Origin of the sequence: Mucilaginibacter sp. OK268 (genome assembly GCF_900103125.1) — a bacterium.
In the GTDB taxonomy this organism is placed as follows: domain Bacteria; phylum Bacteroidota; class Bacteroidia; order Sphingobacteriales; family Sphingobacteriaceae; genus Mucilaginibacter.
Window position 1 is genome coordinate 287,520 of record NZ_FNJV01000001.1, and the last position, 57,671, is coordinate 345,190.

The window sequence follows — 57,671 nt, forward strand, 5'->3', positions numbered from 1 at the left end:
GAATGAAGAAGATATAATTATCGGAAACATTCGTGCCGGAAAAAAGGTAGATCATTTCCAGACTATCCGCAGGACCAAAGGGGGACAACAGTTGCACATATCACTGTCGGTGTCTCCCATCCTCAACAAAGCCGGCGAAATCATCGGGGCTTCCAAAATAGCCCGGAACATTACAGCGCAGAAAGAAGCAGAGCGGTCCGTCGCTAAAAGCATGGAGCGTATGGAAATCCTTAATTCGATCAGTAAAAGCATTAACGAGGACCTTGATCTGCAACACATTTTGCAAAGAGTAACCGATGCTACGACCAGGCTTACCGGCGCGGATTTCGGCGCTTTCTTCTATAACCGGGTAGACCAAGGCGGTGAATCCTATTGGCTTTATACCATTTCCGGGGCACCACGGGCTGCTTTTGAAAACTTTCCCATGCCCCGCAACACGGCTGTTTTCCATCCGACCTTTAGCGGCGAAGACGTTGTCCGGGTTGATGACATTACAAAAGATCCGCGTTATGGAAAAAATTCGCCATATTTTGGCATGCCCAAAGGCCATTTGCCGGTTGTGAGCTACCTGGCGGTTCCCGTTATTACTCATTCGGGCGTAGTTATCGGCGGGCTTTTTTTTGGCCACAAACAAGCTGGCGTTTTTAAAGAAGAGCATGAAGACCTGGTTGTTACCGTAGCCTCACAGGCTGCCGTTGCCATAGATAATTCCAGGCTCTTTGAGGAAGTAAAGGATTTGAGTAATAAAAAAGATGAATTTATCGCCTTGGCCTCCCATGAGCTTAAGACGCCACTGACTTCGATGAGCGGTTTTTTGCAGATATTAGAAAGAATGGTTCCGGATGGTAGTGCCAAAAGTTTTGCAGAAAAGGCACTGAAGCAATTGGCCAAACTCAACGAGTTAGTCAATGACCTGTTTGATATATCTAAAATCCAGGCCGGTAAACTACAGTTGAATTTTGAACCTTTTGATCTTTCGGATCTTTTGGACGAAATAACCGATACGTTTGAGCAGACCCATCCCCACTATAATTTGAAAATGGCGGCAGATGGAGAGCTTTTGGTCTCGGGCGATAAGATGCGGCTGGAACAGGTGCTCACCAATTTACTGGGTAATGCCGTGAAGTATGCGCCGGACGCCAGGGAGGTAAGCATGATTGCTATCAGGACCGGGAATGAGATTCGAATCTCTGTGAAGGACCAGGGCCCCGGTATTTTGCCTGAAAACCAGCAGCACATTTTTAGCCAGTTTTACCGTGTTAAAGAACAGGAGCGAAAGACCTCGGGGCTCGGCCTGGGGCTTTATATATCCAAGGACATTATTGACCGGCACGGCGGGAGAATCTGGGTAGAAAGCACCCCGGGCCATGGAGCGACATTTACATTTTCTCTACCAGCTTTTACAAACTAAAACAGCCTTATACACGTATATTAAGTATAACTGAAATTTTATGTCCACGAAAAAAGTGTTTGTTGTTGAAGACGATGAGGACATTAGGTTACTCATTGATTATATCCTAAAAGATGACCTATACCAGGTACAACTGTTTCCAGATGTTAACACGCTTAAAAAAGGCCTTTCCCTGGAATTACCGGCTTTAATTGTACTCGATATTATGCTGCCGGACGGCGACGGCGTCGAAATCTGCCGGCAACTGAAGGAGGATGCAGCAACCACCCATATTCCGGTTCTGCTGATGTCAGCACACCGGAGCAAGCGGGAAATGCAGGAAAATGCCCATAGCGACGGATTTATCAGCAAGCCTTTTGACATCAATCTTTTCAAGGCGAAAGTTGATGAATATATGATGGCTTCGTGATCCGGGAACATGGATGCAAATGCTGAAATATAATATAAATTGTTGTGTCGAGGATTCTTGCTTACTGCATCGGTTTTTGATCAATTCGCCCCATAGCTTATAGTGGGGATAGTCGCCTTTGGCAGCGCCAGCAAAAACGTTGATCCTTTACCCTCAATGCTTTCTACCTGTATCCGGCCGTTATGGTCATCCATCACCTGCCGGCACAAGTACAGGCCAATACCAAAACCTGATGTGTTGGTGGTGAATTTATTACGGACGCGGTAAAATTTTTCAAAAAGACGCTCCTGGTCCGCAGGCGAAATTCCATAACCTTCATCCCGTACAGATATCTTTACCTCGTCGCCTTCCTTATAGCATCTGATTTCAATGCTGCTGCCTTGGGTAGAAAATTTGGTTGCATTACTGAGTATGTTGAGCAGGACAGAGCCAATCTTTTCTCTGTCGGCATATACCAGGATATCTTCGCAAAGGGTAATGTCTATCGAATGTGTGCCGTTGGCGGTGAAGACTACCTGGTCTACCATCTCTTTTACCAGTTCACTGATGTAAAAATGATTGCGATTCATATCCATCTTACCGGATTGGAAACGTGCAACATCAAGGAAACTATTGATCAATACGTTCATTTTTTTGATCTGCCTGTATGCTTTATCTATTCCTCCGGGTATGAGCGCTTCAGTATCACTTTCAAGTTTGAGCTTGAGCAGTTGAATCATTGCACTAAGGGTCGTCAGCGGTGTTTTCAGCTCATGGCTGACGATACTGATAAAGTCATCCTTGCGTAGTTCTTCCAGTTTTCTATCTGTAATGTCGAGCACAGAGCCGATAAACCGTACAGCAACATCTTCGGTGTTGAAAAATACTTTTCCAATGGCCCTTATCCAGCGCAATTTGCCATCCGCTGCACCGATAGTGCGATACTCGATATCGTAATCCCCTTTGCTAACCGATTTGTTATAAAGATTTTCAATCACCTTGCTGACCCTGTCCCTGTCTTCTGGATGCAGTCCGGTTAGAAAGTCGTGACTATAGGATACGCTATCCTGGTGGGTAATCCCAAACAGCATGCGGCAGCGCTCATCCCATTCCATCGTACCATTAACAAGATCCAGGTCGAAGGTCCCCAGTTGCGCTGCCGTCTTGGACAGCCTGGATTGCTCAAGTGCCATTTCAAGTTTTCTGTTAGTGTCTTTGAGCTCTTGCATAGCATTACGCTCACCAGTGACGTCCTGAAGTGTACCACTGAACCGTTTTACCTCCTGCTGTTCGTTAAACAGCGCCTGACCTTTTGCTTTAACCAGACGTGATTCCTGCAGTTCGGGATTAAGAATAGTGTATTCGATGTCATATCGTCCACCTGACTCAAAGGCCATCGCGCTACTAATAGCATCGGTTACCCTTTGCCTGTCCGTTTCTGCTATCACCTCTGTTGCGCGCGATAGGGGTAACTCCGAATTTGCAGGTAGCCCAAACCAGGATTTCAGTCGTTCATTACAGGTAAAATGGTTGGTGGCAGGATTAAGGTCCCAGGTACCCAATTCGGCAGCCGCTATTGCAAACTCCAGCTCCGATTTAGCCTGTAACAGTTCATTAAAGGCATTTACTTTCTTGGTTGTTTCTGTGCAGATCACCAGGACCCCGCCGGTTTTGCCGCATGCGTCCAGCACCCGGCTGTAGCTAAATGTCCAGTAAGCATCTTCCAACCGGCCATTTCGATAAATAGGTATAAGCTGATCTTCATTCCAGGTACTTCCGTCTCCTATGAGTATCTGGTCGATCAATGGCTTGATCGTAGGCCATGTTTCTTTCCAGCAATCGGCACCGCATTGGCCTAATGCTCTCGGATGTTTACCACTATTTCCCAGGCTGGGCCTGTAGGCGTCGTTATAGAACTGAATCAATTGCGGTCCCCACCATAAGAACATTGGGAACCTGGAGTTCAGCATAATGCTGATGGTGTTCAGCAGGTTTAGTGACCAGGTATTTGGATGTCCCAGGTCACCGGATGCCCAATCGTAAGAACGGATCAAAGCGCCCATTTCGCCGCCGCCTTCAAAGTATAATTCGTACTTGTTTTCCATATTGGACCGAGTGAAAGCATTTACCGTACTCTAAAAAAGCGAAATTCGTACCCCGGACTGCCAGGGGCAATGAGTTAACGAACTATTGCAACATTTGTTTAAACAATTAAAAACTGATCTTTAAGGTGAACCATCGGGAACTGAGACGTTCCTGTACCAGGTACGAAGGAATCGGCGGCTGATCTGAACGTCAATACGTCTGGCCGCTACAGAAGCCGCTTACCTTGCTGTGATAGCTTTCTATAACCAGAGATCCAAATTACGGGTAACCAAGAAAGTAATTGGCAATTACTGATAATAGTTCTTAACTTTAATTATTTCCATTCGAAACTACATCTAATTTGCCTTCTTGATGCATGAAACCATAGTTATTCAGGAAACGGACGCAGACGTGATGCGTGCCTTAACAGTTGCACTGGAACTGGAAAATTTTATTATTTGTCCCATTGAAAATTGCAAAAGTGACTATATTGATTTAATCGATCAGGCACGGCCGCATCTCGTAATGCTGGACTACAGACTTTCCGGAGATAACTGCATTGATATGTGCCGGGCGATAAAATCCAGATTCCCTTACCTTCCGGTGATTGCGATGAGTTGCAACAGCAATATTCATGAGCACTTCGATAAAGCCGGGTTCGACGCCTATATCAGGAAGCCTTTTGACCTGGACCTTTTATATCTTATAGTTCACAAATATATAAACAAGTCAGAAAAAGAATAAAGCGACGTAAGGCACACCTAAAGTGGGATGGTAAACCAGAAGGTACTTCCGGAACCTACTTTGCTATCCACCCCGATTGCTCCCCCATGTTTCTTAATGATCTCAGAACTGATAAATAGTCCAAGCCCAAGCCCGGTATATTGAGTATCCAATTTACCCGCCTGATAATGGCGATTAAACAGAAGAGAAAGCTTAGCTTCCGGTATCCCCGGCCCATAGTCTGTAACCGATACTTTTGCTTCCGCCCCGATCTTTTCGATGTTGATATTAACTTTCCTGGCGTTTGGAGCATATTTAATGGCATTGCTCAGGAAATTAATAATGACCCTTTCAATGCGTTCGGCATCAGCAGTAACCATCAGGTCTGAAGGGCCGCTAATGTCTACATCATGGGAACCTTCGAGGCGCAAATGTCCACTGGATTCTTCGATAACCTTGTACAGATTAAATGTCGTCTTTTTCAAGTTAAGTTGATCCTGGTATGTCTTACTGGCATTTAACAGATCATTAACCAGGACAACAATTTTATCCACACTTCGATTGGACTGGACTACTAATGCTTTTAGCCTATCTGGTAAGCCCTCCTGCATCCTGGCGAGAAGCTGAAGGGAGGTTTTCAAGCTGGTAATCGGCGTCTTGAGCTCATGACTGGCGATACTTATAAAATCGTCTTTGTGCCGCTCGGCCAGTTTATCCCTTGTGATATCTGCTATTGTTCCCAATACTTTGTCGGCATTACCGGAAGGATCATCTTCTATTTTGCCCTGAAAATTCACCCATTTAAGCGATCCATCCTTTGTTATAAGCCGTAATTGAAGATCCATCGATTTATGGTCGGGAAGTGATCGGATTGCCGACAAAAACTTAGGGCGGTCTTCTTCCAATATCAGTGGCAGATAACTTTCAATTGTCCATTGTGGCTGCAAACTGTCATAGCCAAATAGTTCATCGTGCCCTTCGGAACGGTGAACCGCATTGTTTTTTAATGACATTTGCCAAACTGCCATTTTTGAATACTTCAAAGCCATGTTCAACCGTTTTTGACTTTCTTCGAAATCTTTCAGCGCGGTAATGTCATCGAGAACGGTGAATCCATAGGTTTCGCCCTGATCCTCAAAAAGGATAGTTGTAACGTTTACCCATACAAGGGATTTGTCTTTTTTATAAAGACAGGCCTGGAGTTTAAAAAAAGGAACCTCATTTGACCATAATTCCATTTGTAACTCATGCCAATGCTTGCGATAGTCTTCACAGGCATGTTCCAGGATCTTGGTTCCTTCAATTTCACTTGCGCTGTATCCCATTAATTCTGCCAGTGCGTCATTGACCTTTAAAATGGTCAGATCTCGCCCAATTATCTTGCTGGCTGCACTGGTACGTTTAAATATGGTATTAAATTTATCGTCGCATTCCCGAAATCTTTTCTCGAAATCCTGGGGATCAGTTTTCTGTTGCATAGACAAACGATTTATCAACTTGTAATAAACACGTTTAGGACCTAAAGTGTTTGATACCATCCGAAGCAACCTTTCTTATTTTTTTACCTCCTGGTAAGAAGCTCATAACTTGATAAGAAGATTAATTTGTGGATTAAACCATGAACGGTTAGGATTTCATCTTCGATGCAGCTGACCCAGACATTTCGCTCTACATAAATCTTTTCAATTTTATGAAGGGTTTCGGTAAGCCCTGATTTACTTGCACCTAGCATTACCCCTTTCCGGCAGACCAGTGCGCGTTTGAGATCATCACCCCCAAATTTGCCCGCTCAAACTACAACGCCTTATTAACCTTTCTTATAGAGATACTGGGCATTGGCGATCCATGATTCAGTGAACTTCGGTCCATACAAGTGTCAAGGCCACCGCTGGAGAACAAGCACAAGGCCCGCTTTGCATAGCTTTTACATTTTACCCGGTGGCGGGCTATATTCGCGGCCGTGGTGAATATGGGAATTAAAGCGGAGGCCGGACACTTTGCTTTGCATCCTCGCCATTCGGATTCTCCTTTAATGCCAGCCAAAATCAAGATTTCAACACAGATCGCTGTAACAAACCCTATAACCCGTAGTTGTAAATTACTCCTTATGCTTTAGTATATTCAGGTTAAGTCCCCGAAATTTGGAATGTGAATAATGAGATTTGAGGGATAAAATATTTTGAAAAATAACAGGGCACAAGGGCATTCGGTTTTTCGGGCAATTTTTCTCTGAAATCATGGTAAAAAGTATAACCATTTTGGGGGATTGACCGTAAATCTTAATTAAAGTACACGGTTATTCTGAAACATTTTTCCAGCTTAGCACATTATATTTTGTTCTTTTTTCATTTTCAGAACCGCCATAGATCAGTGTTTTATTTACTTCGGCTGGAGCTGCAATTTCTTCAAAACGATCCATTTCTTTGAATAAACCGGTGGTAATGGTTTGAGTTGCCTTGATCTCAAAAATGGAAAAGCCTTGCCCTTTTGTCATCAGCAGATCAACCTCATGCGCATTACTATCCTGCCAGAAATAATAATCCTGATGCAGATATAAGTGATGGTTCTTTTTTTGATATTCAGCCAGTATCATATTCTCAAATATGTGCCCTTTCAATCTGTTCTCTTCCAATTCTTCAGCAGTTCTTATTCCTAACAAATGATTTAACAAGCCGGTATCGTAAAAATACAACTTGGGGCTTTTGACCAGGCGCTTATTGAAGTTTTGATGATAAGGCTGCAAAAGGAATATAATATAACTGCTTTCGAGTATAGATAACCAAGCTTTAGCGGTTGTATGTGAAATATCGCACTCATTAGCTAAGGCGCTGAAATTTAATAATTGCCCCGCACGCCCTGCGCACAAACCTAAGAATGTCCGAAAAAGTTTCAAGTCCCTGATATTCATTAATTCTGTTACATCTTTTTCTATATAGGTTTGAATGTAATTTGCATAAAAAATAACAGGGTCAATATCCCTGTCGAAAATAGCCGGATAGAAACCCTTAACGCAGGTTCGGGTATAGGAATCTGCTAATAAGCCACCAGGCTTTAATTCAGTAAAATCCAAAGGGAGTAATTTGAATAAGGCTACTCTGCCTGCAAGGGTTTGGGTAATGCTGTTTAATAAATGGAAGTTTTGTGAGCCAGATAGGATATATTGTCCCATTATTTTTGATTCATCAACCCTGCTCTGTATATAAGAGAACAAAGCTGGCGCTCGTTGGACCTCATCCAGAATAACTTTCTGATCATATTGATTCAAAAAAGCAACAGGATCTTCTAAAGCAAATGAACGTGTATTTGGATTTTCCAATGTTACATAACGGTAATCACTAAAAAGCTCTTTTAACAAAGTTGTCTTACCTGATTGGCGGGGACCAGTAACAGCTAAAACAGGAAATTTTGTTTGTTGGGCCTTAATAATAGGTGCTATCTGTCTTGGTATAAATTTGCTCATCTCTTATAAAATAACAGACAAATTTACAATTTACATGGCGAAAACTTTCAATTTACATAGCTTTAATTTGCAATATACATGAAAAAGGCTTCTGTAGATAATCTACGTTATAAAAGAGCAATATACTGCACTTTTTGCTGGGCTTCTTTGCAAAGTATAAGGTTTACATTAAAAAGTGTAGTTTAATGCACTTTTTAATGTAATTACAAGAAATAGGAAAGCTTGTGAACAACCGAGCTTTATTCAACGCTTAAGCAACAAAAGCGCTTAGCCGGATCAAATGTCAAGGGCGGGCCAACCGCTGGAAGCGGACACAACGGCCCGCTTGTGTACCCTTGACCTTTGATTCCGGCGTGGGCTATCTTCGCGACCGCGGTGAATAAGGATTTTATTTTTTCTCACCAGGAGGAAAATCCACAATGTATAACTGTGACTTGTCAATTAAACAACCGTTGCTTTTTATTCCAAATTTCCAGGTATAGTGCCTTTTTTTCGGGGCTCAGGAATGATGCTTCAATCATCTTACCAACCTCCTTATTACCGGAGGAAAATTTGTTATAGGTATTCCGAACGGCGGTTTCAGGTATATTCATACTTCTTGCCAACACGTCAAAATCAGATAATCCAATTCTTTTCTTTTTGCCGTTTATTGTCAGGGCCAATTCTTCATCGTCCTGTGGATTAACAAGATTTACATTTAAAAGGTCATAGGCAGGGCTTAGGCTTACTCCTTCGTCCCCGTACAGCACAGAGAAGTTCTTCAGGTGCATATCATTGTTGCCTGTCAAAAAAGAAAATAACACCATTTCAAAATAAGTCAGCGCATCAAAACCAGTTTGAGTACAGTATTTCAGGATAAGCTTACCGATCTTTTCATAAGATCCCTTGTATTTATTTTCTGTTAAAAATTCAGAAAGCTGGCAGAAATCTTCCATGTGAACCTTATGGCCTTTCACCCGGTCAAATCTACGGGCAAGATAAACCAAACTGCCGTCTGATGCCTCCATTAAAGTATGATCGCAAGTTGGCATTTTAAACAGGCTTGCCAAATGCATAGTCAGATCTTCTGATTGCGGCATTTCCGGAAAACCAGGATGTTGTGGTTTAAGTATGTATTCTCCCCAAAGTCCTACTATAGTCAGACGGTTGTGCTCCTTCGTCTTTTTCAGGGTAACAGAAAGCTTGGGCTGAACTCCGGTCACAGCGATCCTTTCGTTGATGGTCTGTTCGCCCAACGTTTTCAAAAGTTTATTATTCAATTCCAGCTCAGGTACCTTAGCCGTACCAAAAAAACGCTTTGAACATTTTTCATGAAAAGACGATGTACCTGCATCCTGATAACAAAACCAACAATTTGCCATAGCTTAATCTATTTCGGGAATAACCGTTACAGCTCCGATTGCATCCCTGCATGTTAATAGTAATAATTCAAACCGGTCATTGCTTTTGACCTTCCAGTGTTTTGTTGCCAAATCCAGCAGCCAACCTTCCGGTATCAAGCCATCGAAAAAAGCAAACAATACTTTACTTTCATATCTCCGGGTTGACAATGGCAGCGTTAAGCTCACCGGTTTTGCGTTTTTATTCGCTAAATAATCAGCCTGGTAAGCAAATTCGTAACCATCATCAGTTTCCGCTAGTACACCAGCCAGCGTGTCCTGAAAATACACCAAACCTTTCCTACTCATCATTTTTTACTTTTAATACCACTCCGAGTTCTGCGCCAAATAACATCAACACCTGATTCACTTTATCCATCCGCAATGTTGGTTTTCCCTGTTCCATCTCACGAACGACCCTAAGTCCGACTCCCGCTTTAGATGCCAGGTCTTCCTGTGTGAGATTTAGTGATTTCCTTTTTTTCTTTAAATATTCAGACAACATATTTATACCCCTTCGGGTACAAATATAACTTTAATTTATTAACTATACCCTATCGGGACTATATCCTCTATTAATATCACAATTATACCCTATCGGGATTAGCGGTCAGTTTAAAAAAATCCAATTCTGGTTCTCTAAGTACCAGTATTTGAATAAAAATAAACCAGCGAACATTTTCCAGTAAATTACTATTACGAATTAGTTCATTGTTTAACTAGTTGCAGGTTAGCCCATGCATTCAGTCACAACAATTAAAAATTTTTACCCTCACTTTGTTATCCGATCAAAAAAACTCACATAATCAGGGTTAGTCCGTTTTATTTGATTAAGTATCTACTTGGTTAAACACCAACGAACAAGCGCACCTTATTCACCACGTAAGCACCAAAAGCGCGAGCCAGATAACATGTAAAGGGCGGGCCAGCCACTGAAAAGCGGACAAAACGGCCCGCTTGTATTACCCTTGAGGTGTTATTCCGGCATTCGGATTCTCCGATAATGCCAACCCTAAATAAACATTGCTATACCCTTCTCGATACGTAGTGGAGGACATCAATCTCAAATCATAATAATTTGATTTTCAATACTGTACATTGGTTTAAATTCTTTACACTCCGAATTATCAATCAATTTTTTTTGATGCAGATTATTTACAAATCTTACTATACGAAGTATAAAATATTGAAAAGCGTTTTAGCAATAAAAAAAGTAAGCCTAATCACTCGTAGCTACATAATAAGCCGGATCTTCTAAAATATTCACTTCTATAACATCGGCCGCATTTTTAAGCAGCAAACGACAATCCTCACTTAAATATCTTATGTGTAATTTTTTACCGGCTTTTCGATAGCGTTCGGTTAATTTATTCAATGCTTCTATTCCTGACATGTCCGCAACCCGGCTATCCTTAAAATCGACTATCACTACTTCCGGGTCATTCAATATGTCAAACTTTTCATTAAACGCGGTCACCGATCCAAAAAATAAAGGCCCGTAAATTTCATAGTGTTTGGTGCCATTCGCATCTAAATATTTTCTGGCCCTTATACGTTTAGCACTTTCCCATGCAAAAACTAATGCGGAAATAATTATGCCAATTAATACAGCAAGCGCCAGATTATGTAGCCAAATAGTGACCAAAGCAACTAAAACACCTACAAATACATCCTGTGTAGGCATTTTGTTGACGATCCTGAAACTTATCCATTCAAATGTTCCTACTGCTACCATAATCATTACGCCAGTAAGTGCCGCCATGGGAACCCGCTCAATAATGGGTGCGCCAAAAAGAATAATGACCAGGATAGTTAAGGCTGCTATGATCCCCGAAAGCCTTGCCCTTGCTCCTGCAGAAAGATTTACCAGGGTTTGAGCTATCATCGGGCATCCCCCCATGCCAAAGAAAAAGCCATTTAATATATTGGCACTACCTTGAGCAAGACATTCCCGGTTTCCACTACCGCGTGTAGCCGTCATTTCATCCACTAAATTTAATGTTAGTAGCCCCTCTGTTAATCCTACGCCGGCCATTATAAGAGAATAAGGGAAAATGATTTTTAAAGTTTCGATATTAACAGGAACTGCAGGGATATGAAAAGGTGGAAAGCCTCCGCTTACTGCAGCTATATCTTTTACTGTTTTAGTAGGGATACCAAACACAAGTACAATCAGGAATACGACAATAATGGCTATCAATGATGGCGGAACTGCCTTTGTTATTCGTGGTAATATAAGGACAATAGCAATAGTCAGCAAAACCAGACCTGCCATGATAAGCAATGGCTGACCAGTCAGCCAGGTTTCATGGCCACCGATATTTGTTTTGAACTGCTCTATTTGCGCCATGAAAATAATAACTGCCAGACCATTAACAAAACCATACATCACCGGTTGCGGAACCAGGCGGATAAACTTTCCTAACTTGAATAGGCCCACCAAAATCTGTATAACGCCAGCCAGAGCAACCGCCGCAAAGACATAGTCCAAGCCATTTGATTTCATGAGAGCGATCAAAACAACTACGGTTGCACCCGCGCCGCCGGAAATTAAACCGGGCCTGCCGCCAAATACCGAAGTAACCAATCCCATAATAAAAGCGGCGTACAAGCCAACCAATGGAGGGAAACCAGCCAGAATAGCGAAAGACAATGATTCGGGCATCATAGTCATGGCGACCGTCAAACCGGCTAATATTTCATTTTTATAATTAATTTCTTGCGAAAAGTCAAAAAGCCGTAAATAAGGTTTCATCCTTGTTAGTTAAGAAGTTTAAAGATTGTAGCAATAGAAAACAACAGCGGAAATGTGCTGATTCAAGACTTTGTAAAAATAAAAGACTCAGGGCGGTGTAACCGGTGTACAGGAAATGAAACGATTCGCCATGCCACAAATTTACCAAAGTTTTAGAACCCTACAACAGCCCCTGGGTAAGCAAAATTGGTACATGTTGTTTCTCGGCTTAAGTTTCCGTAAATCTTAATTTAAAAAGGCCTAAAAGAACCTTATTTCAAATCATTATCAGGCACTTGGCTATGTCTATCTTAAAATGTGAAGTTATTGAGCTATAAATCATAATCTTATCTAAAGCTCTTTCTCCTTTTCTTTACTCACCTCAATATAACCATCCTCGTTAACGGCATACTTTGATCGTTCTTCCGTTGCCTGCTTTTTGGAAAGCTTAACCCGCCTTCTTTTCTGGGTCGGCAATAGGGGCAAGGCAATTATGCACAAAAACAGCGCAATTTTAGCGATTGTAGCTATCATTTTTGTTTGAATTATGGAATTTTATTGAAATGGTCGTCGATTTTATATGTTTTTCATTAAAACAACAGTGAATTTTGAATTTTAACGACATTTTACATCATTTAGACTATATCAAAAACACATTAAAGCCGAAAATCTTTTATAAAACTATCCATAGCTGATTTTAAAATGAATGTTAATTGAAATTCTAAGGTTTTTCTAAGCTTTTCATCTGATTTCATTGCGTACTTTTAGCATAAATCACAAATAATAAGTAAAAAAGATTAATTACCAACCATTAAAATACTTTATATATTAAAAAAAGCTTAAAAAACCACTCAAATTCAAACTAACTAAACCACTTAACAATGAAAATTAAAATTCTACAAAAAAAAATCCCCTCATACTTGGTTTTAGGTATGGTTTTACTTATTGCTTTTGTTTTAATTGAGCCTGTCCGCTCTTTTGCACAGGATGCTACGGGTGCCAAAACCGGCACCATTAACGATGTTACCGCCGCAAAACCCGGCGCTCCAACCTCCGCTGAATTAGGAGATGCCGTTGGTCACAACAAAATTGCCATCAACATGGTGTGGACCCTAATAGCAGGTTTCCTCGTAATGTTTATGCAGGCTGGTTTTGCGATGGTTGAAACAGGTTTTACACAGAAGAAAAACGTCGCCCACACAATGGGCATGAATTTTTTGGTTTACGCGCTTGGAATGTTCGGCTTTTGGGTATGTGGCTTTGCTTTTATGTTTGGCGGCGGATTGAATGCAGCCACTTTAGGGGGAGCGCCTGGTGTTATTCCAAGTGAATATACCGTCACATTATTTGGTCATACATTCGGCTTAATAGGCTCTGTAGGCTTCTTCCTGAATAGCAAAGTATATGATGTAGGTGTATTTACCTTATTCCTGTTCCAAATGGTGTTTATGGATACAACCGCTACTATACCAACAGGATCAATGGCCGAAAGATGGTCGTTTAAATCATTCCTTATCTTCGGTTTATTCATCTCCATGTTTGTATATCCAATATATGGCAACTGGGTTTGGGGAGGCGGATGGTTATCGCAATTAGGTGCCAATTTCCATTTAGGCCATGGCATGGTTGATTTTGCAGGCTCATCAGTTGTTCACCTTGTAGGTGGTATGGCTGCATTGGCTGGGGCCATTATTATTGGCCCGCGTATCGGCAAGTTCAATGCCGACGGCACTGCTAATACAATCCCTGGTCATAATATACCAATGGCATTAGCCGGTACATTTATCCTGGCATTGGGCTGGTTCGGTTTTAACCCCGGTTCAACCTTGGCCGGTACAGATTTCCGCATCGCTATTGTCGCTGTAAATACCATGATGGCCGGTACGGCCGGTACCTTAGCTGTTCTTGTTATCCTTTACATTCAAAAAAAGAAACCAGACCCGGGCATGCTTGCCAATGGTATGCTAGCCGGACTTGTAGCTATAACTGCCCCTTGCGCGTTCGTTAATTCCATTTCATCGGTAATTATCGGGGCAATTGCCGGCGCCTTAGTGGTATTGGTTATTCATTTAATGGATAATGTATTTAAAATAGATGATCCTGTTGGCGCGTTCGCTGTACATGGTGCCAACGGAGCGTGGGGTGTATTGTCGTTGGGTTTATTTGCCGACGGATCGTACGGCGATGGCTGGAATGGTGTTGCCGGCCCGGTAAAAGGCCTGTTTTATGGCGATGCAAGCCAACTTGGCGCTCAGGTTATCGGCACCATTACTTGTATGGTTTACACTTTTGTGGTGATGTATATCTTCTTTAAGATATCAAATAAAATAACCCCGATCAGGGTTAAAGCGGAAGACGAAGTTGCCGGATTGGACATACCAGAAATGGGTGTTTTGGGCTACGTCGATTAATTAAGTTTGAAAGTTGAAAATTACCTGCCTGCGAGAGGCAGGTAATTTCATTAAAAGGAAAGGGAACGTTATATGAAAAGGATATTATTAAAAGCCATCAATCCATTAAGGATCCTGATTAACGACAGCCGTTTTACCGGCCTAATGTTAATCGCCTGCACCGTATTTTCTATGTGCCTGGCTAATTCGGGATTCGCCACTGCCTACAAACAGTTTTGGCATGGTGACCTGTTAACCCTTTCGTCTATACCCTTACCGGAAAACTTTTTAAGCTGGATCAACAATTTTCTGATGGCTTTTTTCTTTTTAATGGCCGGAATGGAGATCAAACGCGAACTGGTGAGCGGTGAACTTTCATCCTTCAAGAAGGCGGTACTCCCTTTTGGGGCCGCACTCGGTGGCATGGCCGTACCCGCATTGATATTCGTCGCCTTTAACCTGCATACCAGCTACTTGCACGGCTGGGGGATACCAACCGCTACCGACATAGCTTTTTCTGTTGGTATAGCCTCCTTGCTGGGTAAGCGAATACCTGTTGGTTTAAAAATACTGCTGATGGCGCTGGCCATTATCGATGATCTCGGGGCTATCGTTGTTATCGCGCTATTTTATGGCGGACATATCAATTGGATGTTTTTAGGAATCGGTGCGTTACTCTATGCAGCACTGTTCGCTGTCAATTATGCCAAAATAAAATTCGGACCGGTGCAAATTGTACTTTCCCTTGCGCTTTGGTATGCATTTTTTAATTCGGGAATAGAGTCAAGCATAGTCGGTGTCTTGGTCGCTTTCGCCACACCCGTTGCCGAGTTGCCTAAAATTGAAAAGGCTATACACCGCTGGGTGAATTTCCTCATCATCCCGATGTTTGCATTAGCAAACACGGCGATATTATTGCCGGACCATATCATAAATTCGTTAGGTACTACCGTTGGTCTGGGTATCATATTCGGCCTGGTGATTGGCAAACCCATCGGCATTTTTCTGTTCAGCAGAGTACTGGTGGCCTGCAAAGTTGCCAGTTTACCGCGTAATGTGGAATGGAAGCAGGTTTTCGGGATGGGAACACTTGCAGGCATCGGTTTCACGATGTCTATATTTACCACCATGCTGGCTTTTAAAGCGGAAGCTTTTCAGGATATCGCTAAGGTTGCCATATTAGTCAGCGTTCTATTGTCATTAATATTCAGCATGGCTTATTTTATGATCATCAGCGTCAACATGAAATTTGAACATGCAGGTGAAACAGAGCAAGCCCCTTCAACAGTCGAAGGCAAGCTGGAACTAGAATTAGGATAAGTTATATTTTACTATATATCTTGTTTTGGGTCTTTATTAGGGAAATAAGGGAAACCACTTAAAGCTTCGGACTAATCAACCGGGGCTTTATCTGTATATTGGGGCATCGTACATTATGTTTATTTTACACTTATCTCTTCATTATACATGATTTACAAAATTCTGCTATTAGAAGACGATTATAAAATGTCCAACGAGATTAAGATTTTTCTGAACAGCCGGGGGCTGCTTTGCGATGTTGTTTACGACGGTAAGTTATTCTTCAAACATCTCCTGATTGAAAACTATGAACTGTATATTTTGGATGTCAATGTTCCTTCTCTTAACGGCATCGAAGTGTGTAAGAAAATCCGGGCAACAGATAAGACCAAGCCAATCCTGATGTTAACGGCTTATAGTGATGTGGAAAACAAAATCATAGCATTTGAGTCTGGTGCAGACGACTATCTTGTCAAGCCCTTTCACCTGGAAGAATTATTTGCGCGCGTTAACGCACTCCTGAGAAGGAGTTATCATATAGATGAAGCCAACAAACAGATCCTTGTTATTGACGATCTTATTATTTATACGGGTGAAATGAAGGTAACCAGGGCAGGGAAGGAAATCGCCCTGACTCCTAAGGAATACAAGCTGATCGAATTACTCGCGATAGCAGAAGGCAAACCGGTTTCCAAACAAACGATAGCAACCAAGGTATGGGATATCAACTTTGAAACGGGAACAAATACTATAGAAGTATATATTAATTATTTAAGAAATAAGATCGACAAAGGCTTCAACAGGCCACTGGTTCATACCCGTGCAGGATTTGGTTATTATCTCAAATGAATTTAAAACAGCGCTTTTCATTTATTTTCAGCTCTCTCTTTTCAGTGCTTTTAGCAACTGTTACCTTAACGGTCTATCTGCTTTTTGCCCATTTCAGACAAGATGAGTTTTCCACGTTAATGGCCGAAAAAGCCCAAACAACGGCAAAACTCCTTATTGAAGTAAAAGAAATTGACTATAAGATGCAGAAGATCATTGACAGCAATAGTATCAATAAACTCTACAAAGAAAACACGCAGATCTATAACGAAGACTACAAACTTATCTATAACAGTAATGATACGCTAACCGTAAATTTAACCCATACCGATCTTGACCAAATAAAAAAAAAGCGTCGGATATTTAAAAAGGACGAACAGTATGATATTCTCGGACTTTATTATAACTATGCCGGCAAACATTATTACATAGTGGTTTCGGCCGAAGACACTTACGACAACAATAAGCTTAATTATTTAAAATACCTCCTGTTGGGCGCTTTTATCATAAGTACTGCCGTTGTCTGGCTCTTATCTTTCAGTTTGAGTAAAAAGGCTTTGCAGCCATTGGATAACTTCCGTAAAAGGATACAGGAAATAACGGACAGCAATTTGAAGGTCAGGTTGTCGGAAGCAAAGCGGGAAGATGAAATCAATGCATTGGCCCATTCCTTTAATCAGATGATGGACCGGATCGACAACGCTTATAACAGGCAAAAGGAGTTTACGGGCAATGCTTCCCACGAATTACGGACACCCGTTGCCCGTGTTGCAGCACAGGTAGAGAATTTAATTCAGCGACCTGACCTGGACAACGTTATAAGGACAAATCTGACCAGCATTTTCGAAGATACATTTCAGCTTTCCGAAATTATCAGTTCATTGGTAGCATTAGCTGATATCAACAGCAGTGAACATCAATTCTCTTTTACCGGAATCAGGCTGGATGAACTGGTGTTCAGCGTTGTGACCGATCTGTCAAAAGTTTTTCCGGACTTTAAATTAAAGTTTGAAATTGAGAACAATACCGGGATTACGACAGAACCTGAAATTGCCGGCGACGAAACGCTGTTAAAAATCGCCCTATTGAATCTGCTTAAAAATGCCTACATCTATTCCGACAATCATGCACTGGAGTGCCTGATCAGGCAGGGTGCCCAGGGAGTTGAGCTACTGATTACCAATACAGGGGAGGTTCCGAAAATAGACGATACGAAAACTCTTTTTACTGCTTTTTACCGGGGCAGCAATATTGGAAATATTGCGGGAAGCGGTATTGGATTAAGTATAGTCAAGCGGGTGCTTGAATACCATAAAGCCCGCATCATCTACAACATCGTTGATCAGAATACCAACCAGGTCCATATATCTTTCTCCCCTTTACAGGAAAATTAGAAGCGGTTTAAGTTGTTATCAACGCCATTACTCCATAACAATTTACTCAGTAATTAATTTAATGCCTCCTTGTTTATACCTTACCTCAAGCCATTCCTGCAACTTCTTTATTTCAGGTTCGGACGGCCTTTTCTGAAACCGGATCAGCGCGATCCGCTGCGTATCTGCTTTTAAGGTATCTGTACGCTGTAAAACGATTTTACTTAGTCCATAAGACCGGATCTGCGGATACAGTACCTTCATTTCTTTCAATACCGTGGAGTCCTCCAGGGAAGTTTTTAATGTGACGGTTTGAACAGTATCTTCTTTTGGTGCCTGGTTAAATACGTCTTCCAGGATGCTTGCTTTTATTTGGGAAAGATCAATATGCTGCTGGGCATTTAATCCCTGCCGGACGTGTAGAACGACACCTTTAAGACTATAGCGTTCCAGCTTTTTATTCAGTGTATCGAGTACGTGCTTATCAAGTTCAGCGCCTATTAATAATACCTCGATAGATTTTTGTTTAGTACTGTATGCGAATGATTTTGATACCACCTGTGTATTATTGAAATTAAACTGTTCTGCAACAAACTTGCGGGCGTTTGTTTCAAAAATACTTTTATCAACGATACGATAAGCCATGAAGATACTTGGGAGAACTGTTATAATTACAATAGCGATAATGTACCGGTTCACCTTTTTTTCCGTTGCTATGTCTTCAAAATGGTGCCTTTTCAACTTTACATAACGCGCTATAACAAATGCGGCTATTGCTATAAACACGCTGTTAATAAAATAAAGATAAATGGCACCCAGGAAGAAATACCAGTTGCCCATAGCGATGCCGAACCCTGCGGTACACAATGGTGGCATGAGCGCGGTCGCGATAGCTACCCCGGGGATAACGTTACTTTTCTCTTTACGCGTAGCGGCAACCATTCCTGCCATACCACCAAAAGAGGCAATAAAAACATCCCAGATAGAAGGAGATGTGCGGGCAAGAAGTTCGGACTGCGCATCATGTAACGGGGTGATCAGGAAATATACTGTTGAGGCCAGTATTCCGATAACAGACGCAACAAGAAGATTTTTAAGCCCTTTTTTAACCAGGTCCAGATCGTTTATCCCGATGCCGAGACCTATTCCCATAACAGGTCCCATGATCGGGGAAATCAGCATCGCACCGATGATAACTGCAGTTGAATTAACATTTAGACCGATTGAAGCAATAAAGATCGCAAAAATCAAAGCCCATAGATTAGCGCCTTTAAAATCGACATTTTTGCGTATTCCCCCGGTGATCACCTGTTCATCCGCACGATCTTCCTGCAGGTTAAAGCGATAGTTTAAAAATTGCCGGATTTTTTTTAAGGTATTCATCATTAATTTTATTTAGTTGGCAGTCTGCCGAAGAAGTTTTTTCGCCATTTTTCCTATGGTTAGCCCTTGCACTAATATGGAGAATACCACGATCACATAAGTAATCAGCACAAATTGATCGCGGTACATATTGCTGCCCAGTGAAAGCGCCAAGGCAACAGAAATACCTCCACGCAAACCGCCCCAGGTAAGGATGGCAACAGCATGCCTTTCGAATTTAATTTTATACCTTAAAAAGAAAACGGGTATGATCACAGAGACCCATCGGGCCAGCAATACAATAAGGATGGAAAATCCTGCTATGATCAAGACTGTGGCATTTACTTTAATGATCAGCATTTCCAATCCTATAAACAGGAAGAGCACCGCGTTAAGAATCTCATCGATCAACTCCCAGAATTTTCCCAGATAATCTCTGGTAATATCAGAAACACCTTCCTCTTTGGCTTTATTACCGATGATCATACCTGCCACTACCATCGCCAGCGGCCCTGATACGTGGAGATGTCCAGCGATAAAATAACCACCCATTACTACTGCCAGCGTGATCAGCGTCTCAACTTTATAATCGTCGATAGAACGCAGGGCCCTAAAACCGGCATAACCCAGAATCGCACCAAATAAAAGGCCGCCGATAGCCTCCTGAAAAAACAACTTCCCGACATCTACCGCTGAAAAGTCTCCTGATCTGGCTACTTCAGCGATGCTGATAAAAATCACTACTGCAACACCGTCATTAAACAGGGACTCCCCGGAGATCTTAAGCTCCAGCGAGGCCGGTATTTTAGCTTCTTTTAATATCCCCAAAACCGCAATTGGATCCGTCGGTGATATCAATGCACCGAATAACAGGCAGTATATAAATGGAATTGGGAAATGGAACAACCCAAATAAGAACCATACCATGCCACCAACCAGAAAAGTAGAGATTAGGATACCAATAGTAGCCAGCACGATAACCGGAACGCGTTCCTGCTTTAATTTGGCAGCATCAATGTGAATCGCCCCCGCGAACAATAAAAAACTAAGCATAAAGTTCATCAATACGTCCTGAAAATCGATAGAAGAGGCCAGTTCAATGGCTTTCCTGGACAGCAGGTAATGAGAGCTGCCTAAGACCACCATGAGTATGGAAGAAACCAGTGACAGGATCATAATGCCGATAGTAGGAGGCCATTTAATCCACCGGTGATTTATATAAGCAAATATGGCAGCCAGTACGATGGTAATAGTAAGTATTTCGTTGATATTCATCAGGTATATTTATTTCAACACGATAAACCCATGTAAGCGTTTAGCGGATTCTGGTAATAAGCTGTTAATTAAAAGCCACTTAGGGGTAAGCAATATTGTTTTGTGCGCTTTGTTCTGTTCCGCTAAATTATCAAATTAAGCGGAGTATGTCAGTCCAGATTCTGCTAAGTACAAACTAAGACACTGTCTGATTGTTTAATTAGGGTTTAGATAAAAATAATGAATTGATGACCAGCGCGCAATTACATTCCCTATCTGTTTTTTCAATGATTTCAGGAATCGCCTGTACCTCCATTATCCTGATAGATATACTTAGAGGCAACCAGCAAAAAATGATGATCATGAATTTTGTTTACCCGATTTCAGCATTATATGCCGGGCCTATGGCGCTACTCTTTTATTATACGATTGGGCAAAAGAGCGTCTTAAAGAAGACGGGAGCGCGGATGCTGCCAGAAAACAAGCCATTTTGGCAAAGCGTCGCCATTGGCGCCTTGCATTGTGGTAGCGGGTGCACGATCGGTGATCTGCTTGCTGAAGCGTTTTTGATTTTTGTCCCGATTTCCATTTTCGGCAGCAAACTGGCAGGGACATGGACAATTGATTTTTTACTGGCATTTGGTCTTGGTATCATTTTTCAATACTATGCCATTAAACCAATGAAAAATTTAGCCGTCAGACCAGCGTTGATGGCAGCTTTAAAGGCAGATACCTTTTCCCTCATAGCCTGGCAGGTCGGCATGTACGGTTGGATGGCTTTATGTTTTTACGGGATTTTCGGATACAAAATACCGGTTACCAGTCCGTTATTTTGGTTCATGATGCAGATTGGTATGCTTTGGGGTTTTGTTACCGCCTATCCTGTGAACTGGTGGCTGATCAAAAGGGGGATAAAAGAAAAGATGTAACTGGGATAATTTGACAAATTTATATTCGCCTGAACTTCATGGTACGGCCAATAAATTTAAAATGCCAATAGCCTTTTACCCGCAGAAGACCCAGATCATCAATGTAAGCCGATGCGTTCCATTCTTTACCGTGCTTGGAATCATAGATCATACCATCTTCCCATGATTTCGTATCTGCGTGATAAGTTAAACCTCTTAGAATACTCAGACCATGTATTTTGCGATTACGAAGTTTCGGGTCCGGGTTGTGCCTGTCTTTCCAGTAATCCAGCGGCTTACCTTCAGTATCGCTAAACCAGTCTATGACTGCCTTGTACTCATTTTTCACCAATGAAATGGTAATGATCAGGGTGTTATTTGCAGACTCCCAATGTCCACAAATTTTTTCCCTGGGAGGAACAGCTTGTGCGTTTGCAGCAAAGATGACGAACAGGGAGAAGATAATTGTTGAAATCAGATATTTAGTTGAAAGTGGAATAATCATCAGTGTTTTAATAATATAGGATCCAACAAAGGTTGGCGTGGAACAACAGGTATTTAACGCAGCTCATTAAATCACAGTACCTTTCCCTTGGAAAATCTTAAAACTTTTGGGAGAGTTAACCATGATATTTCAGTTCCTTCCAAACATAAAAAATTAGATAAAATAACTCAATTGTTTCAATCCATAGATAAAATGTCCAACCCTTTACAATAACGTATACACAAGCCATTGCTTTACAGAAACTTGTACTGCTCCGTTCCGAATTGCTACCATTTTGATTTAATGAAAAAACCGAGAATTAGTTGACAACAAACATTATTCTGGTTATTTTTAGCCGGATGCCAGCAAAGTGTGATTTTAATGACAAGATTTAAATCGTATCGTTTTTTTAAACCTCTTATTGTGTGCTTCTTGCTGGTATACGTATTGGCCGCGATTGCTAATGTGCTTAATATGCCCCGGTACAATCCGGTAAACTCCTGCCCGAGAGCCAGCTCCTATTCCGCGGAGAAAGGCCATGTCCAGCATTTTCATCTAAACAGGAATAATTCTTTTCGGGCAATAGAAAAGTCCACTCTGGAAAATGAACAGTTGAAGCAGCGCCTGCTGCCGGTTTGTCTGTTCCTGATCTTTACAAGTTTCTATTCATCCCGGGCCTTATCCAAAATAATTCCGCCCCGATTTACCATATTTTATAATCTTCAGTACGCTTACCTCTCGAATTGTAATTTCAGGATTTAGATCATACCTCTTCAGTTTTAAAATCTCTTAACAGGGTTATCCGTCCCGGCTAATCCCTGCAAACGCGACTGTTATTTCAGGCATTTTTTTCGAATATCCATTTTCGGGAGGTTCATGATGACCATTGCCGTTTTATCTGAATTACTATTGTCACATCCGGGCATGTTCAACGGATGTACCTATTTAACGAATTTTTGATTATGAAACTTAAAACTATTTTAAGCCTTTTTGGCTGTTTATCTATAATTACTCCTGTCTTAGCGCAAACTACGGCTGATGCCCTTAAAGCAATTGATGCGGAACAATACCAGAAAGCCAAAGCGCAATTGCAGCAGCTGATCATAACTACTCCCGCTAAGGACGAAAACTATTTTCATTTGGGTTGGGTTTATGTACTGCAGGACTACCCGGATTCGGCAAAGGCCGTATTTAGTAAGGGTATTGCCGCAGACCCTAAGTCGGCGTTGAATTATGTTGGTTTAGGCATCGTAGCGAAATTAGACAAAGACGACATCAGCATGTTAACTAATTTTGAAAAGGCTACTACATTGGCTGGTAAAGACGACAAACCCTACGTTTATATAGCCCAAGCATATCTGTTAAAACCGGATCCTAAAGTTGATCTGGCGCTGAACACCCTAACCAAAGCTGCTAAATCCGGTGCAAAAGATCCCGAATACTTTTTAACGATGGGCGATATTTATCACGCCAAACTGGATAACAACAATGCCTATTCCAATTACTCGCAGGCACAGTTACTTGACCCGAAATCGGCAAGGACCAATGTGGTTATCGGCTCTCTGTGGAAACAGGCTAATAATTTTGATGATGCCACACAAAAATTTAAAGATGCTTTGGCAATCAATCCGAATTATGGACCAGCCTACAGGGAATTGGCAGAGACTGATTTGAGGTGGGCACTTACTGATCCCAAAATGGCATCGGTAAAAGTGAAAGAAGGTGCCGATTACTATAAAAAATATCTTGACCTGACGGATCGTTCAGCGGAATCCGAAATGCGCTATGCCGATTTCCTGATCCAGGCCGGAGATTATACAGCGCTGGAACAGGTAGCGAATGACCTTGCTAAATCCAGTAAATCAAATCTGCGTATTTATAGATACCTGGGGTACGCAGGGTACGAAAATAAAAATTACCAGGCCGGTCTGGATGCACTCCAAAAGTTCGTCAAAGAAGCGGACGCCAAACGCATCATTCCGCGGGATTATTTATACCTGGGGCGGCTACAGTTAAAAACAAACCAGGATTCATTGGGCATTCTAAACTTAAATAAAGCGATAGCCCTGGATAGCACATTTGAGGAAGCCTATAATGATATTGCGGGTTCCTTATACGCAAAAAAGAAATATGTAGAAGCTGGCGACGCCTATAAAAAATATATAGAACATAGCCATCATGTGAAGCTTACTGAATATTTCCGTGAGGGAATGAGCTATTATTACGGGTATAGCAACCAGTATTACAATTCAGCTGATAATAAAGGCGGGACAAAGCCAGATTCATCTTTACTGGCCAAAGCCGATTCAGCCTTTAGTTATATTCAGCAAAAAACAGTTGCAAAGCCCGTAGGCGATGTGTTGCTGTACCGGGCAAGGATCAAAGACCTGGAAGAAAAAGACCGGAATAATATAGAGGGGCTTGCTAAACCTTTATATGAGCAATACATTACGCTGGAAACAGTAACCCCACCAACAGACGAAAGGACGAAGAAAAACCTGGGCGAAGCTTATGCCTATTTAGGGTCCTATTACGCCTATAAAGAGAAAGACGACAATAAGGCTACTGAGAACTTCAAAAAGGCGAGCGAAATCTATCCTGATAACAAACAGGCCAAGGCCTACTTAGCCAAAAAAGAGGCTTCTGATAGTAAGAGTAAATAGATTACATTATTGTTGCGGCAGGTCCGAAATAAACCGGTCTGCTGCATTTAAAACCAACAACATGCCTGCTCATGACCACAAAATACTAATCGTCGATGATGACCCGGATATACTGGAGCTGTTAACTTACATCCTCGCAGCAGAGGGATATCAAGTTGTAAGCTCTACCAATGGTAAGGAAACCGATTCGCTACACGAGATTTTACCTGATTTGGTATTGCTCGACCTGCGGATGAATGGTGCTGCACAAGCTGGGGCGAAAATTTGTTTAAAGCTCAAAACCCAGGCGAATACCAAAAGCCTGCCGGTTATATTAATTTCAGCCGAACCGGATATAGAATCCATAGCAAAATATTGTTATGCAGATGATTATATTAGTAAACCATTTAACATACATGACTTTTTATCAAAGGTCAGGACAAATCTCTATGATCGAAAAAGCAACGGAGGCACACCTTGAGTAAATACAGCAGGTTAAGACATTTACACGATTTTTTAAAATTTCAGCGGGATTTTAAAGCAACCAGCGTTCGCAGGTTCAAAAGCTATGAGATTATTTTGCTTTGGGTCCGCAATTACATTTCCCACAGCCATTTTTTGATTTTATCGGGTATTCTCGTTGGCTGCACCGCTGGTTTGGCGGGTGTGATTTTAAAAATGCTGGTGCGTTACATACATACCCTGATTACCTCCAAATTCCAATTTGAGCAGCAGGTCTTTTTTTACCTGGTATTCCCATTATTAGGGATCGTGCTGACGACGTTGGTCGTCCTTTATATTTACCGTGGAAATGACCGCAAAGGTATTCCGGCGATCTTATATGAGATCGCCCAAAACTCCAGCATGGTTTCGCCGGTAAAAATGTATTCCCAGATCGTGCAGAGCGCGATAACCGTGGGGCTGGGCGGTTCTGCGGGCCTGGAAAGCCCGATTGCAGTAACAGGATCAGCTATTGGATCGAACTTTGCAAGAACCTACAAACTGGATTATAAAGACCGGACATTGCTACTGGCGGCTGGCGCTACAGCAGGTATCGCGTCCGCTTTTAACGCGCCTATAGCCGGGATGATGTTCGCTTTTGAGATCCTGCTTACCGGCGTTGTATTTACCGACTTTATTCCGTTGGTTCTGGCAGCGGTTTGCGGTAGCCTCATATCGAGGATCATTCTTAATGAGGAAGCTTTATTTCAATTCCAGCTGCGGCATGCATTTAACTATCGAAACATCCCCTTTTATTTATTATTGGGCATACTTTGCGGTCTCTATGCCCGCTATTTTGTTGTCGTATCGCAATGGGTAGAGCACCAGTTCAAACATATGAAAAGGAGCAGGATCCAGAAGGCTATGATAGCAGGAGCCATTCTTTCGTTAATGTGCGTCTTATTTCCGCCGCTGTTCGGGGAAGGTTATACTACAATTAAAGGACTGGCAACCGGTCAAATCGAATCCATCGTTGCTGTTAGCTTTTTCAAATATTTCACGTTTCACGAATGGTTCATTTTATTGTTCCTCGGACTGGTTTGCCTTTTGAAGGCATTCGCCACCTCGATCACTATTTATGGCGGCGGGAATGGCGGTAATTTTGCACCGGCATTATTTGCCGGGGGAACAGTTGGTTACTTTATGGCGCTGCTATGTACACAATTGGGTATTCCTAACGTACCGACCACGAACCTGGTCATCGTAGGAATGGCCGGGGTGATGAGCGGTGTTTTATATGCGCCGCTAACGGCCATATTCCTTATCGCGGAGTCGAGTACGGGTTATGATCTTTTCATTCCTTTAATGATCGTTTCGGTAATATCTTTTCTAATTGCAAAGCGTTTTTCCGCAATTTCTCCCGACCTGAAACAGTTGGCTGCAGATGGGAAAATATTTACCAGAGAACATGACCAGAACCTGCTTTTGCTGCTGCACACCGCTGATCTGATAGATAAGGATGTTCAGGAGATCGATATCCACGCTTCATTCCATGAACTCATTGAGCTGGTTCGCACGGGCAAAAAGAATTTCATAGCAGTGATCAACAAAGATCATTTGCTGGAAGGTATTGTCAGGCTTGACGATATCCGGCCGGTGATGTTTAACAAGGATCGCTACCATGAGCTGAGCATTCAAAGCGTCATGACTACCCCGCCGGTACTTATAGACCTGAACGACGAGGTGCGGGAAATTATCAAAAAATTCGACGAGACCAATACCTGGAATTTGCCGGTTGTTGAAAACGGCAGATTCGTTGGATATATTTCCAAATCCGGAATTCTTAATCGCTACCGGCAATTACTGAAAGCGTATTCGTAACATTTCATGAATAAAATTCATGAGTTGATGAAAATTCCTAATAACAAAAAAAGGGCAGGCGTGATAAACGCCTACCCTTTTTTATGAAGCTACAGCGAGGCGATTCCTTAAACGATCCGCAATTTCCACTTCTTCTACAACAAAGCCCCATTCTTTTTTATGACCGGGCGGGAAGCTACATAAAATACAATGGCAATGCCCATAATTGCCGCCCCAAAAAAGACCGGCAACTTATTTGTCCAGGTGCCGTCGGGATAGGTGACAATCTCAGTAGAGCCTCCACTGTCAACGGCATTAACGGTATTGCTATAAAAGAAATTAGGAACTATAAATAGCAGCATGCTTGCTATTGCTAATACGATACTGAAGTTTTTCATGATGATTTTATTTAATGATGAATTTGTCTGTTAATTAAGTGTGCCCGAAAAAGACTGCCTACTCTTTCCGCACAATCTGGCTGTTCACTTCAATTTCTTTAATCAGGCCCGGCGCATTTACAGAGCTGCTGAACCCTTTGTCCGGATTTGATTGTGATATTCTGGCAAGATCACTGTTGGTCTGATCCAGTTGCTTAAACAGGTCGTTGATCTGTTTTAAATGCGAATTATAGAATTTGACCTTGTTGTTATAGGTATCGATCTTATAGTTATTGGCTATTGCAGATGCCTGCTTGGTGGTATCAGCCGGCAGTAAGGTATAGGGTGAGAGGTTGCTGATCGTCGTTTGTATCGGCACCAGCGATGGATTCGCATCTTTTGGATCAATCGCCTGCAGACTTAATCGTACAGGATCGGGGTTGTAGGCTACCAGGCTTTTATATTCATCGACGATTGCCGCGATGACCTTGTTCTGGTTTGCATAGGTACTGGCAATGATCTTACTCTTGACGTTGTTTTTAAAGCCGTTAAACAATTGGGAAGTGAAGTCGTAGGCCTTGGTTCGTAAAACCGCTCCCTGGACAGAATAATAATTACTCAATGTCTTGTTCTTGGTATACATTACACCAAGGCTGGTACTGAATACCTGGGCGATATTACCCAAAGACAAGTCCGTTTCATTGCCAAAGTTATAATACTGTTTTCCGAATATTTCCAGGTCATCTATCCGTTCATAGGACGAAAGAAAATAAAGCCGGTAACGCTGGTATTCAACGTCAGGATTATCGATCTGGGCATAGCAATTCTGGAGAAAACCCTGCACGGCTTTATCGTTAAATACCTGGTAGATATTGGCACTGGGCGTTGGTTTCCATCTTAACAGGGAAAGCCTGGCCTTGAATTCGAGTTCAGCCGTATTGTTAACCCGTAAAGAATCAAACATTTTTGCAACGAAATAAGCGACCTGTGCATTGGCCATGCCCCTGTGTTCCGCATTGACCATGGCGTATAGGCTATCCTGGATCGTCAGGTAAGTTTCATTACTGTTCCAGAAAGATGGCTCTAAGGGTGGAAGCAACAACCGGTTAGTTTTCGTATCTACAAAAATAAACGTGCCCAGGGGATAAATATTCTGAAAGTTATTTTCCAGCATCGACAGGCTGCTCATAGAAGTCGAATCCATTTTCAGCAGAAAACTAAGAACTTTATTATGTTCCAGCTTTACGCTAAGGCCATCCAGCGACTCGAAATTAGAGCTTTCTTTCTGAGGGACAATAATAGGGACATAACAAACCCCGTCTTTGTTTTTCTCCAGGGAATTATAGTCCTTTTTGATCATCACTGAAGTATTGTTTTCAGCATCCTGTCCATAAAAAGCCACCGTATCTTCCTTATCTACCTTGATATCCTTCAGTTTTTCCTCACCTGGTTTCAGATTCATCAGCGCTTTAATTTTAGCTGATCCTGATTTTTTACTGATCTTATAAAATACAGCAACATCGGTTTTTGATGTATTCTTCAGCTTGAATTTAAACCCGTGGGCGAAGGAGCTCCCAGGAAAACAAATGAAGGGAATTGCTAGTATAGTAGATGGGATGCTGAACTTCTTCAAGAAAAAAGGAAAGCAGCGGTCCGGTAAATTAACGAGGTGTTTTGCTGAATAAGTTGGCCTGAAAATTTGTTGCAAGTATTTAAACATAGCATTAGCTTTAAAAAAATTAAGAATATCCTCCCGGATATAACCTGTTGGAATCCGCTATTCAGCCGTTTTTGATGACCTGCCGAATAGCGGGTTTCGTGCCGAAAATATCTTTTAATATTTCGTTTTGATTTCGACGCGACGATTCAGCTCCCTTCCGGTCTCTGTATTATTATCCGCCACGGGATTGCGCGTACCAAATCCTTTGACTTTTAAATTAGCCGGATTTACACCCGAGTTAACCAGGTAGGTTTTAACGGTGTTCGCCCTGTCTTTTGACAATATCATATTGTGTTCTTCTGTTCCTTCAATGGAGGCATAGCCGTTCAACTGATAGGTAACGGTGGGATTCGCCTTTATGGCCGATGCTGCCTGATCCAGAGTGGCGTAAGAACCAGTGAGTAAAACACTGGAATTAAAGTCAAACTGAATTTTAACAGCATCTATATTAAGATCTGCTTTTTTTACAGGTGGCACTGGAGGCTTCGCTTCCGCAACCGGCTTTGGTTTCGGCTGCGCGGCCGGAGCTGTGCTTGCAGTTTGTGTTGGCGGTATGGGTTTCTGAACTAACTTTTTCGCTTTACATGCTTGTAATGCAATTATTGCGAACAACAGGAGAACGGGCAAGAAGCCTGACTTTATAGATTTCATGAGTGATTTTTCTTTTGGTAATGAAGATTTGAGTTTACAGTAAAAGACATGCCGGTTCCATTGACCTTGGGTCAGGAAAAAGCAGCGGCAGACGGCAAAGAAGCCATCAGCTCAAAATCAATGTTGATACCGCATCAAATTCTCAAAATACAAAAAGAAAGATAGGAGTGCTGCGAGTCGGTTAATATGGACCGGAAGGACGTTATGGATCGCTTTTCCATACGAAAGAAGCGATACCCGAAGAATGCGATGAGGAAAAAAACTGGGACTGACTTGATAAAATTCAGCAAGTCATCGTCTATGACAGATTTCTCGCCAATATTAATAAAACCAAGTGCGTCGTGATGAACTTGTATGGTTTGTCTTCTTACTCCATGTACGGGCAGCATTGCAGCAGTTGCAGTGTTGTAATTAGGGATAAAAAACAAATTGGTTAAGACGTAAAAAAGGTATATAAGCAGAAAAAACACTACCCAATCCTTAAAAAGCCTGTCAGACCTATACGTGTTCATTTGTTTTGGACAAGTTAATACAAGAGTTATTGAAACTATATATACGACCCTTGGATTGAAGCTGATCTATCATCGCCCGAACTTCTTCAGGTTACGGATTTTGAATATTACAGCCGATTCAATTTAATATAAACTACGAATTGAGATTATAATTGTTTAAAGAGGCACAAAAACTTGATTCATGATCAGCAAGTTTCAGACTGCGCTTTTGAAACTACTCTTGGAATAAAGAAACAGGATTACCAATTGAGCCCTTCAGGATCATTTGAAGTGATTATCGAGCATAACCTATAAAATGTGCAATTGCGGCTTAGCTTTTTTACCAACAAAGAACACACCGGTCCATATTCATTGCTTAAGCAACCAAGAGCGCGAACCGGGTAAGATGTCAAGGCCGGGCCGCCGCTGAATAACAGACACAAGGTCCGCTCTGTATAGCCTTTACATCTTACCCGGTGGCGGGCTATATTCGCGGTAGTGGTGAATATGGGAATTAAAGTACAAGCCGGATGCTTTGCTTTGGATCTTCGCCATTCAGATTTTCCGGTAGTGCCCACTTAAAACAAGTATGGTTTCACCATTCACGGTGACAAACCCTATAAGCTGTAGTTATAAATTACTTGTTATACTTTTAGTATATCCCGGCTAAGCCCTCGAAATTTATTGTATAAACAAGAAGGATTGAGGAACTAAAATATTCTGAAGAATCAGGGGGTATATTAGGGTGGTACTTTTCCGGGCAATTTTTTCGCAAAACGCTATATTAAATAGCAAATACGGCCTTTTTACAGGCATTTTCATCAATAATAGGAATAAAAAGAGCGAAAAACTTGAAGTTTCCAGCCAAAAGGGTATACTACCCTTTTACCACTGTTTTGGCATATATAAATTTTTTACTTTGCCATGTACGATGACATAATCATCGCATGATGCAGTTGCATATTGTCCATCGACCTTTTGCTAATAAAAACTGATTGGTAATATAAATCAACTTAATTGTTAAGGTAAATACCTTTCGGGTGTGATTTTATCACATCGTTTGGTGATTTAAATCACATCATTTTGTGAAATTCTCACACTCATTTAGTGATTTATTCTCTTGATAGGATGCCAGTATGGACATATATTTAAGTGGATGAAATATAACTTGTATTTGCCTCAGAACTCCAAAGACAGGGGGCGGTAATATAAATGACTAAGAACATAGGAATATGGGAACAGATAAGTATGAGAAAATTAAGAATGTACTTCGCCGAAAGATCATCCCGATACTTATCCAGGTAAATGGCTCGTTTCCAGATTCTTTCGAAACTGCGTTTATAGAAAACAGCAGGATTTTCAAAGGGGTCAAAGATCAGTATATAGAGGAAAGCGGAGAGGCCGAAGACGGGCACCTGATCTATTTTGAAAGCGGTATTGCCCGTTGTTATTATTATGATGCCATCGCGGATAAATATATTATTACCAGGATCACCAGGAAAGATGATGTGGTGATTGATATAAATGCATACCTATACGGAACCCCCAGGGCGGAAAATATTCAAATGCTGGAAACAGGCAACCTGATCACCATTCCTTATTCCAGCTTGAAATTACTTTTAGCGCAGTACCCGGAGATGTACCCGGTTATCGTCCATTTCCAGGCAGAAAGGGAAAAACAACATTTAGCATACCATCGGCTTTTAAGATCAACTGCCGACGAAAGGGTAAAGATCTTTTTAGATGACAATCCAGGGATAGCCACCCGGATCAATAATGAACTTATCGCCAGCCATCTTGATCTATACAGAAGTACGTTCAGCGCCTCTTACGCCAAATACCGGGCGTCAAGAGATGGGAAATAACAGGGTAAAGTTACCCTTAACGTCCTCGAAATTTACCTGCGTCTTCAACTGCTCCCACTTCAACCTCGCCATTTAATTTAATATTTTCTCCCATCAAACACCGCTCCCCGGCGTCGCTAAGACAACATTTAATGGTCGTATAATCAACATTTTTTTGTCGTTCAACCGACACACGGATTTTGTGCAGCCGACACTGAGCATCTTCCTTTTGATATAGCTTCGGTTATACAAATCCTATAGATCAATAAAGGCTATAATAGCCGATTAACGATTGGGCATAAGGAGAGCCGCGAAGATTCAGCTGACCCATTTGCTTTCAGCTTTATGATTTATAGCATAGTGGTAGTGTCAGCTGGCTGGATGAGCCTGGGGAATACCGGTTTCATAGCGCCCTTTCCGGGCGGATAAGCATCAAGAACTAAAGTGACAGCCCCCAAGGAGATTTGCTGTCATTCGTGTAAAAACCGGCGGTATTGGTAAGTGAACTCCGGGTCAGATGCAAGGAACGCCAGCACGGCGATAAGTGCATTGAGCTATATGGGCAGGGTGTGCCGAGGTTGTACAGTTAACAGGAGTGACAGAAAAAAGGCAAGGCTTATGAAAACATTAAATGCATCAAAAATCAGGAACACTGTGGAGGCACTGACCTCCAAGGCAATCCTTGTCATTAGGACGTTGCTATGCATCCGTTTTGTAACGCCAAAAATGTCGGCATCTTTCCATATCTATTTTATCAAGATGCTGAATCTTTTTAACTGTGCTCATGCCCGAAAGAGATTGCTAACCCGAGTTGTTCACCACAGAAAGTTTGCCTTATTCACGCCTGGCAACGAACAAGGAAGTTTTAAATGAAAAAGACCCGTCTGTAGCAGAAGAGTCTTTCTCGGGGTGCTTACCTTACCGGCAAACATTTATTAATCGCATTATAAATATAAAGTTTTTGGAGCCCTTTTTTGCTACTATAAAAAGTTCATACCTGTGAAAAAAATCACGTTAAAAAATAAAAAAGTATGGCTGGGAGCTATACTTTCATTTGCTTTCGTTGCAATTATAGGCGTAGCTTTTGCTTTTACACCAGACGTAAAAAAAGCAATTCCGGTTAATACAAAAAAGATAGCAGGACTGTATTGGTATCACGTAGATGCAAGTACCAATGAAACGACTGCGGCCTACTCTTACAACGACACTAAAGCAAATGTTATTAATGCCCAAAGTTGTAAGGACAATGCCAATCAGCCTATTTGTTTGTTTGGATCTACAAACGCTTCATTGCCGGTAGGAACAAATGTCGGATCGCCGGCTTCGGATAACAGGATACTGCAAAAGAATTAAGATACAGTTTCCGGTATATTTTTACAGACAGCGGAGTTGGCCTATTGCCGATTCCGCTTTTTTTTGTACCAAAGTCTTAATTTTCTTTTAGAGAAAGAACAGTTAAATCAACATCTTTTTCCACCAGATCCAGGTCATAAACTTTTAAGGCATTACGCAGATTTGCTAAAACAATCCTGTCTAATACATCTGCTTTGAATTGAATATCGATATTGCCAGTGTATCCCGTTTGATCTATAAAAGGTTGTTTAATTCCATATTCTATCAATCCCGTCAGCCTTTTCGAGAATTTAGTAAACGGCTGATTGATTAAAGAACGCGTTGGGCCATAGTCTTTACCAATCCTGTCTGCGTGGAAAAACGAATCGATGGGCTTATGCCCACGTGTTTTTATTTTATCTGTATTGCTTGTCCTGACCAGGACATGGCATCTTACCGGTCTTTTTTCAATACCGGCGTTTAAGTGAAAAGCGCGGTTTAAATCCTCCTTCATTAATTCATAAAGATTATACGGTTTGTCATTGGGAACAGAAGATTGGTACCAATAAATATTATCTCTCAACCATACCTGTTCATCATAATCGTTTAGATTTTTAGGCTCAAAGTATTTAGTGGAATCTTTTGTCTGAATAACAGTTCTGCCTGGCCTAAAAAACCCATACTTCCCATTTGTTAACCCTTCCCACGCCCTTTGATACAAAAATATGATGGTTCCACCATCTGAAAGACTCTGACCTATTTCGGATGCCCCTAACTTAACGCCTAAATCTTTGCCCCTATAAATGTAGGAGGAATATAACATATCATTGCTCCAGCGTTTATCAAATAAGGATTCAACGTAATTATTCTTTACAGCTTCAGGGACTTTCATTGTTTTATTGGAAAGGACGGCCTCAATATTTGGCTGTGTAACAGGTACATCATCCAACAGCATCTTTCCATCTTTTCCTATCCAAACTATGTAAGGATTACCCCGGTGAGGGAAGACCTTTTGCAGTATGGTATCGCCGGTGATAAATGGTAATGAAGGCAGGTAAACTTTTGGATGGTTTTTGAAAAACCGCCCGATAGAATCTCTGTCTAAGGGATTAACGGGAATTATCTGAATTTCACTACTGAACATTTTCTGCAGAGAATCCAGTTTTGGAAATTCCTCAATGCATGGAATACAAAATACGCCCCAAAAATCAAGTATGACCAGCTTACCGCGCAAATCCGATAATTTGATTTCTGCATTGCTGCTGTTAAATATGTTTTTGAATGTAAGATCGGGCACTTCGTCACCTACTGTTAACGGTTTATTTTGTGCTTTCAGACGGGTGCTATTTAATAAAACGATCAGGGTTACCAAATGTAACAGGACAATTGACTTTCTCATGGTGTTGAACTTTGGCAGATGCTATTAATAACCGGTGTTTTGTACCAGTTTAACATTGTAGGTTAGCTGATCTAAAGGAAGGGGTAATAAGGCAGCATAAGGCTTCCAGTCAGGCTTTTCAGCCCCAAGGACTCCATCGATGGTTCCCCATCTTTTTAAATCAAACCAGCGGTTACCCCACTCGGTAAAAAGCTCTAAACGCCTTTCCTTTTGTATCTCCAATAGGCAATTCGCCTGTGACATGGAAGTAGGATAGGCGGACAGACCAGCCCTGGTATGAATCATATTCAGGTCATTGATCGCTCCCGGTAAATTGGTGTTTTGCTGAGCCCTTGCTTCTGCCCGGATCAAATATTGTTCAGCAAACCTGAAAACCACATTGTATTCTGTAATAGAAGTTGTGCTGCTGTTTTTAAATTTATTGGGGTAATAATAAGTTGTACCACCAATGGTGTTACTACCCAGCCAATTTGTTTTGCGCTTATCATTGGCATCAAACAAATTGAGTAAATAGGAATTTATTGCGAATGTCGGCTCGACATCAGATGATTCGGGGATAAAAGCGCTGGCTTCAGACGAATTTGCGGCATTGTTTGCCGGTGCGATCTCCCAAATGGTTTCCCCGCTGTTGATCAGGAAAACAGCATTTAGATCAGGTAGAATACTATAAGTATTTGAATTGATGATAACTGAAGACTGCGCCTCCGCATTAGCCCAATCTTTTTTAAATAAATATATCCGTGCCAGTAATGCAGTGGCCGTTAGTTTATTGGGCCTTAGCCTACCTATGCTTGGATATGAATTAGTAAGCAGCCCTTGTGCATCGGTCAGGTCGATAATCATCTGCTGATAAACCTGTGAAGTCGGCGCTCTTTCGGCAGTAGCATTTTGCGCATAATCAGGTGAGGTAATCAATGGAACATCGCCATACAGGTTAACTAAATAAAAATACATCAGCGCCCTGACCACTTTCATTTCCCCTTTTAACTGATCGTTAACCGATGAAGTAAGACCGTTGCTTTTGTCCAGTCCCTGCAGAATGGCATTAGTGCGGTATATGGTGTTATAGGCTGTAGACCAGAAATCACTGATATTCCCATCGTTTGACAGGATGTTATTACTGTAATACGGATCGTAAGTCGAGCTTGATGAGGTATTGTAGATCTCATCGGCAGTAAGCCCCGTGTAAATACCGATTCCCCCATTGGCAAAAGATGGGTTACCGGAGCGCATCTGGACATAAACGCCACTTACTGCAGAGAGCGCAGTATTGTCATTTGAAAAAATTGCATCTGTAGCAATTAGCTGTGCTGAGGGAGCAATGTCGACAAACTTTTTACAGGCTGATATATTCATGCCCAGCAATAAAATGAGCAGCAGCTTTTTATATAGGATTTTCATGTTGTAATGTTTAAAGGGTTAGTTGAATACCTGCGGTAATTGTTCTTAATGGAGGTAGTACAAAAAGGCTTTGGTTTTCAGGGTCGGCTCCGATGTAATTGGTCATCGTTAAAAGATTCTGTCCCTGGAAATAAACCCTGCAATTAACCAAATGAAGCTTTTTCAGTAAGGGTTGCGGAATGCTATAAGACAGCGCCACGTTTTTAAGGCGTATATAAGAGGCATCAGAATAAATAGCGTTTGAACTTCGCAGGTAAAGATTGGAAGCTGTTAATGCAGGGCCGCCTGCACTGGTAAACTTTTGTATGTCGGCGATATCTCCGGGATTTTGCCAGCGGGATAAGACGATTACAGGTTGATTATAATATTTATATCCCGGAACGGTTCCGGCAAGGTTCGACAGGTAATTAACGCCGTTTTGTTTTTTAAACTCGAAAAATATATCCAGCTGGAAATTTTGATAACTGACACTGTTCTGAAATCCACCATAAAATTTAGGGTCGGTGTTAACAAGAGTGTTCCTGTCTGCCTGATTATACTTTCCATCATTATTAACGTCCTGGAACTGATAAACGCCGGTTTGCGGATCAACTCCTAAATAGTGATAAACCAACCTGCTCGATACGGACTGGCCAATAATATAGGTACCGGCATAGGTTGAACTTTCCAATCCAGGAAATGCAAGTAGCTGATTTTTAGGCATGGTTAAATTAAATGAACTATTCCAGGTAAAGGCGTGTGAACTGATGTTTTTACTGCTTAACTGAAACTCCCAGCCTTTATTGACAATAGTGGCATTGAGATTCTCTAATATGGATGTAAAACCGGTTTGTGTCGGTAAAGTATAGTTAACAAGCTGGTTCTTTGAAAGCGATCTGAAATAAGCGGCAGACAATAATATCCGGTTATTTAAAAAACCTAAATCCAATGCAAGCTCAGCCTTTTTATTTTTCTCCCACTTAAAAGACGGATTATAGAGCGAAGTCGGGTTTAAACTGCTTACGTTTTGATAAGTGTCGGACACCGGTGTCCAGGTATCCAGGTATTGATAATCGCCGATCTGATCATTACCTGTGATGCCATAGCTTCCCCTGAGTTTCCCGAAACTGATGATGTTACTAAGCTTGTTTTTTATAAATTTTTCTTCCGAAAAAATCCAGGCGGCTCCTAACGCCGCAAAATTGCTGAACCTGCTTTGTGGACCAAATCTGCTCGAACCATCTCTTCTGCCACTTATATTTACGATATATTTATCCTGTAAATTAAAATTGATTCTCCCATAGACTCCTTCATACCGGTACTGGCTATAAGTATTGTTACTCTGTGTAGTACCTGCCGCTGCAATGGAATTTAACAGCAGATCATTATTGTAATTTGTGGCGGCTACGGTCAGGCCGTTGCTTGATTGATCTTGCCATGTTCCCCCGATCAGGACATCCAATTTTCCAATACCGAGCGTTTTTGTGTACTGGGCTTGTGGTTCAATTATCCAGCTTTGGAATGTCCGGTTTGCAAAATTACTATAAGGTAGTTGCAACGAATAGGGATTAATAGATGTGCTTGGAAAAGTAGCGACCTCATTACTGTTTACCAAGTTATACCCCATGCTTACTTTTAGGAGAAGATCAGGTATGATATGATATCCGATCATTAAATTGCTATTCAGGTTGTTAAACTTTCCTGTGTAATTCTGATACTGAAACGCAAGCGGATTGGGGTTCAGGATACCGAGGCTCGAATAAGCCTTGCCTCCTTCTGCCCAGTTTAACTTCCCGTCAGGCGTATACAATTGCAGCATTGGGTTCGAGTTGATATAGCTGCTCAGGTCAGTCGTTGTGAGATTGTTTTTATTGGTGGCATAACCTGCGGTGAATGCAATGTTCAATTTATTATCAGTTGAGTGATGATTTAGGCTCAAGTGAAGAGAGCCTCGCGTATCGCCTAAATCAGTTGGGAACACGGTTGTTTCGTGATGATAGCCCCCTCCGATAATAAATTGTGTATTAACATTCCCTCCAGATAAGGAAAGCTGTGCATCAGTCGTATGAGCAGTACCTCCGATCAATAGTTTTTTAAAGTCAGTATACCTGCTGGTATCCCAAAGCAGCAGGTCAGGCGCATTGGTTGTCGTTGGAGTAAGCCCGCTATTTTTGAATCCTTCCCTTCGCATTTGCAAATACTGCTGTGTATTCAGCACGTCCATTGTTCGTGACACTTTGCTCACACCGGAATAGGTGTTGAGGTTCACTTTAACAGATCCCGGCTTACCTTTTTTTGTGGTTATTAAAATTACTCCGTTAGCGCCCCTGCTGCCGTAGATAGCGGTTGCATCGGCATCCTTTAATACCTCGATACTTTCTATATCAGATGGATTAATTAATTGGAAAGGGCTCATACCAGTGCCGCTTGAAGAAGAACCAGCCGCAGATGAAATCTGGTTTAACGCAGAATTGCCGGTTACAAAGGGAACACCGTCAACAATGTAAAAAGGTTCTGAACCTTGTAAAAGGGAGCTTTGTCCGCGAATCTGAACCTTAAATCCAGCTCCGCTAACCCCGCTGCTTTGCGTGACAGATAATCCGGGTACGCGTCCTTCCAATGCGGCCAAGGGGTTGGATACAGGTTGTTTTTCAATGTCGGCAGCTTTGACAGAAGATACATCACCAGTACTTAGTCTTTTCGTTGTAGTTCCGTAAGCAATGATTTGTACTTCATCCAATTCCCCAGTATTGTTCTTTAAACGGATGATGAATTGTTGTTTCTGAAGTTCGGATAAGCGTATTTCTATTGGTTGATAGCCTATAAAGCTAATTACGAGTATGTCATTTGCAGAAACAGGTCCAATCGTAAAGGTTCCGTCTACGGCTGTATTTACGGCAATAGGGCTTCCCTTTAGTTTGACTGTTGCACCGGGAAGCGAAATGCCTTGCTCATCAGTGATTTTTCCGTTGATGGTTTGACCAGGTGGTTTGTTTGTGGTTTGCCCTGCTGCCCTGAAAAAAAGGCAAAGCGCGGCCAGCACTATAAAAAGTATAGTTTTTTTCATGAAATTTCTTTAGTTGAGTTGATTAAAAAAGATTAGTCAGATAAGACTATGAAAAGGAAAACGGCAACCCGAAATTGACTATTAACTATTAAGCTGATCTTAGATTGCCGTTTGTCCTGACAATTCATTCTGGGCAGCAGATAATGTTTTTTATCGGGTTTTGTAAAGAATAAGATATGGCTTTACCGATAGCAAGGGCGACATGTGCGCGATTACAGCTTTCATGAAAGTGCTTATTTCTGTGCGGTTTCATCCTTCATTTAAATTAAATTTTAGATGAGCCTTAATGATGCAGAAAATAATAAAAGTGGGTTCTACATACCGCAACTCCATTCAGTTCTCAAGCCTTATGTTGACACGGATTTACAGCAGAACCCACTCTTATTTTTAGATATGCGAATGTAGCATATCAAGATAAGATATGGGTAACTTCTGCTGCCTTGCGCCAACGGCTTGAGATAGGAGTTGCAAGACTCTTTAGTTACTTCTAATAGAAGCGGATAATACTTTATTTCATATAAATATGAATTTCTTCATAAACAAATATAAACACGTAAATTAAGAATGTCAAATTTTATTTTCCGAATCGACAAATAATACTATTCACGCTAATGATTGCACTTGTTTCTTTTTTGAAAAGATTTGTGAATGCAGAAGAAAGCTAATACAGTTGGTGAGTTTGTGAAGGAAATTGCCGAAAGCCAAAATCTAAAACCGTCAGATTTGGGTGCGAGGATTAATACTTCTAAACAAAATATATCTGATATTTATAAGCGTAATACCATCGATTCAGAACTATTGTTAACTCTTAGTAAGGCATTGAACTATAATCTTTTTTCCTATTATGATGACAAAGAGCCGATAGTTGGATTTCGAAATGCAGAAACACACGAATGGCAAGTTAAAATTGACAACTTAACTTATGCCCTTTCTTTAAAGAAGGACCTACTAAATGAGAAAGAAAAACTGATAAAAGCTCAAGAAAAATTGATAACTGAGTTGGAAAAAAAAGCTAAATCAAGGAGTAATATTTAATTTTCTCGTCGAATCAAAACTTCTTTAAGCCAATAATGCATTACCTTGTATTGGTCCTCGCTTGCCTTTTTCTATGACGATTTCTCCCATGTATAGCCTCATCATCCACATCATCTTTGATGTCGACGTGGATAGGGCCGATAAAGTCGTAAAAAGATTGATCTATGATGGGGGAATATGGATGAATGCGGAGGGCTAATTCCATATCGGGCTGATCTTCGGCAAGGCTGATGCCTGAATGTTTGGCTTCCTCTTCCTGAGCCCATGTCCCTATCTGTATCCGTTCAGCCAGGCTGCCGTTTTTCTGTGCATTGGCATAGGCCATTGTATCTTTAAGTTGTCTGTCAAACTCAAATAATTCGTCAAACAGGGTTTCTCCACATTGTTTAAAAGCCACCCGATCAAACTGTCCCATCTTTTTAGAATGGTCTTCATTCTTTCCCCTTGATGTATTCATCGGGCTAAGCTTGATTTTGTTTGTCGCATCTTTCCTGCTGACAATGACCTGTACATGCATCTGCTCGCCCTCCTTGCGATCTCCCCGTTTTTTAATACCCTGCTTGACGTCTGGGTCGTTGTGAGTATAGTAACGGTAGTTTTCCAGCTTCCCAAACCATATCAGATCTTCATGGCTGTTAATGCTCTCCCGTTTAAAATTCTGTGCGTAGGCATCCATAACCCTGACAGCAAACCCTTTCATTTGGTCTTTGGCACCACCCTCGCCGTATTGCTCCTTTAAAAAGGCAATCTCTTTTTGGCTGGGGCTAATATTAAGCAGGAAGAATTTTGCGTCATCCTTGCCCAGCTTGGCGATATTGTTGTCTATTGCCCGCATAGCCACGTATGGATCTATTCTGACTTGCTGCCCATTGAACCAATACTCGGGTTCATCATTATTATATATCCGGTTCTCTTTTTCCAGGTAATGAACCAATCCGCTGCTGCTGCCCTTGTTAGCCGCTTCTTTACTGTCGGTAATATTGATAAACATAATGTCGATTCGTTATAATAATCTGATCTGCTCTTTCGTAATAGCGATCAGTTCATCTTTTTCCCTGCCTGATGTCATCATACCGAAAGCCTCCCTGGATCTGATATAACCATCCAGGATAAACAGGAACTGCTCTTTCAGGGTTTCCTTACTTTGCATAGCCTTCAAGATCGCATCCATTACGCGGGCTACTTCCCCGAACGCTTTGGCGTGGCTTTGCAGGTTGTTTAACACATCCACATTATGCTTCAGCACTTCAGAATTAAAGCGGTCGATGATCTTTCCCTGTGATCGGGAAACCCTGTCCATTTCTGTTTTGATGGGAATAAGCAGCATAGTTTCCTGTGCCCTAATAAAACCGATGTACTGCTGATGGTTCTTCATCAGCGCATTTTTTAAGAGTTCATCATTCAGGTCTATAGGATCTTTCTTGCTTTTATAGAAGTAATCCACCATCTGAATAAAAAGCAAACGCTTTGTGCGGCCCAGTTTAAGGGCGATCTTTTCAAACTTCTGGTCAACGGAAACCGGGTATCTTACTGATCTTACATTAATATCTTCCATCGTTTAATTTTTAACGAGGCATTAGACTGTATAACAGGATATGCCTTTAAATACCTATACAGGATACCGCCGGGTATCCTGTTTTCTTCTTTTTTGCCGGCAAAAACGCGGTAAAGTATCCCCGGAGGATACGCAAAACCCCATTTGCAGCGCAAATGGCAAGCAAAGTAGGGCTCTGCCCAACTTCCGCTTGCTCCTTTTCTTCCATGAAGAAAAGGACGTTTTGACTGTCGCATACGGCAAATCGCTACTACAGGAGGGTTGATAGAGTTAATGCTGCTAAACTTCAATAACGGACTTGAACAATTACTCTGCATAAAATTATTTGATTTGCGCATACAGGTTATTGCATTAGGGACATCTCCGTTTTTAAAGTCTCTTGGAAATAGTCTTTCGCTATTGGGAGCGAAGTATTCGTTGTGTGGGTTCATTTCGTATCTGGGTATCAACACATCTAACGATCTTTAGATCAACTGATCTTACGATCTTGCTATCCTTAAATCAAGTGATCAGCAGACCTATTATCATACTTATCCTCTGGCCAATCAACCAGGCTGCCTTTTACTGGGTGATAAGATGGGTAATAACGGATGTACCCAAACGTTTCCAGTTCCTTTATACATTTATGATAGGTAGCGGTAGATGCGATCCGGCTATAGGACATTAGCAACTGTCGGCTAACCGGAAACGGATTACAATACTCATTCCGTTGCCAGCAGACAAACAAAGCTGCATACATGCTTACGTGGGTAGCAAGCAGGTGCGGATTCGCACCCATTTGCCTTACCCGCTCAGCATAAGCCGCCATTTCTTTTGTTTTAACGATGGGTTTCAATGTTTTCCCCCTTCCAGTACTTTATGAATATCTTCCAGTTTGTAATACATCATGCCGCCAATCTTGGTATAGCTAAGCGTACCGTTGATACGCAGGTTTTGTAAAGTACCGGGGGAGATGTTCAATAGCTTTCTCACATCTTTGCTTTTTAACCATTGCTTGCTTTGTCCTTTCCCCGGCTGAAGAATAATTTCTATTTTTTCAATGAGCCTTTTCTCGAATGCTTCCAGATCCCCTTTTGTAATTAATTCATTTGATGTCATTGTATTAAATTAATAGTAATCATATGTCTCGCCACTCGCTACTTTATGGGAATGGCTACCCCTAATCCGCAATTAATTGAATTGCAGTCGCTTTCGCATAAATCAAATATAAAATATTGTTTTGATAAAATAAAATATGTCAAAACAAATGATTAATTTTAACCTGTTCAATCAGAAAGCACCTTCATTTGGTTTGCTTATTTTTGATTAAGCTTGATAAATAATCATCGGTTAGTTAGAAGCAGTGAACACCGAAAACAGCCAAATAGCATCAAAAAATATTTGTTAAAAAAGTGAATAAAATCAGTTACAAAACCTACTTAAATGACCGTCTGAAGCAGGTTGACTTTCACGGACAGCTTACATATCCTTTATATGTGCAGGTAACTTTTGAGCGGAAGACCATATTTTTTAAAAGTTATTATTTCGAACTGTTCTCCAAATCCAGGTATGGACTGGAGTTGCCTGATGGGAGTGTTAAAGGGCCTGATATGGAACAGATCATCGAAAAGGAGAACGAAGTCATTCGTTTTGTAATTGGTAAAATGAAGGACGGATTTTCATTGGAGGCATTTAAAAAAAACTACGCTTATCTCAGCAAGGATCTTTGTGATGTGACTGAATTCGATTTTATCACTTTCCTGTACCTATTCTTTGATAACAAGGAAATGCCACACATGGCGGAATTAATAAAATGGGGTGCTCTTCAATTGGTAACTTATGATCTGATCATGGATTTTAAAAAAGTGCTTAAAAAGGCTTTGTATAATGAGCTTATCGAGCAAGCATTTGAAAAGGCACCACCTTATCTGCAATTATATAGCTTTATGATGGATACCAAAAAATGGCCTATGCTTTGCCTTACGGCTATGGAATGGGATAATATGGAAACGATCAAGTCTTTTAAGAAATATGTAGAATTGCATTATCCGAAGTTGAAGTCTACAACATTGATTGGACAGGTAAGTGCCTGGCCGAATTATCGAAGAAAGGTTTTGTAGATTTTCAAAGAAAAAATCACGAACCAAATGATGTTGTTCGAACTTGATATATAACGGGTACCGATGCAGGATAATAAATAGTTATCCATCATTGAGTTATCGGGAAAAGCTATTTATTTATCGGAGCCAACACCACCAATGCTCACCAACTTATTATCTTGGGCCTCTGTCGGATAATCCGTCAGCAAGTCAATAAGAAAACACGGGCTGACACCTGCATCAACAAAAAAGAGCAGCCGCAGGTGCCGGAAGTGGGTATTGCAAAAGGTTTTGCCGATCGTGTCCATACGTTGTTTTTTTATTCAAATAAGCCGATCGCCGCAAGACGCTCGTTGATCAGCTGGTAATACTGCCAAGCCTGGCCATGTTTCTGATCCTGCCCGGCAATTTCCAGGTAGAAGTTAAGTGCCTGCCTGCACAGCTCTGTTTTAATAGCAATATTGTAGGTCATCAGCTTGATTGCAGCTTTTTTGTTGAGCCTTTTAACTGAGGAAATGCCCTTGAACAGGCCTTTTTCAGTATGCTGCAGCAAGTCAAATAGGACATCTTCCTTAGAGATATGGGCAATTTCATTCAGGTAGCCGTTCATCTCTTTGAAAGATGGGGGCCCGTTTTGCGCATGAGGCGTTTTGCCGTGCTTATACCGCCCATTGTTGATCTCGTTCAGGCTGACAATGATCTCATAATCCTGCTTGAGGGTTGCTGCCGCCTTGATATAGCTCCCTTCCATGATAAGGGCGGTGGAAACATCAGCACTCTGCCGGTATACAGCAAAAAGCTGCATTTTCAGAACGGGCTGCTTTCCTTTGAACTTGTGGCCTTCGGCCATCGCAGCAGCCAGGTAATCGATCGTGGCATCGCAAAGCTTCATGGGCTGCAGAAGGTCATCGCCTAAATACCTTTGGCTTGCTGCGGCGCATTGCTGACCCAGCTGCCCGCTGAGCGCCTCCCGCGTATCAAAACGGGAAAGGAATTCATTAATGCTATGGGGATTTTCTGGTGCTGACATGTGATAAAGATAATCTTAATCCAAACTGTTTATCCCTGCAGAATGAATTTCGGTGACCGGTTTTTGTCATAACAATAGTATTCCAGCTTGTACGCCAGCGAATCTTGCAGGTGCTTTAGAAAAGCAAGTTCTAAAGCATTCAACCAGGATGGCGAAACCACCACCAGTATCTTGACCTTCAGGGTGCCCGCATGTGCTGCATAATCCAGCAGCTGGGCGATCGCATCACGGATATTGCGGCGGCCCGATGCCGAAGTTTTAATTTCGTAGATACTAATGGATTTTTTGCGATCCAACGTAACAACGTCGGCGATATTACCGTGAAAACGCATGATCTCGATGGACAGGTTATCCCTGCTCACGCTGTAGCCGGGCAACAGGTGCTGCTCCAGGCATTCAACGATCTCTGTATGTAATTTCTCAACCGTGATCGAAGCATCGCGGTTCTTTTTGTTATAAACCGAGGTTTGAGTGGCCTTCCCCGCAATAAATTCCGTCGAATCACCGGGCAGCTCTTCTTCAAAAACATCCGCAAAATCGCCCTCGAACTCATAGGGCTGGAAACGCTTGAAAGTTTTCAGGTCAAATTCAGGCTGGTAGACCGGTTCATCGGGAAAATCAACATCCTGAAGTTTAAAGCGGGCGACCGCGGTAAAAGGATGGTCGTCCATGCCCTTGCGGTCCCCATTGATCTGCAAGATCTCCTCGATCATATCCGCCCGGAAACGATCGATCACCGGTTTGATGATCTCCTGCGCAGCCGGATCATGTTTGATAATTTCCAGGTTGCGTATCGTACCAACATGATAAACCAGGTTAGCTGTTTTCTCTTTCCTGACCGTATAGAAATGAACTTCCGCAAAGGCATCCGTTCCGGCCTTCGCATGCTGGATACCACGGATATAACCATACTGGTAACCCCCAACATTGTACCGGTTATTCAGCAGCCATTCCTCATGCCCGAATCCATACTGATTCTCAAAGGGAATGTTCTTCTTGCCCTGATTACTTTTCTTCCAGCGGTGCGGGCTGGGCAGTTCCCAATTATTTTCATTGGAGGTCAGTCGGGTGAAGATGCGGATCACCGGTAAGGGCTTTTTTTGCAGAACCACGTATTCATAAATGGGCAAAAGGCGGTCAAATGCCGCCAGGATCTTTTGCAGGTCCTGGTCGTTTAAAGCCGTTAAAGACTTGTTGATGATACCACCCAAACAAATAAAATTACCGTGCAGGAACCAGTCGCCGTTCAGCGGCTGCGCCGCCTGGTTAACGGAGCGATTGCCATGGCGATAATACCATTGCTTGAACCCTTTAAACCATGCCGGATGAACGGCTAGACATTGGTTAAACCTTTGCTGAAATGGTTTCAGATCGTGTACGGGGTTGGTCAGGCTCCGGCTGGGTTCCAGCGAGAAACAAAGACCGTAACGCGTCACTATCCGGTTATTCACCCACTCCTCACCAACATTGAACTGCATCTCATCCCTGCCGCCATGGTGAAAGAAATATTTATCATCCTTATCGAAGATAGTGGTCCTCGTGAACAGGTCCGCAGGCAACTGCTTTTTATGCAGGTACTGCTTTCGGAGTTCGGGCAGGCGGGCAATTGCATGGTTGCCGCTGCGGGCTTTGCGGTTTAATGTGTCGGCTAACTGTGCAAGGGTCATGGAAGGCATCGGTTTTAGTAGGCTAATATACCAATAAGGATATTAAACCGGCGGGCGACGAATGCTCCTGGCTAACCGAAATTAATTCGAAATTGCTGGCAGAATGCCACGAAACCATCAGGAAATATTAGTTTTGCGGCAATGGCAACCATCGTTGCTCTAGTAACCATAGTTTACTATGCGTTATGTATTTTCCTGACATTGAGGAAAATGCGCCGCAAGGCTAAGAGAAGGAAGAAAAGGTAGGCGCAAGCCCCCTCTGTAGTAATGAACAGTTAATCGCCAGATACACCAAACTGCCGTATATGGAAAGTTTTTGAGGGGCATTGCGCAAGATGGATGCCCTATTTTTTTGCCTGGATATTTTGTGCAAAATATGTGGATAGAATTATCGACTGTTAAATAACGGACAGTAAAAAGAACTTTCTAATCCGTAACTTGCGGTATGAACCCGAGGAATTACGAAACCATACCACTGCCGCCTTTCGCTTTTGCCGATGTGGTCAACCGCAAAGCCAAACAGTTTTCCGATCATCGCCTTCGCGGCCCCTTATTTACCGTCCATGATCTTGGCGATAAGGTGCAAAGCGAACTTTGGGGGCTTAACAGTGATGGCGACCGCATCCAGTTCCTGGGTTACCTGGTCAATCATGTGGTGGAAAAGATCGAAGAACATGAAAAGACCTGTCACGAGGCACATTGCCGGGTCCGGCTCGATGGTGAAGTATTCCTTTATTTTCTGTACGGGAAACTGGAAGAAAACGGATTGAAGATAGCCGGCGACCTGTTCACCAGCACAGAGATCGTTGAAAACGATCAAACGATCAGGGAAATCGGTTTCAAACTGGACGAACTTAAAAATGGCGATCATATCATCTATGACGATATTCAGATGCTCCATGAAATCATGATCGCATTAAAAACAGATATAGCCGAATTGAAGAACTTATATGTACTCGGAAAAAAGAAGTGGTATCAGCAGGTCTATGGTATCGTTTTCGAGAATCTGGCAAATAAAGGCATGGATGAATTGATGAAAGAGCTGGCGCCTTTACTCAGCCGGTTAGGACACGAAATAGTCATCAAATATTTGCAGGGTTAGTGAAGATAACTAACATAAACTAAAAAGGTGGCTCATCATCGATTGAATAATCGCGCGCATCGCCTAAAACATCGTCGGCAATATTCCTTTTTTTCCTGATCTGCTGTTTCCTGGATAACCTGTCGCCTTTGCGTTCATCAACCGCATACATGACAGAATGGCCCTGTGCAATGGCATCTTCGACAAATGCGGCAATCTTTTTAGAAGCCTCATCGCAGGTTCCGATCAGGCCAGCCTGGACCAGGTCTACAAAGGTTTCTTTGCTGAGGTAACGTTTTCCAAGCGTATGATAGCCAAACTGCCTGCCGCCAGCTCGTCCAAGCGTCGAATCGTCAGTAAGCAATAACTCCCATTGGTCGAGCGGAATATACATACCCGGTGCAACAGAGTCATCGTCCCACTTCATCTCGAATTTTTTGCAAAGCTTGAAGAAAAGCGCACAATCGGAAAAACGGTAAGCAGTTAACCCAGATCCTTTTGTTTGGGCCGCTATATTTGTTTTCAACGACTTCAATCTTTTCAATTCCTCGTCGTGCGAGCCCTGGTTCGGGTTAAAATACAGGCCGGTATGTTCTTCGCTCCGCTGGTCCATCATTTTATACTGTACCATGACAAAGGATTCATATTTGCGGTGGAAATAGATCAGGTCTATACCCATGGCTTTTTCCAGCGGTTTACGGTTTGCGTTGATTACTGTCAGTTTCTCGCCATCCTCGCTTTCGAATTCAACCAGTCCGGTAATATGGTCGCCTGAAACCGTATCAAATCCCGGAAATGAACGCAGATCATAATTGATCACATCATCTTCGTAAACGGCAAATTCCTTTAAGCCGCTTAAAAAAGAGTTTCCCAGGCCTTCTCCGTTCAGTGACCAGCTTCTGAAAACAGCCGAACGGTCGACACCGAATATATCCAGCGTCAAGCCAAGTGCGTCTTTCTCCACGGCTGCATCCTGTTCGCGGCTAGCAATCCGACGCGGAACCGGACGGTGCATCGTCTCATATAGGTCATCTATTGCCTTCGATAATTCCGGCATTAACAATTTAAGGGCTCTGTAAAGGTGCTCACCCAGCTTAGGCGAAAATTGCCGGTAGTTATCATTAAAGTATGCGGCGGCCCTTGTTTTTTGGTTTTCAGGCAGGAACTGAATAAGTTCAGCCGGGATTACCTTTTCGAGCGCAAGGCATTTCAATCCTTTTACCCTTGCCTGGGCGGTGGCAACCCTGCCTTGCTTTTTCAGAATACACAAATAAGTTACCGGTTCATCATACCGCCCAACATTCAGGCAAAGCAAGGCCAGCCCTTTACTGGCTATCTTCTGAGGCGCGGATTGAACAACGTTCGTGAAAGTTCCGTATACCTCAATATTTTCCCGGATAGATTCAGCCAGCCGGTCATCGGCAATATGCAATACAGCTGAGATTTCGCCCTTAACTTTCATATAAGCTTTAATGATAGGATATAAAGATAAAGAATTGCAAGCGATCATAATTTGCCGATGGATTCATGGAGGTCTCCGACCTTTTTCCCTGCTGAAAAAAATATCTTCAGCGGACAAAGTTTGCCTGGTAATAGCTAATCAAGGGTTATTGAAAAGAAGTTCAAAGTAGTATCGTGTATACACCAAAAGTGCACGAAAATTTTAGATCAGAAAAAATCATCGGGTATTTTGAGCTCACACTATATCGGCGGTCAGCTTAACAGCAGCTGAATGCTGTAGATAGCTTCCTATCGATTTAATACTATCTTTGTTTGAGACTGCGATATGCATTTTTTCAGCATTCGTTAAACCTTATTTCCCTCGTGATCACAATTAATCTAATCCCCGCCAGTTATGGCGATACTTTACTCGTCTCTGTTTATCCTGCTGACAAGACCCGGCACAAGATTTTCCTCCTCATTGATTGCGGATTGGGCTACTAGGCAAATATTCTACCGGCTATACAGGATCTAAAGATGGATGTTCCGGTATGCTTGACCGTACTGTTCCTGCTTTTTAGACCAACGAGTCATGTTAATGAATATCAAACTTCAATTATCTAGTTCAGAAAGATTGCTTGGTCAAAGTGTAACGGAACGCCGTGAGCTCTGTTGCGAACTCGTTCCAATTGCAGAGCCGGAAAGGCGATTTGAAGGTTATTCCTACTCATCCTGATCTACAACTTTAAAAAGAATGGGTTCAGCGAGTTAATAGACAATCGACAGTGAATATGGAAAGTTTATCGAAGATTATTTAGGATCTCCAGCATTTTACCTTTGAACCAAGCCGACTTAGTTAGCGCTGTCTTATCAAGATTGAATGTAGCTAAAAAGGTTTTATCAAAACTCTTTTTATTCTCGTTATCTTTTTTACCCGCCATATCAAAATAGCGATAGAAAACCTCTAAGTCGTCACTTTCCAATGCTTTGATAATTTCAGTCTCTGGCCTTTTGTCCATCACCGCCTTATTATCATCATTTAAATCAAAATAGGCGCTCCTAGATATTTTGTAATCCTGAACGATGGTCATCAGCTTTGCTTTTTTCTGGCTGACCAACTCGGCGATATACGCCTCCCTGTCAAATCCCGCCAACACCTCGGCTATGTTATCGGGGTGGTACAGATAGTTTTCAAAGCAGTAGTAATTCAGGATAAAATAATTGGGATACTTCGTTTGTAAGCTAGATATCTCTTTATGTGTTAAAAAATCGCGGTCCCGTATCGCATATTTATCCTGCTCATTTTTTGCCGATAGGTAAACTGCCCTGGAATCCGCCAGGCCACGAAACTCTATATTGGACAATGCCATCAGGTTATAGTGAAATGCGTTGGATCCTTCGCAATACACGATCTTTTTATGTTCGGCCTTTGACTTTTTCAATCGCTGGATTACCCGTTTTAAATGAGTTTCCCAAACTGCCGAAGAACCATCATATTTGATTGCAGCGATATCCGCAAAACTCTCCCGGACATTTAGCTGCAGGTCATCATATTCCGTTAGGGCAATGATGGCATCAGGCTGCTTATAATCGTCATCGATTTCCAACTCCTCCAAAATATTCTGGCCGCCCCCGGGATCAGGGTCGCCTTCACCAGTTCTTAGCGGCAGCAACATATCGAGGATCAGCAGATCGAATTTTTCCTGCAAAAGGTAATTCTGCGCGGAAATTTGATCGGCAGCAACGACCGTTCTGTTAAGTGTAGCGCCATTGATCATGTCTTTGATCTTGCCAACTTTTATATCATCATCATCCACGATCAAAATCGTGAGCGTCAGTTCCATGGCAGTGCTCATACAGTCGGAAAATTAGCTTTGATCAGATCCGATAGTTCTTTCCGCCACTTTTCCTCCTTGCTGACAAAATATACGGTATCCAGGTAGAAAGGTCCGAACTCTTCCCGCAGTTCATGCTTTAGCGTTTGCAATGTTTTGCCATCTCCATAAACGTCGTAGCCCGTGATCACGATTACCTTTGTTTCCACATCATTCATATCCATCTCATTCAGGATCAGCCGTCCCGCATAGGTTTCGAAGCTGCCCCCGGATTCACCGGCAACTTTTTCGTAAATATGCATGCTCATATCCAAAAGAATAAGATCATATGCCGCCGACATGATCTCCACCAGTCCTGTCTGGTAAGACTTTTTCCAGGTGATCGTGGCCCGCGGTGTTAGCCCATTCAAAAAATTTTCGAGGTGCTGATATTTTAGCTCATCATCCTCAACTATTAGTATTTTCATATTTTAATCCCAGGCATTCAAAAGATACCATAAATTTAAGCCGGTGCCCATCCAGCGAGAAATCAAACTTACTGAGTCTGCGGTCCAGGTCATACCGTAATATTTTCTTGATTTTGGAGAAACCGGTTCCTTCCTCCTTACTGATATTGCCATCCGATAGCGTCCAGTTGGATTTGATCTTTTCGAGTTTTTCCAACAATTCCTGCTGATCTATGGATTCCGAAATATTATTTTCGAAAACAAAATACAATCTCTCATCCGCCTCCGATATTGACATACTCGGCGCCATGGCCTCTATTTTCAGATCAGACCGCTTGATCATGTTCTCCAGAAAATTACGGATAACATCGATGATATGCTGGTGGTATTCGCCCTTAACGGCAATGGAGGTTTGTATATTTGAATCGATCACGAAATTATAGCTCGGGTTAATATTGCTAGTAATTTCCACGCTTGTTTCTGCCAGCATCCGCAACTCGTATTCACCGTCATAACTGCTTTCCGAACGGTTGAACCATTTGATCACATTGCTGAGCAAGGTGAGGATCTCTGTTTGTGAAAAAGTTACGTTGCTCTTTAGCTCGTACAGATCATTGAAACGGGATAGGTTCTCAAGCGCCTGATCCAGGTCACTGATCAAATTCACAAATATCGGTTTGATCTCCTGATCGATCTTATACCTGATCACGGTCAGGCAATCTTCCGTTTTGACCCAAAGCTCGTTAAAACACATATCAATGAATTCCTCGTAACGGTCCACCTTAGAAATAAACAGCGCCAGCAATTCGGTATCGTCCTCGTAGGAATAATCAAAAAGGGCAAAAGGCTTGTCCATTCGCCGCTCGGTTTGGGACTGTATCCATTCCTCTTTCAGCGTGGTCGAAATTTCGTCTACCTTTCTTGAAAAGTCGGCCAGTAGTTCCTGAATTCTTTCGTTACGTTCGCCAGTCAGGCCCAGGCGTTCCTGCCAGTAGTCGTTGTTCCCATACTCACCATCCGTTTGCGCCGTCACTAGATTCAGCCTTTCAAACACGCTCCTGATATGGTTTGGCAGAGTTCCATGCCGGATTCTGGTACTCAAATATGCATCAAGCCCGTATTCGTTGTTGGAGACAAAGTTATCTCTAACCTCCAAAAACATGGTCCTGAAAGAATTATAGACCGGATTATTGTTGAACTTGATCCTTCCTTTACTATCATAATTGACGTAAAGTACTTTCGCTGTCTGCTTATACTCTTTCTGCTCGGTGAACTTTTGAAGGTCAACTGTTCTATAGAAATATTCCCGGGTTAAATAAGCCTCAGATGTAGCCGTATTTAGTTTAGTGACTTCTGCCTTTAACTCAGGCCGTAGGAAACTTGCCTTGATCTTTTCGTCATTCACGTAGACCTTGCCCTCATCAATCCGGCCGATAACCTTACTGATCGCATTTTTTTGTGTCATCAAAGCGATCTCCTGGTTATAACGGACGATATTGTCGCTATCGATCAGCGCCAAACGCTGACAGATACGGATACGCTCTTCGTTGACCTTATAAGAACTCTCCATATATTTGGACAGCTGCATGATATCCGGCACACAAACATCACGCAAAAAGTAAACTAACTTATCTTTTTCAATATTCGTCTCTATCTGTAAAAACTCACTTGGCAAGGTACAGTTATTGGCCTTCAGGAACAGCTCGTAAGCTTGCTTCACCCGGATCTTTTCATTGCTATTGACATTGAAAAATATAGGTAATTCGATCAGCTTCTGCGTGATGCGAATATTTTTAAACTTCCCTTTGATAATCAGGATAACCAAGTTGTTGACGTCCATACGCTTCACCCAATGAGGATTGATCAGGTAGGCCTCAACAAAAATGATCAGGGCGTTGGTGTAATCATCAATACTGACAAAAGCAAAGAACAAGTTGCTCAATACCTCGTAAGAAGCAATGATCGATAAATGATGATTCTTGCTTAGATCTTCGTAAATGGCAATGACATCCTCAAAACGCTTCAGTTGCAAAAGGCTCCTGCATTCGTACAATTTACTTTTAATGTAAGGGACACTGGTAAATTCATGCGCCTCCCTCGCGTTATAATTGCGATAGAACTGATCATACAACCGAACAGTTGCGCTTTCACGATATTGCCTCGACAGCAATTCCATAAACCCCTGCAGCCGTAAAGGCTGACCCAGTAGATTATTGTATAGGCCAGGATTTAAAAACTTTGAATTGAGGCGCTTTAAAAAGCTATAGTCAATATCCGTAGCCCAATCCAACTGCTCGGCGATCAAGGCGTAAAAATGAAGCCCGATAGGCGAATTATTAAACACATAAGAGAGCTTGATGAGATCGATCAGCCCGTTATCGATATTGTCATTCTTGCTATAAATATCATAATAGGTCCTAGCAACCATATTGGCGATACTGTCGTGCTCCGTTATAGGAACCAATTCCAGGTTCTCTTCCACCAGGGATTTCGCATAGATCTCGTAAAGCTCCAGCACGTTACTTTGTTTACCGGATAAATAATCCCTTGCCAAATCCTTGGCAGCCCTGTAATTTCCTATTGTATATTCATCAATGATGCTCAGGACTTCATCGTCAAAATTCATCTGGTCCGAATGTCCCAGCAGCGACAACACCTGGCGGATAACCACATCGTTGACGCTTGCAGCCAACTTTGCAAAAGCCTCTGCGATAAATGTGTCATGATCACTATTCGCCATCAGCACATGCTGGGCAATGCGCAGCACCATTACATAACGGTCGACTATGCTTGCCGTTGTTTCGGTGTATAGAATGTCCGAGTAATTACTATATCTGCGCAGTGAAAAGTAATTTACTTTGAAACGTAGGTAATTCCGGTAACGTTCAGAAAGCCCATACTGGCTTTTGACCTGCATATCCTCCCAGGTGTCGCAATAATCGTTGAACTGAAAAAAAGAATATTTCGCTTCCGTTTTAACGCTGTAAAAGTCACCGATGATCTGGGTCATATTGGCGTTCTTCTCATCAACGTATAAATTACGGGTGTCCCAGTTCCTGGAAGTACCGAACTGGTACTCATCGAGGATCAGGCGGTGTTCTAAAGACCAGTAAGAGATACAGATTTCCCGCTCGATCCGGTCCAGCAGGCTTCGGCCAGATTCAAAATTACCCAACAGCAGGTTGTGCTCAAAATCCTGTTTCAATTCAACAAAAAGATTGATCAGGTCCGATGCACGCAGGATAGCGGCAATCTCCCAGCTCATTTCCTTTTCCAGGGAATCTGAATTATATAAAGGTCTGTCAGCGTTCAATTCCTTGTAAGCCTTCGGCGCATAGTTGCTACCCAATAAGGCCAACTTAACCAGGCCTCTGAACTGGGAGTTCTCCCGTTCGAACCTTTCCAGAATCTTCATCAAAGAACTAAAATCGCCAGCATACAATTTCAAAGACTCGATCAGGGAGCGTTTATTGGTTTTGCCATTAAAGAAATTTGTTTTAAAGACAGCATAATTCATATACAATAATACCATTTTAATATATCAAAATACGAAAAGCCGATTTTCATGGACAAATGGAACAAATTTAATGTAAGTACCATTTTACTGAAATAAGGCAGTTTTTGGACAACACTAATGGAACGAACTGGCCTTTAGTTGTGAAGGGGAAGAAAAAAATGGTAAGCTTAAAAGTATTCCTATCAACGTACACAAACACCAGGTTTACCTACCTCCATGATAGGCTTGAAACAAATTTATGGGTGTAACCTTCAATCATATAAAAACCTAGACATAATATAGTTCCACTTTATGCATTATACGATCAATAAAGGATAACTGAACATTATCAAATACACATATCGACTTATTCATTTGCTATAGCTCGCCAGGATATCTAAAACCAAACTATGTTATAGTTTTTAAATTAAATCTGCATATCACAGCTGTCACTAAAATGCATTCCTTATTTTCTTTATTTCATAATTAATAAGCCCGCGACTTTTTAAAGCTTCGTCCGTCAAATTGTTGCATTGATTGATAAGAACTTCTGAACTTAGCTCTTCGTTGAGAAATCGCCTTAGCTTATTAATGGCAGAGACAGGAATATCATACTCCATCAAAGCTGCGAGGCTGGGTGGTAAAAACGTATGCTCTAATGAGCTGGCAAAAAAACTATAATTTCCAAAAGGTATATTATGTTTTTTTAAAACATATTCCTGTAAATCGGAAATCACGGAAATCCATTTTGGTAACTTGTAATCAAACCAATGCCTCACAATGTTCAGTATAAAAAAGGCCATTGAGTTGATCCTTGTTTGCTGATCAGGGTAGCGTTCAATATAGAAGGGGGCATTGATGATGTCGTTTATCAATGCTGAAACAGATTTTAGCTGACTGTATTTTATGGTTAAAACCGCTAAGTGTGCTGCACTCCGAATATCAGCTTTGTTTTCGCCTGGCTTTAGAAGATTATTCCAAGCCAAATCAATTACAGCCAAAATTTGATCATAAGTTGGATAGGCAGTCCAGTTTAACAAATACTGGTACTGGTAGATATTGGCTTCGATCAGTGCAATAATGTTTAACTGACCATCAATATTAATACTGGAATTTTTCCTTAATACTTTTTTTAAATCTTCATCCAAATTATTAAAGGCATCCAATTTATGTTTTACATTTTTGTCCACGTCTGCATCATCCAATGCAATCAATATCTCCAACGGCGCATTTTCCTGGTCAAACAACGGAATATCTACAAATAACTCCATTTGGTCCGGCTGTTTTTCAAAGCGGATTACATTTCCGATAAAATGTTTATTCATCCGCCCAGAACGCCCCGCTATATTTTTATAGTCGAAAAAATCGATCTGCTTTGTCCCTTTTTCTTTATCGAAAAGAACAACATTTTTTGCTGAAGTGTTGACCCCCTCAATTAGAGTCGATGTACAGAAAAGCCATCTGATTGAGCCGTTGTTAAAAGCATCTACAATGGAACTTCCCAGGTGCCGTGGCAGGGCGCCATGGTGAAATGCCACACGAGATTTAATAGCATCAATAAGAGACCACCTCGGATTGATATTTTGCGCGATCCATTCCAGGATGTCCTGGGTTTCCGCCGGGTTATCAATCCCTAAATTAATCTGATTGTCTTTCTGAATAGCTATAAACTCAATTCCTAGGGTTGTCGCTTTATTAGGTGAGGAACAGTAGATCAGTGTTTGATCATTTAATCCGGACAAGAAATTGAATAAACCTGCTTTTTTTTGCTGCTTTTTTTCAGTCGCTTTAACTTTACCTGTAATTTCCAGGCTTTTCTCATCTACAGCGACAGTTGAAAACTCCGTTGGGAACCAGGTCAGATCAAACTTCTCCTTAAAAGAAACAGGAATATTTTGATCATTGGACCAAGCAAGTAAAACTTGTTTGTGAATTTAAGTAACCTGTTAAATGCCTGATTGAGCGCAATTGCCCTGTCATCGTCTCTGTTCAGACTTAATTTATAAAACTCATCGATCACAAAGAAATCCACGGTTTCAAAATGCTCGTATTCAACAACCCGCTCGCCCGTGAACAGAAAAATATTGTTTTTTTGCTCGTCCGGGCTTTGGTTGGTAGAAACGATAATCTTATAAAATTCCCGATATTTCAATAATTTTTTACGCGTTTCATCCAACAGAGCCAGCGTTGGTTGAATGATCACAATCTGCTTATAGAGCCGACTGGCCACAATTTCCTCAATCAACAGGCTCTTGCCAAAACTGGTAGGTGCACTTACCACAACCGATTTTTTACTCTGAAGTACTACCGACAAATATTGTTGCTCTTCGTGTAAAAAAATATCATCCATAAAAGGAGATTTATGATACTCATATCGGAGCAGCGCACTTGTAGACAAATTTTGTGTATCTAAATAAGGATAAAGACCTGCCGCTTCCGTCAGGTCATTCCAAATGGGTTTGGTATTCTCCTGCAGCCTGGACCAGGCATCCCGTACACGGATGACAATATCACGGCCGTCTCTTTCGTGTTCCTTGCTTCTTAATAATTGGGAGCAATATTTTGAAAGACTGAAGCTATCGTCGTAATCAATAAACTGCGATTCAGATATGAATTTAATGGCTTCAGGAGTGGTTTGAAAGGTCATATCTTTTGCATTAATTTTAGCCTTGCGTCCAATTCTGTGTTTAGCGCATCCTTGTCAGGTACCGGTAAAAGCATTAAAA

At 41.8% G+C, this 57,671-nt stretch carries 48 protein-coding genes (2 of these 48 cut by a window edge); 16 read left to right on the forward strand and 32 right to left on the reverse strand.

Going from position 1 to position 57,671, the window contains the following annotated elements:
* Both BLR84_RS01290 and BLR84_RS01295 read left to right on the forward strand, forming a co-directional pair.
* On the forward strand, positions 1-1,411 hold the 3' portion of the coding sequence (locus BLR84_RS01290) for a sensor histidine kinase (protein ID WP_090463223.1). The gene continues 560 nt to the left of window position 1, outside the view; only the last 1,411 of its 1,971 coding nucleotides appear in the window; its start codon lies beyond the left edge, outside the window; the stop codon is at positions 1,409-1,411.
* A gap of 40 nt (positions 1,412-1,451) precedes the next feature.
* Positions 1,452-1,820, forward strand: a complete 369-nt coding sequence (locus BLR84_RS01295; RefSeq protein ID WP_090463226.1) for a response regulator — start codon at positions 1,452-1,454, stop codon at positions 1,818-1,820.
* Between the two features lie 80 nt (positions 1,821-1,900).
* Here BLR84_RS01295 and BLR84_RS01300 read toward each other — a convergent pair whose 3' ends face one another.
* Positions 1,901-3,904, reverse strand: a complete 2,004-nt coding sequence (locus BLR84_RS01300) for a sensor histidine kinase (RefSeq protein WP_090463232.1) — start codon at positions 3,902-3,904, stop codon at positions 1,901-1,903.
* Positions 3,905-4,256: 352 nt separating this feature from the next.
* Between BLR84_RS01300 and BLR84_RS01305 the strand changes: the two genes are divergently transcribed.
* Entirely contained in the window at positions 4,257-4,628 is a 372-nt protein-coding gene (locus BLR84_RS01305) for a response regulator (protein ID WP_090463235.1), read from the forward strand.
* 17 nt (positions 4,629-4,645) lie between these two features.
* On the opposite strand, the gene BLR84_RS01310 is transcribed toward BLR84_RS01305, so the two are convergent.
* The 7 genes from BLR84_RS01310 to BLR84_RS01340 all read right to left on the reverse strand — a co-directional run bounded on the left by BLR84_RS01310 (position 4,646) and on the right by BLR84_RS01340 (position 12,714).
* Complete coding sequence (locus BLR84_RS01310) at positions 4,646-6,085, reverse strand: sensor histidine kinase (protein WP_176851910.1); 1,440 nt, start codon at positions 6,083-6,085, stop codon at positions 4,646-4,648.
* Between the two features lie 818 nt (positions 6,086-6,903).
* Complete coding sequence (locus BLR84_RS01315; protein WP_090463241.1) at positions 6,904-8,067, reverse strand: ATP-binding protein; 1,164 nt, start codon at positions 8,065-8,067, stop codon at positions 6,904-6,906.
* Positions 8,068-8,504: 437 nt separating this feature from the next.
* Positions 8,505-9,428, reverse strand: a complete 924-nt coding sequence (locus BLR84_RS01320) for a HipA domain-containing protein (protein WP_090463243.1) — start codon at positions 9,426-9,428, stop codon at positions 8,505-8,507.
* A gap of 3 nt (positions 9,429-9,431) precedes the next feature.
* The gene (locus BLR84_RS01325; RefSeq protein ID WP_090463246.1) at positions 9,432-9,755 is read right to left on the reverse strand and encodes a HipA N-terminal domain-containing protein; all 324 of its coding nucleotides are present in this window, start codon (positions 9,753-9,755) and stop codon (positions 9,432-9,434) included.
* Entirely contained in the window at positions 9,748-9,951 is a 204-nt protein-coding gene (locus tag BLR84_RS01330; protein ID WP_090463249.1) for a helix-turn-helix transcriptional regulator, read from the reverse strand. The genes BLR84_RS01325 and BLR84_RS01330 overlap by 8 nt, the downstream gene beginning before the upstream one ends.
* Before the next feature lie 714 nt (positions 9,952-10,665).
* Positions 10,666-12,201: a SulP family inorganic anion transporter gene (locus BLR84_RS01335; RefSeq protein ID WP_090463252.1), complete on the reverse strand. Its 1,536-nt coding sequence runs from the start codon at positions 12,199-12,201 to the stop codon at positions 10,666-10,668.
* A 330-nt stretch (positions 12,202-12,531) separates the two neighbouring features.
* Positions 12,532-12,714 (reverse strand): hypothetical protein, encoded by a 183-nt coding sequence (locus BLR84_RS01340; protein WP_090463255.1) that lies wholly within the window; start codon positions 12,712-12,714, stop codon positions 12,532-12,534.
* A gap of 347 nt (positions 12,715-13,061) precedes the next feature.
* Between BLR84_RS01340 and BLR84_RS01345 the strand changes: the two genes are divergently transcribed.
* From BLR84_RS01345 to BLR84_RS01360, 4 genes are all read left to right on the forward strand, one after another.
* Complete coding sequence (locus tag BLR84_RS01345; RefSeq protein ID WP_090463258.1) at positions 13,062-14,591, forward strand: ammonium transporter; 1,530 nt, start codon at positions 13,062-13,064, stop codon at positions 14,589-14,591.
* A 72-nt stretch (positions 14,592-14,663) separates the two neighbouring features.
* Positions 14,664-15,890, forward strand: coding sequence for a Na+/H+ antiporter NhaA (gene nhaA, locus BLR84_RS01350; protein WP_090463260.1), 1,227 nt, complete (start codon positions 14,664-14,666; stop codon positions 15,888-15,890).
* A gap of 147 nt (positions 15,891-16,037) precedes the next feature.
* Positions 16,038-16,718, forward strand: coding sequence for a response regulator transcription factor (locus BLR84_RS01355; RefSeq protein ID WP_090463263.1), 681 nt, complete (start codon positions 16,038-16,040; stop codon positions 16,716-16,718).
* On the forward strand, positions 16,715-18,091 hold the full coding sequence (locus BLR84_RS01360) for a sensor histidine kinase (RefSeq protein ID WP_090463265.1): 1,377 nt from the start codon (positions 16,715-16,717) through the stop codon (positions 18,089-18,091). Before BLR84_RS01355 ends, BLR84_RS01360 begins: the two co-directional genes overlap by 4 nt.
* 42 nt (positions 18,092-18,133) lie before the next feature.
* Here BLR84_RS01360 and BLR84_RS01365 read toward each other — a convergent pair whose 3' ends face one another.
* Complete coding sequence (locus BLR84_RS01365; RefSeq protein WP_090463268.1) at positions 18,134-19,456, reverse strand: TIGR00341 family protein; 1,323 nt, start codon at positions 19,454-19,456, stop codon at positions 18,134-18,136.
* Positions 19,457-19,465: 9 nt separating this feature from the next.
* Entirely contained in the window at positions 19,466-20,707 is a 1,242-nt protein-coding gene (locus tag BLR84_RS01370; RefSeq protein ID WP_090463271.1) for a cation:proton antiporter, read from the reverse strand.
* Positions 20,708-20,934: 227 nt separating this feature from the next.
* Here BLR84_RS01370 and BLR84_RS01375 point away from each other — a divergent pair, with 227 nt between their 5' ends.
* On the forward strand, positions 20,935-21,615 hold the full coding sequence (locus tag BLR84_RS01375; RefSeq protein WP_090463273.1) for a DUF4396 domain-containing protein: 681 nt from the start codon (positions 20,935-20,937) through the stop codon (positions 21,613-21,615).
* A gap of 19 nt (positions 21,616-21,634) precedes the next feature.
* On the opposite strand, the gene BLR84_RS01380 is transcribed toward BLR84_RS01375, so the two are convergent.
* Positions 21,635-22,099, reverse strand: coding sequence for a DUF2147 domain-containing protein (locus BLR84_RS01380; RefSeq protein ID WP_090463276.1), 465 nt, complete (start codon positions 22,097-22,099; stop codon positions 21,635-21,637).
* A gap of 941 nt (positions 22,100-23,040) precedes the next feature.
* Between BLR84_RS01380 and BLR84_RS01385 the strand changes: the two genes are divergently transcribed.
* From BLR84_RS01385 to BLR84_RS01395, 3 genes are all read left to right on the forward strand, one after another.
* Entirely contained in the window at positions 23,041-24,741 is a 1,701-nt protein-coding gene (locus BLR84_RS01385; protein ID WP_090465670.1) for a tetratricopeptide repeat protein, read from the forward strand.
* 61 nt (positions 24,742-24,802) lie between these two features.
* Positions 24,803-25,201, forward strand: coding sequence for a response regulator (locus BLR84_RS01390; RefSeq protein ID WP_090463279.1), 399 nt, complete (start codon positions 24,803-24,805; stop codon positions 25,199-25,201).
* A gap of 197 nt (positions 25,202-25,398) precedes the next feature.
* Positions 25,399-27,042, forward strand: coding sequence for a chloride channel protein (locus BLR84_RS01395; RefSeq protein ID WP_218128191.1), 1,644 nt, complete (start codon positions 25,399-25,401; stop codon positions 27,040-27,042).
* A gap of 134 nt (positions 27,043-27,176) precedes the next feature.
* Here the strand turns inward: BLR84_RS01395 and BLR84_RS01400 are convergent, their stop codons facing one another.
* From BLR84_RS01400 to BLR84_RS01410, 3 genes are all read right to left on the reverse strand, one after another.
* Complete coding sequence (locus tag BLR84_RS01400) at positions 27,177-27,419, reverse strand: hypothetical protein (RefSeq protein WP_090463284.1); 243 nt, start codon at positions 27,417-27,419, stop codon at positions 27,177-27,179.
* A 58-nt stretch (positions 27,420-27,477) separates the two neighbouring features.
* A complete protein-coding gene (locus tag BLR84_RS01405) occupies positions 27,478-28,860 on the reverse strand; it encodes a hypothetical protein (RefSeq protein ID WP_143013797.1) in 1,383 nt (460 codons plus the stop codon).
* Positions 28,861-29,232: 372 nt separating this feature from the next.
* Positions 29,233-29,769, reverse strand: a complete 537-nt coding sequence (locus tag BLR84_RS01410; protein ID WP_090463290.1) for an OmpA family protein — start codon at positions 29,767-29,769, stop codon at positions 29,233-29,235.
* Positions 29,770-31,492: 1,723 nt separating this feature from the next.
* Between BLR84_RS01410 and BLR84_RS01415 the strand changes: the two genes are divergently transcribed.
* Together BLR84_RS01415 and BLR84_RS01425 are read left to right on the forward strand one after the other, a co-directional pair.
* The gene (locus tag BLR84_RS01415; RefSeq protein ID WP_090463293.1) at positions 31,493-32,125 is read left to right on the forward strand and encodes a Crp/Fnr family transcriptional regulator; all 633 of its coding nucleotides are present in this window, start codon (positions 31,493-31,495) and stop codon (positions 32,123-32,125) included.
* A 978-nt stretch (positions 32,126-33,103) separates the two neighbouring features.
* Positions 33,104-33,457, forward strand: a complete 354-nt coding sequence (locus BLR84_RS01425; protein ID WP_090463299.1) for a hypothetical protein — start codon at positions 33,104-33,106, stop codon at positions 33,455-33,457.
* A 76-nt stretch (positions 33,458-33,533) separates the two neighbouring features.
* Here the strand turns inward: BLR84_RS01425 and BLR84_RS01430 are convergent, their stop codons facing one another.
* Genes BLR84_RS01430 through BLR84_RS01440 form a run of 3 tightly spaced genes read right to left on the reverse strand, consistent with a single transcriptional unit; the run spans position 33,534 to position 39,282 of the window.
* A complete protein-coding gene (locus tag BLR84_RS01430; protein ID WP_090463301.1) occupies positions 33,534-34,835 on the reverse strand; it encodes a TlpA family protein disulfide reductase in 1,302 nt (433 codons plus the stop codon).
* A 24-nt stretch (positions 34,836-34,859) separates the two neighbouring features.
* Entirely contained in the window at positions 34,860-36,236 is a 1,377-nt protein-coding gene (locus BLR84_RS01435) for a RagB/SusD family nutrient uptake outer membrane protein (RefSeq protein WP_090463304.1), read from the reverse strand.
* Positions 36,237-36,246: 10 nt separating this feature from the next.
* Positions 36,247-39,282: a SusC/RagA family TonB-linked outer membrane protein gene (locus tag BLR84_RS01440; protein ID WP_090463307.1), complete on the reverse strand. Its 3,036-nt coding sequence runs from the start codon at positions 39,280-39,282 to the stop codon at positions 36,247-36,249.
* A gap of 648 nt (positions 39,283-39,930) precedes the next feature.
* On the opposite strand from BLR84_RS01440, the gene BLR84_RS01445 reads away from it, so the two are divergent.
* Positions 39,931-40,317, forward strand: coding sequence for a helix-turn-helix transcriptional regulator (locus BLR84_RS01445; protein WP_090463310.1), 387 nt, complete (start codon positions 39,931-39,933; stop codon positions 40,315-40,317).
* 40 nt (positions 40,318-40,357) lie between these two features.
* On the opposite strand, the gene BLR84_RS01450 is transcribed toward BLR84_RS01445, so the two are convergent.
* The 5 genes from BLR84_RS01450 to BLR84_RS01465 all read right to left on the reverse strand — a co-directional run bounded on the left by BLR84_RS01450 (position 40,358) and on the right by BLR84_RS01465 (position 42,970).
* On the reverse strand, positions 40,358-41,308 hold the full coding sequence (locus tag BLR84_RS01450) for a DUF5712 family protein (RefSeq protein WP_090463313.1): 951 nt from the start codon (positions 41,306-41,308) through the stop codon (positions 40,358-40,360).
* Between the two features lie 12 nt (positions 41,309-41,320).
* Positions 41,321-41,872 (reverse strand): BfmA/BtgA family mobilization protein, encoded by a 552-nt coding sequence (locus BLR84_RS01455; protein ID WP_090463317.1) that lies wholly within the window; start codon positions 41,870-41,872, stop codon positions 41,321-41,323.
* A gap of 46 nt (positions 41,873-41,918) precedes the next feature.
* Complete coding sequence (locus BLR84_RS29870) at positions 41,919-42,080, reverse strand: hypothetical protein (protein WP_162842736.1); 162 nt, start codon at positions 42,078-42,080, stop codon at positions 41,919-41,921.
* A 288-nt stretch (positions 42,081-42,368) separates the two neighbouring features.
* Positions 42,369-42,707, reverse strand: coding sequence for a hypothetical protein (locus BLR84_RS01460; RefSeq protein ID WP_255366830.1), 339 nt, complete (start codon positions 42,705-42,707; stop codon positions 42,369-42,371).
* On the reverse strand, positions 42,704-42,970 hold the full coding sequence (locus BLR84_RS01465) for a helix-turn-helix domain-containing protein (protein WP_090463320.1): 267 nt from the start codon (positions 42,968-42,970) through the stop codon (positions 42,704-42,706). The genes BLR84_RS01460 and BLR84_RS01465 overlap by 4 nt, the downstream gene beginning before the upstream one ends.
* Before the next feature lie 293 nt (positions 42,971-43,263).
* Here BLR84_RS01465 and BLR84_RS01470 point away from each other — a divergent pair, with 293 nt between their 5' ends.
* Entirely contained in the window at positions 43,264-43,971 is a 708-nt protein-coding gene (locus BLR84_RS01470) for a hypothetical protein (protein WP_090463323.1), read from the forward strand.
* 113 nt (positions 43,972-44,084) lie between these two features.
* Here the strand turns inward: BLR84_RS01470 and BLR84_RS29875 are convergent, their stop codons facing one another.
* Genes BLR84_RS29875 through BLR84_RS01480 form a run of 3 tightly spaced genes read right to left on the reverse strand, consistent with a single transcriptional unit; the run spans position 44,085 to position 46,656 of the window.
* Positions 44,085-44,258 carry a hypothetical protein gene (locus BLR84_RS29875; protein WP_176851911.1) on the reverse strand — a complete coding sequence of 58 codons (174 nt, stop codon included), beginning with the start codon at positions 44,256-44,258 and terminating at the stop codon, positions 44,085-44,087.
* Positions 44,259-44,269: 11 nt separating this feature from the next.
* Positions 44,270-44,980, reverse strand: a complete 711-nt coding sequence (locus BLR84_RS01475; RefSeq protein WP_090463326.1) for a hypothetical protein — start codon at positions 44,978-44,980, stop codon at positions 44,270-44,272.
* Positions 44,981-45,009: 29 nt separating this feature from the next.
* Entirely contained in the window at positions 45,010-46,656 is a 1,647-nt protein-coding gene (locus tag BLR84_RS01480; protein ID WP_090463329.1) for a hypothetical protein, read from the reverse strand.
* A gap of 436 nt (positions 46,657-47,092) precedes the next feature.
* On the opposite strand from BLR84_RS01480, the gene BLR84_RS01485 reads away from it, so the two are divergent.
* Entirely contained in the window at positions 47,093-47,749 is a 657-nt protein-coding gene (locus BLR84_RS01485) for a hypothetical protein (protein ID WP_090463332.1), read from the forward strand.
* Between the two features lie 19 nt (positions 47,750-47,768).
* Here the strand turns inward: BLR84_RS01485 and BLR84_RS01490 are convergent, their stop codons facing one another.
* The 7 genes from BLR84_RS01490 to BLR84_RS01520 all read right to left on the reverse strand — a co-directional run.
* The gene (locus BLR84_RS01490) at positions 47,769-49,190 is read right to left on the reverse strand and encodes a hypothetical protein (RefSeq protein WP_090463335.1); all 1,422 of its coding nucleotides are present in this window, start codon (positions 49,188-49,190) and stop codon (positions 47,769-47,771) included.
* Positions 49,191-49,968: 778 nt separating this feature from the next.
* Positions 49,969-51,024: a response regulator gene (locus tag BLR84_RS01495; RefSeq protein WP_090463338.1), complete on the reverse strand. Its 1,056-nt coding sequence runs from the start codon at positions 51,022-51,024 to the stop codon at positions 49,969-49,971.
* Positions 51,021-51,470 carry a response regulator gene (locus BLR84_RS01500; RefSeq protein ID WP_090463341.1) on the reverse strand — a complete coding sequence of 150 codons (450 nt, stop codon included), beginning with the start codon at positions 51,468-51,470 and terminating at the stop codon, positions 51,021-51,023. The genes BLR84_RS01495 and BLR84_RS01500 overlap by 4 nt, the downstream gene beginning before the upstream one ends.
* On the reverse strand, positions 51,451-54,966 hold the full coding sequence (locus tag BLR84_RS01505; RefSeq protein ID WP_090463344.1) for a hypothetical protein: 3,516 nt from the start codon (positions 54,964-54,966) through the stop codon (positions 51,451-51,453). The genes BLR84_RS01500 and BLR84_RS01505 overlap by 20 nt, the downstream gene beginning before the upstream one ends.
* 431 nt (positions 54,967-55,397) lie before the next feature.
* Complete coding sequence (locus tag BLR84_RS01510) at positions 55,398-56,687, reverse strand: helicase-related protein (RefSeq protein WP_176851912.1); 1,290 nt, start codon at positions 56,685-56,687, stop codon at positions 55,398-55,400.
* A 116-nt stretch (positions 56,688-56,803) separates the two neighbouring features.
* Positions 56,804-57,592 (reverse strand): DEAD/DEAH box helicase, encoded by a 789-nt coding sequence (locus BLR84_RS01515; protein WP_090463349.1) that lies wholly within the window; start codon positions 57,590-57,592, stop codon positions 56,804-56,806.
* On the reverse strand, positions 57,589-57,671 hold the 3' end of the coding sequence (locus BLR84_RS01520; protein WP_090463352.1) for a HamA C-terminal domain-containing protein. It continues 760 nt past the right edge of the window; 83 of the gene's 843 nt are visible here — the last part of the coding sequence; the start codon falls outside the window, past its right edge; its stop codon occupies positions 57,589-57,591. The genes BLR84_RS01515 and BLR84_RS01520 overlap by 4 nt, the downstream gene beginning before the upstream one ends.

Excerpts from the sequence above, each read along its gene's own strand:
- BLR84_RS01295 (WP_090463226.1), top strand. The coding sequence starts at position 1,452 with ATGTCCACGAAAAAAGTGTTTGTTGTTGAAGACGATGAGGACATTAGG.
- BLR84_RS01300 (WP_090463232.1), bottom strand. The coding sequence starts at position 3,904 with ATGGAAAACAAGTACGAATTATACTTTGAAGGCGGCGGCGAAATGGGC.
- BLR84_RS01305 (WP_090463235.1), top strand. The coding sequence starts at position 4,257 with ATGCATGAAACCATAGTTATTCAGGAAACGGACGCAGACGTGATGCGT.
- BLR84_RS01310 (WP_176851910.1), bottom strand. The coding sequence starts at position 6,085 with ATGCAACAGAAAACTGATCCCCAGGATTTCGAGAAAAGATTTCGGGAA.
- BLR84_RS01315 (WP_090463241.1), bottom strand. The coding sequence starts at position 8,067 with ATGAGCAAATTTATACCAAGACAGATAGCACCTATTATTAAGGCCCAA.
- BLR84_RS01320 (WP_090463243.1), bottom strand. The coding sequence starts at position 9,428 with ATGGCAAATTGTTGGTTTTGTTATCAGGATGCAGGTACATCGTCTTTT.
- BLR84_RS01325 (WP_090463246.1), bottom strand. The coding sequence starts at position 9,755 with ATGAGTAGGAAAGGTTTGGTGTATTTTCAGGACACGCTGGCTGGTGTA.
- BLR84_RS01330 (WP_090463249.1), bottom strand. The coding sequence starts at position 9,951 with ATGTTGTCTGAATATTTAAAGAAAAAAAGGAAATCACTAAATCTCACA.
- BLR84_RS01335 (WP_090463252.1), bottom strand. The coding sequence starts at position 12,201 with ATGAAACCTTATTTACGGCTTTTTGACTTTTCGCAAGAAATTAATTAT.
- BLR84_RS01340 (WP_090463255.1), bottom strand. The coding sequence starts at position 12,714 with ATGATAGCTACAATCGCTAAAATTGCGCTGTTTTTGTGCATAATTGCC.
- BLR84_RS01345 (WP_090463258.1), top strand. The coding sequence starts at position 13,062 with ATGAAAATTAAAATTCTACAAAAAAAAATCCCCTCATACTTGGTTTTA.
- nhaA (WP_090463260.1), top strand. The coding sequence starts at position 14,664 with ATGAAAAGGATATTATTAAAAGCCATCAATCCATTAAGGATCCTGATT.
- BLR84_RS01355 (WP_090463263.1), top strand. The coding sequence starts at position 16,038 with ATGATTTACAAAATTCTGCTATTAGAAGACGATTATAAAATGTCCAAC.
- BLR84_RS01360 (WP_090463265.1), top strand. The coding sequence starts at position 16,715 with ATGAATTTAAAACAGCGCTTTTCATTTATTTTCAGCTCTCTCTTTTCA.
- BLR84_RS01365 (WP_090463268.1), bottom strand. The coding sequence starts at position 19,456 with ATGATGAATACCTTAAAAAAAATCCGGCAATTTTTAAACTATCGCTTT.
- BLR84_RS01370 (WP_090463271.1), bottom strand. The coding sequence starts at position 20,707 with ATGAATATCAACGAAATACTTACTATTACCATCGTACTGGCTGCCATA.
- BLR84_RS01375 (WP_090463273.1), top strand. The coding sequence starts at position 20,935 with ATGACCAGCGCGCAATTACATTCCCTATCTGTTTTTTCAATGATTTCA.
- BLR84_RS01380 (WP_090463276.1), bottom strand. The coding sequence starts at position 22,099 with ATGATTATTCCACTTTCAACTAAATATCTGATTTCAACAATTATCTTC.
- BLR84_RS01385 (WP_090465670.1), top strand. The coding sequence starts at position 23,041 with ATGAAACTTAAAACTATTTTAAGCCTTTTTGGCTGTTTATCTATAATT.
- BLR84_RS01390 (WP_090463279.1), top strand. The coding sequence starts at position 24,803 with ATGCCTGCTCATGACCACAAAATACTAATCGTCGATGATGACCCGGAT.
- BLR84_RS01395 (WP_218128191.1), top strand. The coding sequence starts at position 25,399 with ATGCTGGTGCGTTACATACATACCCTGATTACCTCCAAATTCCAATTT.
- BLR84_RS01400 (WP_090463284.1), bottom strand. The coding sequence starts at position 27,419 with ATGAAAAACTTCAGTATCGTATTAGCAATAGCAAGCATGCTGCTATTT.
- BLR84_RS01405 (WP_143013797.1), bottom strand. The coding sequence starts at position 28,860 with ATGAATCTGAAACCAGGTGAGGAAAAACTGAAGGATATCAAGGTAGAT.
- BLR84_RS01410 (WP_090463290.1), bottom strand. The coding sequence starts at position 29,769 with ATGAAATCTATAAAGTCAGGCTTCTTGCCCGTTCTCCTGTTGTTCGCA.
- BLR84_RS01415 (WP_090463293.1), top strand. The coding sequence starts at position 31,493 with ATGGGAACAGATAAGTATGAGAAAATTAAGAATGTACTTCGCCGAAAG.
- BLR84_RS01430 (WP_090463301.1), bottom strand. The coding sequence starts at position 34,835 with ATGAGAAAGTCAATTGTCCTGTTACATTTGGTAACCCTGATCGTTTTA.
- BLR84_RS01435 (WP_090463304.1), bottom strand. The coding sequence starts at position 36,236 with ATGAAAATCCTATATAAAAAGCTGCTGCTCATTTTATTGCTGGGCATG.
- BLR84_RS01440 (WP_090463307.1), bottom strand. The coding sequence starts at position 39,282 with ATGAAAAAAACTATACTTTTTATAGTGCTGGCCGCGCTTTGCCTTTTT.
- BLR84_RS01445 (WP_090463310.1), top strand. The coding sequence starts at position 39,931 with ATGCAGAAGAAAGCTAATACAGTTGGTGAGTTTGTGAAGGAAATTGCC.
- BLR84_RS01450 (WP_090463313.1), bottom strand. The coding sequence starts at position 41,308 with ATGTTTATCAATATTACCGACAGTAAAGAAGCGGCTAACAAGGGCAGC.
- BLR84_RS01455 (WP_090463317.1), bottom strand. The coding sequence starts at position 41,872 with ATGGAAGATATTAATGTAAGATCAGTAAGATACCCGGTTTCCGTTGAC.
- BLR84_RS29870 (WP_162842736.1), bottom strand. The coding sequence starts at position 42,080 with ATGGAAGAAAAGGAGCAAGCGGAAGTTGGGCAGAGCCCTACTTTGCTT.
- BLR84_RS01465 (WP_090463320.1), bottom strand. The coding sequence starts at position 42,970 with ATGACATCAAATGAATTAATTACAAAAGGGGATCTGGAAGCATTCGAG.
- BLR84_RS29875 (WP_176851911.1), bottom strand. The coding sequence starts at position 44,258 with ATGGACACGATCGGCAAAACCTTTTGCAATACCCACTTCCGGCACCTG.
- BLR84_RS01475 (WP_090463326.1), bottom strand. The coding sequence starts at position 44,980 with ATGTCAGCACCAGAAAATCCCCATAGCATTAATGAATTCCTTTCCCGT.
- BLR84_RS01480 (WP_090463329.1), bottom strand. The coding sequence starts at position 46,656 with ATGCCTTCCATGACCCTTGCACAGTTAGCCGACACATTAAACCGCAAA.
- BLR84_RS01485 (WP_090463332.1), top strand. The coding sequence starts at position 47,093 with ATGAACCCGAGGAATTACGAAACCATACCACTGCCGCCTTTCGCTTTT.
- BLR84_RS01490 (WP_090463335.1), bottom strand. The coding sequence starts at position 49,190 with ATGAAAGTTAAGGGCGAAATCTCAGCTGTATTGCATATTGCCGATGAC.
- BLR84_RS01495 (WP_090463338.1), bottom strand. The coding sequence starts at position 51,024 with ATGAGCACTGCCATGGAACTGACGCTCACGATTTTGATCGTGGATGAT.
- BLR84_RS01500 (WP_090463341.1), bottom strand. The coding sequence starts at position 51,470 with ATGAAAATACTAATAGTTGAGGATGATGAGCTAAAATATCAGCACCTC.
- BLR84_RS01505 (WP_090463344.1), bottom strand. The coding sequence starts at position 54,966 with ATGAATTATGCTGTCTTTAAAACAAATTTCTTTAATGGCAAAACCAAT.
- BLR84_RS01515 (WP_090463349.1), bottom strand. The coding sequence starts at position 57,592 with ATGACCTTTCAAACCACTCCTGAAGCCATTAAATTCATATCTGAATCG.